This is a genomic window from Gramella sp. AN32 (assembly GCF_023718305.1).
GTDB lineage: Bacteria > Bacteroidota > Bacteroidia > Flavobacteriales > Flavobacteriaceae > Christiangramia > Christiangramia antarctica.
The window spans coordinates 173015-216737 of the sequence record NZ_QEYO01000007.1; the positions used below are offsets into that span (position 1 = coordinate 173015).

The following is a 43723-nucleotide window of genomic DNA, read 5'->3' on the forward strand; positions in this document are numbered from 1 at the left end:
ATGTCCCTTCCAGGGATTTCATTATGGTCTCCTTGCTCGCCCTGATGCACCTGTCCCTGAGTTCCGCTAATATTTCCGTATCCCTTTCCCCGTTCAGGATTGCGCTAACGATGGACATGCCTGTTTTTCCTGCAAGATCCCTAATCACCTTGTGCAGCTTTATGTTCATCTGTTCCATGGATTTCTGCATGTGCTGGAGGTAGCGGCTCGCCTGACGGATCAGGTTCTGCCGGTGCCTGGTGTAAGTGCGCAATTCCCGAGTATAGTTGTCCGGCTGGAAACTGTTCGACAAAAGCCCGCAGCTATGTAGCTTCTGTATCCATTCGGCATCGCTCATGTCCGTTTTCCTGCCGCTTACGTTCTTGACGTTTCGTGCGTTTACCAGAAACACCTCGAAACCGTAGTCTTCCAAAAGAAGGAAAAGATTGAGCCAATAGATGCCCGTTGATTCCATGGCGATAGTTGTAATACCACATTTTTTAAGCCATCTCGCTATTTGGTGCAGGTCGCAAGTGAAGGCGGTGAATCGTCTTACTCTTTCATCGTCCCTATCTTCAGGGACTGCCACCCAATGTTCCGTGCTACCGATGTCGATGCCCGCTGCATTTGGGTTCAACATGGCCATTTCGACCACTTCTTTTTTTGTCTTTTTCATCTCAGTACTGTTTTAGGTTAAACAAAGAGCCTCGGGTCCGCCCATTTTTACGTTCTGTAATCTTCTATAAGGGATTGCTGGGCATCACCAATGAAAAACCTACAACGGGAGGGACCAGACTACGGCAAGGGTTTGAAAACACCAATTTCTTTTAGGTCTTGACTACCCGAAGCTCCGTATGTAAAGTTATTGAATTTTAAGACCCAAATACTTGTTTTGGAGGTTACTACGGCATAAAGCCAACGCAACATCCTACGCTTATTTATTCCGTTTCCTTTTGAGCTGAGATTTTAGCTTCCGTTTGGGTACTGCTCAAATATTGTTTAATCTAAATTCAAAAGCTATGTATTTACAAAATTTGCAACAGGATGAAATCTTCGTACCATCAGAAATGAAATCCTTAAAAAGTCTGACCCAGATGGAATCCCGACGAGGGCTTGAAAATGTCATCATCTCTAATGGCAAAATCGTCAATGTTGTCTCGAACAGCTATGGCCATATTCCGAATCAACTGTTCTTCAGGAAAGCCGAGGAAATGCTGACCGATGCACATCTGAACTTCCACAAACGCACCATCAACAAAAATGATAGGTCGTTCATTACCGACTTTATCATCGACGACAAAAGCCAGTTTACAGTTAAGAACCATAAAGACTTGATACTACCGATGCTTCGGTTCAAAAACTCGTATGACGGTAGTGAAAAGACCTCTGGTCACTTTGGATTTTACAGAGAAGTATGTTCCAATGGCTTGCACGTCTCTCAAGCGGAAATTGAGTTTTCCATCAAGCACAGTAAGAACAATACACACCTGATAATGCCCAGGTTAAGCAATCTGTTCGATAAGTTTCTGGACAATGAATTCTATACCATTACCAAGAAATTCGACAAGATGAAGGAATTTAAAATCATCGATACACAAGAGTTCGTAAGGGCAATTCTTGACAGAACGAAACTGTTCCGATACGAATGTAGCGACAAGAATAGCGACCCGTCGAAAAAATCTCGTGAGGTCATCGAAATCTTGAACTATGAAGCGTTGTTGCTTAATGAACAACCTAATCTTTGGCTGGGCTATAATGCCTTTAATTCAGTACTTCATAATGTTTTAAAGAAAAGTTTTGGCCAACAAGAGCGGTTGGACAAGAAATTGTTCGATGAAGTTTATGAAATGGCCTAAAGCCAAAAGGTTCATCCAGTACCTCAAACTGGATTTTTTTGTTCTTGCTCTTTAAAGGTTCAATAGTAACACCACTCAGCCCATTCCCCTACATTCCGTAAAAAACTTCATTTCGGGAAAAGCGCTTCACTGCACAAGGTCTTGGACACAATCCCAAAGATTCCGATTTCCACTACGCTAATCCCGCCCAAAAGCGGGAAACGCTTCATTCCCAATCTACATCTTTGAAATTAAGTCCGCTTTAAATTCTGCTAAAGAGGATAATTCGTTTTAATAACCCGCTAAGCACATTTCCCTTCATTCCACGCCTGCCTGCTGAAAAAGCAGGTAACCACTTCATTCCGAGAAAAGAGCTTCTCTACTAAGGTCTTGGGCACAATCCCCAATTTCAGCTTTCCATTCCGTTAACCCTTCCGCTATGCTGGGAAGGGACACTTCATTCCTATGCCAAAATTGTGAATCAAGTCCGCTTTTCATCGGAAAGTCATCACTTCGATTTTCTTAACAGGATTTTCGGCGCGGTCTTCTTGAGCCCTTACTCGAAAATCCTTAAAAACCGAACCGCTGCCTTACACATTTTAAGGGGTTTATAATGGATAAAGCCTTTGTTGTTTTTCGGGGCGTCGAAAAACAGGCACGACATAACCAATTCTAGATTAAACCCAGCTGCTTATTTCGCTTAACTGTCGGTACGCTCAAACGCAACTGTGTTTAAAAGAATTGCTAATGCCCTTATGGAACTTGTCAAGACTATACAAGTTTTAGTGAAAAATAAGGCTTCTACTTCCTTGAAAACCCAAGGGTTTTACTACGTCGCAAACACACCTGATTTGTTCCCTAAAAGTCTTGACAAAACCCACTCTATCCATTGTGCTGTGCACAGAAGAAAAGAACAAACACCCCTTAAAATTTAATCTGTTTTAAATCAATAGGGGAAATATAAATCACTTAAATATTTAGTTATGAGTACTATTAGAAATCACGTACAGTTAATTGGAAACGTTGGACAAAAGCCAACCATTACGAACCTTGAAAGCGGTAAGAAAGTTGCCCGCTTCTCACTCGCTACAAACGAGTATTACAAAGACGGCAAAGGCGAAAAGCAAACGGACACCAACTGGCATACCGTAGTGGCTTGGGGCAAGACCGCTGAAATTGTAGAAAACTATATTGTAAAAGGAAAGGAAGTAGGAATTACAGGGAAACTAAAGACCCGAACCTACACAACCGATGATGGCAACCAACGCTATGTTACGGAAGTCGTAGCCGATGAAATCCTATTGCTGGGGTCAAAAAATGACAAGTAGCATCTAAAAGTTAAGAGGGCGTTATTCTCGAAAGTTGCGCCCTCTTTTTCATTATTAACTCTTTAAATCAAATTAAAATGAAAGCACAAGTTAACGAAATCAAAGAAAGATTACAACATTTTCACGGAACGGAAATGTTCTACCAAATCCCATTATTGAGAACACGTTTTACGGACGGGCTAAAATATCTTGCCAATGTAGCGGACTGTTTTTGGCTCATTACGGACACTTCCGTAATAGCAAAAAGTCTAATGAACCGAAGCGAATTTGTAACCATAGACTTCAAAAGATTATCCGAAGAAAAACAGGATTATTCTGGTTACGAAGCCGAGATAATTTACAGCGATGGTAATGATAATATTTTGGAAAAACACGGGTATCGGGCAACCGATTTTCCACTCGATGAACTGCGGTTATTTTTTGTAAATGATACGCTGATGTTACCAAGCGAATATTAAAATCGGACGTTATGATATATCTAAATTTTACCGATTTGAACGAGGAAACACAAGAGCGATTAATTGCCAGTTCCAAAGAAGATGTAAAGGAAAAATACGGCAAGGATATAATGAATTATACAACGAAGCATAATACCAATTTGGACAAGATGTTGGACGAAGAAGCGTTGCGGAATTTGTATTCCTATAAATACGTATTCAACATATAATTTATCAATTTTTAAATCGAACACCTCTGAATTTTTAGAGGTGTTTTTCCTTTCAATTAATATCAAGTCAAGAAAAAAACGTATCTTTATTTCGCTGAAATTCAGCATTCAAATTTAAGTAGGGTTATCCACTTTTCGACTTTCGCCGATAACCTTACACATCGAAAAATAACATATCGGAAAATCATTTTCCCTGAAAATGGCAATCGGCTTTTTAGCCGGATTGTATGGATTTTCGTCCCGCGTGCGGGACGAAAAGGAATAGCAAGAGGGTAACACGCTGCGCGATGTTTCGGATTCCTTTTTGTTTTCAAATAGCTGATTACCAGCGATTTGAAAATATTTTAATTTCCTGACAATCAACGATTTGCGACAAACGGGCTTGAAACGCCCATTTTTAGGGAAGATTTTGCGACAAATCGGCGAAATATGGACTCATTTATCGGAATTAGATTCAAAAAGGAAACCGCAAAACGTTTCCAAACATTCTCACGTACTTACTTCAAATCGCACACCGAGGCAATGTCAACGATGCTCGATTTTTTCTTCTACAATGAAATATCCCCAAAGGAAAAATTGGGTCCAACAGGGCGAACCATCGAAGCAAAACTCTTAAAAAGAATCAATGCAGTTATAGCCATAATGAGAGACGTCGAAAAGACACAAACCAAACCTACGGTGGCTATGATTCAATCCCTTTTTGAAACAGAAGAACCAAAGAAAAAATCGCTGATTGTAGAAAAGAAATACGCCAATGAAAAAAAGGAAGTACGCTTTCGCGAAAAGCAAAATCCAAGTAATCAACTATAAATATTTGAGCTATGTACATCACAATCACACCTCAAAAATTGGGTGCAAATTACTCACAAAGTTCAGGCGATTTTGTTGGCTATTTAGAGAAAGAAAATCAAGGTTTGGAACAACAGGATATGGAACACTTTTTTAATCAATATGGCGATGAGATTTCCGCTGAAGAAGTGGTAAAGGAAATTGATGGAAACACCGCAAAATTGAAAAAGAAAGAACCCAAGTTTTATTCGATTACGGTCAGCCCGTCAAAGTATGAATTGCGAAAACTTCAGAACAGCAGCGAAGATTTAAAAAAGTACACCCGTGAGCTGATGAAGGATTATGTGGCATCTTTTAATCGGGAAATCAACGGACGACCCATAACCATCAATGATATTAAATATTATGCGAAAATTGAACATCAACGAACGTTCAAAGGCACAGACATTCAGATTAAAGAAAACCAACCTTACGCTACAAAAATACTTCAGCTCAAAACTGAAATACGAAATATCCAAGAAGGAAGAGCTGAAGGGAATATTAAAAGGATTAAAAAAGAAATTGCCAAGCTGGAACGACAAGCACCACATCAACAAAATGGAAAACGAATTGTCCAGGGAATGTCAAAGGCAGGAAACCAAAGCCACATCCATATTATTGTAAGCAGAAAGGATGCTTCAAATTCTATTAGTCTTTCGCCAGGGAGCAAGCATAAAGCTTCCGAAGTTGAAATGCACGGCAAGAACGTAAAACGTGGCTTTGACCGAGATAAATTTTTTGAAAGCGCCGAGAAAAGGTTTGACAAGACTTTTGGCTATCAAAGAAACTTTGCTGAAACCTACAAGGCAAGAAAGGATTTCATCAAAAATCCGAAAATCTATTTTGCATCGTTGATGAAATTGCCAACCAATGAAAAAGCGATTGCGTTCAAATTAATGCGTGAAAGTAATATTCCAATAATGCCGAGTATTCCGGTCACGCAAGCACAATTGGCAATGAAAATATTTAATAGGCTACGACGTGGTGCGGAAGTGGCCATCAAATCAAGTTCCATAGGAATCTAATGAGTATGCTGATAAACGACTTTATAACGATACTTTCAATTATTGGTTTGGCCAGTACTATTTTCTATGGAATGTATAGAGTAAGCAGATATGCATTCATCATTAATTTTCTGATGCTTGGTACTCTCGTGTTTTATTTAAGCGAAGAAACCCGATTGATTATGGTAGCACTCTATTTGGCTTGCCCTCTCATACTAATTAATATAGGAATGTATGTTTTCTTGCATAAAACGGACAAGCATAAAAATGGAAATGCTAAATATCAGGTCAACTTTGCTACCACAAAAGGAAACTTCAAACTGGATAACATCAAACGTGGTGCATCAATCATTGGTTCTGCCGGAAGCGGAAAGACCGAGAGTGTTGTGTATGGATTCCTGAAACACTTCCAAGAAGAAAGTTTTTGCGGGATTATTCACGATTACAAAGATTTTGAATTGACCGAAATGGCTTATCCACTTTTTAAAGATGGTAATATTCCTTTTAAGGTCATTTCTTTTGATAAAATCATTGATAGGGTAAATCCTATTGCGCCACGTTATTTAGAGAACGAGGAAAGCGTAAATGAAGTGTCACGGGTGTTGATTGAAAACCTTTTGGAACAAAGAGAAAGTGGAACTACAGGAACAACAAAATTCTTTAATGATGCTGCGGAAGGTTTGATAGGTGGATTGATTTGGAAACTGAAAACCGACTATCCACAATTTTGCACCCTTCCACATTTGATTGCAATTTATCAATATCTGGACACGGAAAGCCTTATCCAGTTTTTGGAAACCAATACGACATCGAGGGCAATGGCAGATGCTTTTATCAGTGGTAAGGATTCTGAAAGACAGACCGCAGGTGTAAAAAGCACCCTGGCAAATGCTCTGAAACGAATTAGTACCCAACGGATTTTTATGGCACTATCTGCTGATGAAGTGCCACTCTATATAAATAGCGAAGAAAATCCAGCAGTGATTTCAATCGTGAACAACCCCAAATTCGAAACCTCCTATTCGCCTGTAATTGCTATCATTATTCACACCATTACCAAACAAATGAGCGTGCGAAATTCCAAACCTTCATTTTTGTTGATGGAAGAAGCGCCTACCATACGATTATTAAATATGCACCGTATTCCGGCAACGTTGCGTAGCTATGATATTGCTACTATTTACGTAATGCAGGATAAAATTCAGAATGATATGATGTATGGAGATAAAGCAAGCAAGGCGATTTTGAGTAACCTGTCCTATCAGTTTTTTGGGAAAGTCAATGACCCTGACACGGCTAAATATTACGAACGCTTTTTTGAGATTATAAAAGACCCAACTAAAAGTATAAGCCGAGGTCACAATCTGGATTTTGATACAAGGATTACAACTGGAGAAAAAGAAATTCCAAAGATAAGAGCCGATGTCTTTTTTAGATTGAAACAGGGCGAGTTTATTACCTATGCTGATGGGAAGGATAAGAAGGTGCAGTTTAAATTAGCCGTTATTAAAAGGGAACTTCCCAATGAAACCAAGCAATATTCTCAGGCAGATTTATCGGCAAATTTTGAGCGAGTTTATGAAGAGGCGAAGTCGATATTTAGTTGAAGAATGACAAAGTTTCAATCAAGATTAATGATTGAAATATCTTGCCCGAACTTTTCAATCAACTGCTTATCACTAATTTTGTGAGGAAACGCCATAGCCAAAAGGTGTTTAGGTCTTGACATTGCCACGTAGATGATACGTTTCTTTTCTTTTATGAATCCGTCAGCATCAGGCTCTAAATCTCTAAAATTAATATTACTTGCGTGGTTTTTTTCATCAAAAAATATTAGAATAGCATCCAATGTTTTTCCTTTAACTTGATGAACTGTGGTTAACGAGCTTGTTTTTTCAATATCTACCCGATTGAAATGAGCCGAGACAGCCTCAGTTCTCGTAGCCTTGTCAAAATATCTGGAAGTTTTCTTCATTCCAAAATCTATGTCATAATCGAGATTTAGAGCTTTCTTTACGTAAGCTGGGCATAGTTCTGACCAATCCTCTACTGTATTTAAAAGTTCTGGTAATCCTTCAACAAATTTTATAATACGGGCGTTGTTTAGATAATCTGTTTTAAGTTCAGCTCGCAAATGTCCAAAATCAACGAAAGACAATGCTCTATTTTCTAAACGAATTACAATGTTTCTTGCTATGTTAATGGCATCTTTCAAATTTTTATCGTCGAATTCAATTTTGGCAGCAATAAGGTCGTAAGCTAATTGGTTGTGCCAAGGGCGTTGTTGTGCATCTCTACCCAACATTTTGTTTCTTATACTATTACCTCGAACAACTACCTTAAGTTTTTTTAAATCCTTACTGATACAATATTCTTCAAAATGATTTATGATTTCGCCTCTATCGCCATCCTTGTATTTGTAGATAAGAATAGATTCTTTTAAATCTGTTTTACAGGCACCCAATATAGTTCGTTCATCTTCGGGTCTCAATAGAGAAAAACAATCTATGATATGTTGTGGCGATCTTCTGTTGTTTGATAAATCTAAACCAACATAATCATCGCTATTATATTTGTCTAAAAATAATTGTGGGTTAGCGTCTCTAAATTCGTATAAGCTTTGATAAGGGTCGCCAATAAATTCTATATTCTCTAATCCTTGGCTATTTAATTCTTCAAAGATCTGATGTTGCATAAGTGAGTTGTCTTGTGCCTCATCAACAATTATGTGTGGAAACCTACTCGCCAGCCATTTACATATTTTTGGATTTTTTCTCAATAGTCGTAATGCGATATATGCCGAATCATTAGTGGTTATAAGCCCATTTTCAAACTGCCATCCTTTTATATATTTACAATACTTTTCAAAAGCTTTCAAATCGACTTTGTCTTCAGACGGTGCGTTTCCGTTTACAGAATAGCTTCCATCTGGTTCTAATCTTATTGTAGATGGTAAATATTGATAATAGATACTTCTTCCGGACTTAGCTTTTAAAGAATTCATCGGATTTTTGAGTCCGTCAACCAATTGACCTTTCTTATTTGTGTATTTCGTTTTCCAAAAGGAATCTAAACGTGCATTACTTTCCAAAATTTGAGGCCTTGCAAAATTTCTCTCAAGAAGATAGTAAAATGGCAAAGTAATGTAAGTATTTATAAAACTATCTATTGTGCTAACTAAATGTGGGTACTGCAAATTAGCACCGCAAAGTTGATTATAAGTAAGACTAAGCTCATCCTTTGCTGCATTGGTAAATGAGATGCAAGCAATGCCTGAGTGATTACCATAAGTTTTTTTATACTCATCTTCAAGATTGATAATCTTTTGAGCAATTGCAGTTGTTTTACCACCACCTGGGCACGCATTTAAAACAACTTTGCCTTTAGCATCAAAATATGCTTGCAATTCGTCTGTAACATCCAATTCCATATTTACCCTTTTAAATGCTTTAGACTTTTTCGAATGTATTTTGGAATTACGAATTCCTTTCGAGCTCGCCGTATGTTTTTAAGAATGTATAGAGAGAAGTTTTGAGAAAACTCGCCTTTAGCCGGAAACGACTTCCACAATAGTATTGCTACTTTTCTCTGTTGTTCCTCTGTAAGTTCTTCGTCAATCACGGCATCCACATATTCAAGGATAGCTTCAGCTTTTTTAGGCCTTATTTTGTTGATATACTTAAATAGAAAGTTGTTTTCAATTCCCTCTTTTGTGTTTGGAATATTTGCAAGTGCCAATTCATATTCAAGAGTTTTTTCAGCAGAGAAAATTTTTATGGTGTCTTTGCCATTTATTGCGGAAGTGATATTTGGAATTCTCGATGATACGTCCGCCGCCTGAATTGAATCATCCAGTTCATCCAGTTTTTCATAATCTGTGGCAAGAAGTTTTTTAAAAGAGTATTCTTTTTTCTTTGAATCGGAAAACTTGTCGTCGTCCGTTAAAATGGAAACTGGTTTGTCAATGGATTTGTATAGTTGACTCGAATTGAACAAATGTATAAAGGGATAAAAACTTGTGCCACCAATATTGACCAGTTCTATTCTGTAATCTTCCAAACGATATTTCTTTATGGCTGTAAAAGCTGATATTAAAAGTTCTTCAGAAATACCTTCAACAAATAGTACTGCTTTGGCAAACAGTAATTGAGATTTTGTCACGTCTATATACCTTTCCAACTGTCTTTGTCTGAATCTAAAATTTGCTTGGGTTAATTCCTTATCCTTAACGGTGTCTTCTATAATCTTTTCTGAAACCCTATCTTTAAACTGCTTGCTCAATTGAAAGGCCTGACCATCCAATAATATTAGGTTCTTTAAAGGTACTTTAGAAGTTAAAGTGGGGGAATGTGTTGTAATGAATAATTGACTGTTTTTGGATTTGCTGGAATCTCTCAAAAAACTATAAAGACTTAGCTGAAGTTGTGGATGCAAATGTGCTTCGGGTTCTTCAATAAGCAGGGCGAAGTGAGGTACCTTATTATCTTTTATTTGGTCCTTAATGTCACCAAGAACTGTTGCTATGTAGATGAGATTATTTTGTCCTAAACTATTCTGCCAAAGCGAAAAGCCATCGCCTGCCAAACTAACCCTATCGTGCGGTAAGAAGGGTTTTATGGCGTTTACGATATATTCGGTTTTTGATTGCTCAATTTGAAGTCCAATCTGGTTATCTTTAAAGCGCTGATAAATTCCAGCGAGATTATTATTTACGCCATCACGGGTTTCCGAAACTTCAACTTGGGCTAAAAGTTCATCATTAGCTGTACGCATTATGCCCTCGATGACATCTTCTGTTTCATTTTTTTCAACTCGCCTTTTAATAACGCGACCTAAAACATTTCCTCTATTGGTCAATAAATCTCTGGTGCTATCCCTTAAACCACTCAAGTAATAATGCTGAAAAATTGCGAATGTACTGTAGTCTGCTTTTTGACCTTCAACATTCCCAGTATAATAAGATGAAATAGGATATTTTCCGCCTTTATCCTCGTAAGTTAGCGCAACTTGTGCATATTCATTTGTATCGTCTTCAGGGTCAATTACCATATACTCATACAATGCACCTTTTTGTGACGCCGATAAACCTTTGAACTGAAAAATTATGGTAATTTTATCTGCCCGCATTATCGTTAATTTACCCTGAGCATCTGTTTTTATACTTTCGTGAAAATCAGGAAAACCTACAGAAATATCTCTAATGGGTTCGCCCATATTGTAGAGCAATCTAATAGCATCAATAACTGCCGATTTGTTACTTCCGTTTTCCCCGATTAATATATTAATGCTACGATTAAAGTTGAGAATCATTTCTTTGATTCCTCTAAAATTTTTGATTACAAGTTTTGATAAATACATAAGCAAGTGGATGGTTAGTAAACTTGTAAATTTAACAAACATTTTCCTGCATTCGGAATTACTATAATTCTATTGTGATTTTTTTAAAATCATTTCTCACAATTTAATATCATTATCTTTACTGTCAGATTTTGATTAAATAATGACCGAAACAAACCGCATAGAATACAAACGTGAACTGTCCGATGGACTTGAAAAAGAGGTTGTTGCTTTTTTGAACTATCGTGAAGGTGGCATTATCTATATCGGTATTGATAAGGAAGGGAACACTTACGGTTTGCCTGATGCGGATGGCGACCAGTTAAAGATTAAGGATAGGTTGAAGAACAATATTCGTCCTTCTGCATTAGGTCTTTTTGATATTGTGAGCGAGGAACGAGAGGGCAAGAACATCTTAAAAATCATCGTGGCGAGTGATCCTGAAAAACCCTATTATCTCAAAAAGTATGGGATGAGCGAAAAAGGTTGTTTCATTCGCTTGGGTTCAGCAGCTGAACCGATGCCACAAAAAATGATAGACGAGCTTTTTGCCAAACGTACCCGAAATTCCATCAGCAAAATTAAAGCGGGTCGGCAGGATTTAAGCTTTAGTCAGTTGAAAATCTACTACGAAGAATCGGGACACACCCTTGGTAAAGCTTTTGCAAAAAACTTGGAACTACTTACCGAAGATGGCGCATTCAATTATGCCGGCTATCTTTTGGCAGATAAGAATAACACTTCTATTAAAGTGGCCAAGTATTCGGGCAAAACCCGAACAGACTTGATAGAAAGCAACGAGTATGGTCACGAATGTTTGGTCAAAGCCACCAAGCAAGTGATAGATAAAATTGCTGTCGAGAACCGAACCAATACAAAAATAACGGCTAAGGAAAGACAACAAGCCAACCTTTGGAATCCCATCGCCTTACGCGAGGCCATTATTAATGCCTTTGTGCATAATGACTACACCAATGAAATAACCCCAAAGTTTGAAATCTTTAGGGATAGAATTGAAATCACTTCGTCTGGTGGTCTTCCGGAAGGATTAAGCGAACAGGAATTTTACGAGGGCTTCTCAGTCCCGCGCAACAAGGAACTGATGCGAATTTTCAAGGATTTGGAACTGGTAGAGCAATTGGGCTCTGGCATCCCTCGTATTTTGGAACACTATGGGAAAGAGAGTTTTAAATTTTCAGACAACTTCCTTAGAATGACTTTTACAGCTAAAGAAACTGCTGTTGAAGAAGGTGGTCAAATAGGTGGTGTAATGGGTGGTGTAATTGATGAGACTGAAGCTCTAACTAAAAGACAAAAAGAAGTTCTTAAACTTATTGCTGCTAATACTTCAATAACCTATAATGAAATAGCTGAAGCTTTAAGTATTAATGAATCTGCTGTTGGCAAACACATTATAGCTATCAAAAATAAAGGTTTGTTAGTGCGTCAAGGCGATACACGAGGCTATTGGGAAATCAATCTCGATAAAAAACTCTGAGAATTGTTTTCTTCAACAATTTATATATCATATAGATATAAAACAATAAATTGATTTTTTGTTAAAAACTTTAACAATCTTACTATATTGTCGTTTGAATAAATAATGACAATATATGTGGTCTGATAATGAAACAACTGAAGACCTTTTAGGGTTTAAAGTACACGCGGATTTGATTGCCGAGGTAATAAATGATTCTGACTTATTGCCGATAACAATGGGTGTTTTCGGCGATTGGGGTAGTGGTAAATCCAGTATACTAAAAATCTTAAGCGAACAATTAAAAGAAGAGGAGGATGGGACATTTGTACTCTACTTTAATGGTTGGCTTTTTGAAGGTTATGATGATGCTAAAGCCGCACTCTTAGAATCTATTATTAAAGAGTTCGAAGAAAACAAAAGATTTGCCCCTGAAGTAAAACAAAAGGCCAAGAAGCTAATTAAGTCAGTTAATTGGATGCGTATTTTAGGTTTGGGTTTTAAGAATATTGCATTGCCAGTTGCAAGTGCCTATTTAACCGGAGGAGTATCAATATTGCCTTTTTTAGCGGGAAAGCTTTCCAAAATTGATAGTTCTGATATAATCGATAAACTTAAAGGAGACGAAGCGGAAGGATTTTTGAAATCTTTGGTAAAAGATTTGCCAGAGGAAGACCCGTCTATGTTAGTTCGAGAATTTAGAGAAAACTTTAAGGAATTAATAAAGGAATCTAAAATAAGTAAGCTTGTCATAATCATAGATGACTTAGACCGATGCCAACCAGATAGGATTATTGAAAATCTTGAAGCAATTAAGCTTTTTCTCAATGTGGAGAATACTGCTTTCATAATAGGTGCAGACCCAAGAATAGTAAGAGATGCGATTTCCCATAGGTTTAAAGTTAGGGATGTTGAGCCAGGGACGGGAAATAGAATTGTTAGTGATTATTTAGAAAAGCTAATTCAAGTACCCTATAATTTACCCAAGTTGTCAGACTCTGAGGTAGAAACTTATATTTCTTTACTTATTTGCAAACGAGAACTAACTACCGAAACATTTCATACCGTACTGGAAACATTCTACGCTTATCGAGAAAATGATAGATATAGTGTTTTTGGACTGGCAAATATTAAGGGCGTAATCGGAACAGTTGAATTTGAAAAACTATCGAAGAGTCTGGGCTCACTTCCCGCCCTATCATCAATCATAACACAAAGTTTATATGGCAATCCAAGGCAAATTAAGAGATTTTTAAACACTTTTATTTTAAGGAATAGACTGGCCAAAGTCGCAAACATATCTGGATTTGATGAATCTATTTTGGCGAAATTAATGATTCTCGAATATACGGAACTTCCTTTGTTCGTCAAGTTATATGAATGGCAATCTACCAAAGACGGTAGACCGAATCAAATTTTAGAGTTGGAAACCGAGTGTTCCAAATCGTCTGAAGCGGATTTCAAAGAGTATTTGGGCAAAAGTGATTATAGCAATTGGAATAAAGATAAAGTAGTTAAATGGTTAAAAGTAGAACCTGCTTTATCAGAAATAGACTTACGTGATTATTTTTGGATTTCCAGAGATAATATCTCGTCTACTATTGCCGGCGCAAGCCTAATTCCGCCTATCATCAAATCCGCATATAATAAGCTGAATCAAGAAGGTCTGCCAGTTAAAGCAACAAAGGCAATAATCAAGAAAGATGTTATGTTGCTAAACGAATCGGAATTAAATCAGTTCCTTGAGTTCTCTGTAGCAATGGCCCAAAGAAATCAAGAAAGTCCCCTTTCGTATAAGCTTTTTCAATTTATGATAGAAGAAGGTGTTAGAGGTTCTGATGAGTCATATAAATATTTACTTAACCTAGTAGATTTAGCAAAAATACCACCTGCCATTGGCGTTGATTTGAGAAGTTTTAAAGAGAATCCAGTTTTGGGAGACTTTCTTTCAGAATTATTATCAACATCTAAATCTAAGGTAGCAAAGGCATTTAATAAATAAGTATGGGCACATCCAAATCATATTCAGCTTCGGTCAAAGGTCAACCCCAATGGGGCGAACTTAGTAGTGAGGTTACACGAAATTGCACAACAGCGAAGATACCAACGGACAACCTTAGAAATATAACAGGGAAATTTGTCCGAGTGGTTGGCGGTTCAAAACGAGCAGGAAGAGGTAATTCTCGAATTGCAGGTCGAAGCGGTATTAGAAATGCCAAAAATATCGGAAGATTTTTAGGTAGCTTTTCATCTAATGGTGGTAATCTTTCAGAAGCTCTAAAATCGATTGGTCTTACTGATTTAAAAAGTAAGTCAGCTGAAGATATTATTAACCATCTCATAGAATACTGTAGTGGTCCCGCGTCTACTATTGACGATAGTGCTGCCAAAGAAGCCACGCGAAGATTATTGGAAGAATTAGCTGCAGGGACTGAAACCGCAGAGGATTTAGAAACATCGTTAAAATCAACCCTTGATAGTGAGTCTCTGGAAGAAGTAATAATTAAATATTTTAGCTATTATGTTTTAGAACATCTGTCAATAATGTTTTATGAAAAGCTTGTAGAAAGTAAAGGTAAAACGGAATGTTCAAGTCTTTTTAAGCAGATTAAAGACTTTATAAATTCTAGCTTAGCTGAAATGAATAAAACGAATTCCTTAGACAAAATAGATTGGGGTGGCGATGATGGAGATAGGGTAATAAAAAACATACAAGAGGATGTTTTAAAAGTATTTGAAGATGAGAATTAAAATAGAAGTTAATCCCGCAAAGGATGGGCAATTTTCGGAGACATTCTTATGCCAGGAAATAGACGGAGTGCAGAAAAAAGCACAATTGAATATTGCTCATTTTCATAATTTATATGATTTTACAAAGGAGACATCATCAGTAGGGTTTGATTTTTTTCTTATTGCTGCAATCGTATATGGCACAGACGATTTACTTTCACGAGAACTGTACTCGTATAATGGTTGGACTAGAGAGATTGAAATTGAATTTCCAGTAAAGAATATAGATTATTGGAAACTTGCTATAACTGAGCTCGAAGAAACCCTTGGCTTTTTAACAGGAGATGTATGGTCTATTACATTTAGACAATTGGAGGTAGAAGTGCTTTATTTACCTAGGAAAAACCGCAGGAAGGGTAACATACCAAAATATAATTATCCCAATATTGAGTTCGTCAGTCTATTTTCAGGCGGTCTTGACTCATTGATAGGGGTTATCAACAAATTGAATAGTCTAGATAATGGTAAAATAGGATTGCTGGTATCTCATTTTGACCCTACTTATACTGGTCCCAAAAAAGACCAAACTCTTATTTTGGAAGAATTTGAAAAAAGCTTTGAGAATAAATACAAACATATTAGAGCAACCGTTGGTCTTTCCCAGAGATATATTAACGGAGATAAGATAACAAAAGATGCCAATCAGAGAAGTAGATCAATACTATTCATTGGAATAGCGGCGTATCTCTTGAACAAAGTACCAACCTCTAACACAATTTTAATTCCAGAGAATGGTACTATTTCTTTAAATCATCCTTTGACCAAATCAAGGACAAGTTCATTGAGTACTAGAACGACACACCCTTACTTTTTTAGAAAACTGCAAGAATCATTAGAAATTGCTAATTTGAATATTTCTTTAATTAACCCCTTCAAATTGGACACTAAAGGGAAGATGGTTGTTGATTGTGATAATACAACTATACTTCAGAAAACATATCCACTATCAGTTTCTTGCGGTAAAAGAGGGCACAAAGTCCATTGGGAAAATCGCAATGCCAAACAATGTGGAATTTGTATGCCTTGTATTTATAGAAGGGCAGCATTACACAAAAACAATTGGGATACGGACACTTACGGAAATGACCTATTAACGTTAACAGATATGAACAAAGCTAAGCCTGATGTAAAAGCTTTATTTGATTACCTTGGAACATCTATCAGTCTAAAAGAAATTAAACGGAATCTGCTTGTAAATGGTAGCATTGAGATTTCGAATCTGGATGCATATGCAAATTTAGTACATAATTCAAGGGTCGAAATTTTAAATTGGATTAGTGATAAAGGTAATGACCAATTGAAAGAAATACTTAAAATCCAATGATTGATGCTCATTGTCATATTGATTTATACCCAAATCCTGAAAAACTTCTCAGGGAACTGGATAAACAGGGAATAACCGTAATCTCAGTAACTAATCTTCCAAGTCATTTCGAGATGGGATTACCACATTTCAAATCTTTAAAGAAGATAAGGTTGGCATTAGGAATGCATCCACTATATGCAGAAAACCATTCCGAAGAATTTTCTGCATTTTTAAGATTGATTGATGTAACTAGTTACATTGGCGAAGTTGGTTTGGACTTTTCCAGAGAAGGGCTTTCAACTAAAGATATTCAGGTTATCAGTTTTCGAAAAATTTTAAAAGCGCTTCAAGGCAAGAAGAAAATACTTAGTATTCACTCAAGAAAGGCTGAAAGAGAAGTACTTAATTGTTTAATCGATTTTCAAGCAAAAGGAGCAATATTCCATTGGTATTCAGGTCCCATTAAACTTATAGTAGAAATCGCCAACGCTGGTTTTTTCTTCTCTATAAATAATGCAATGATTAAAAGTAAAGCTGGTCAAGCTAGAATTTCTAAAATTCCTCAAAATAAAATTTTGACCGAAACTGATGGGCCTTTTATAGAAATCAAAGGCAAGCCTGTTAAATCTAGTGATGTCAAGGAAATAATTATTTATCTATCTCAAATCTGGAACTGTTCCTATTCCAAAACAGATGAAATCATAAATAATAATTTTAAAGTTTTGCTATCTAGTATAAGGTAGTTATAAGCTAAAAGGGCGATTTATCCTTTGAGCCTCTCGCATCCGCCAACCACTTGCCATTTTGTTTAACCAGTTTAAAAAGGCCTGGTGTCTTATCATAGGCTGTTGTATATTTTACCCAAGCCACGTCACCCATAATCGTATCTTGCAAAACAGTAAAGTTGGAATCATCCTTTACCGTAGCATTAAACATATTTATAGTATTCATATAGTTAGAATATGCTTGTGGTGTAGAGTTGGCTTTTAGAGCTTCCTCATCCTTTTCATAAAAGCTTTCAATAACAATTTGGGCTGTAATACTTGGTCCTGAAGTTTTAGTTTCAGAATCAGCGCAAGAAAGGAATAGTACTATGAGCGAGAAAACGACAATTTTTTTCATAACAGTATTAATCTGGGTTATTAATATATCTATGTGATAGTTTCATTTCAATGTTTCGTTCGCCATCTTTCTCGTTCAATTCCAAAATTGCCCTACGGTCATCGGATAATGAAAATTTGGATATCACATAAACAAATCGAGCCTTTTCATTTTCTTTAATCTTAGACGGCATATTATGTTTATAAATTGGTCTTTGATAGAGCCGTTGCAATGATTTTCGCTTTCCTTTTTGCCGAGTTTCAATCGAAAGGTTCAAGAAATTCAAATCGTAATCCAAGGTAGAATTATTCTCAATCTGGATAACGAAATAGAGTTCTTCTTTATCAAAAACAATATTCTCAACACTCAAAACGATACCTTCATTTCGATTTTTAATTCGACCGATACGCTGATTTCTATTAAGAAGATACGAGCAGAATTGTTGGTAGTAATACGTTCTATTATCTACACGTTCTTCAGAGGATTCAGCAAGAATAGAATCGACTTTAATCGGTTTCTCATTCCCTATACTATTGGATAGCGGAATGAAATAATTGAGCTTAGATAGCTGTTTTTTATATCTTACAATATACGAAAAAACTGAACCATTTCTATTGACTACCAGTAGATTACTTTCTTTACCAGGCTTTGCTTGAAGAAGTCCAAAATACTGTTCTTTTTCACGATTGTAGGTAAAAACAAAATTATCTGAACCGGTTATGCCTTGCCGAATAGGTTCAGGGAAGAATAATGCAACGTTTTTGGTGTCGTTGGCATATATGGTATCGAGAACTGTAGTTGTTTGCGCTTTCGCGAAAGCGGAAATCAGTATCGCAAATATTAAAATTGTTGCTCTCATAATTTAGGTTTTAGAATTAATTTATAATTATTCAATACCGTAACTTTTACGTTTCGGTTGTTACGTCTGAGTACTTTGGATATACCACCAACTTGTGGTACGGTAGGAATGTTGATATCGCCAATAATATCGTCCAAGACTTCGGTGGTGGCTTCTGCCCGAAAATTGTTCTGTACGTAAATACCTTCACTACCATCAGATAAATCAAAAGCTTTGAGTTTTGTAGGATGATGCTTTATGTTTTCAATTTCAATGAGCGCACGATTAGGTTGAAAGCTTATAAAACCGAAAATAGTTGTGTTCTTTGGCATCAGCTTACCATTGATGGTAGCTGTTTTGGTAAGGCGCATTCGTAATCTGGTATTCGCTTTGACTATTTGGTCGCCATCTACTACCACGTAAATTGTTTCATCGGTATTACCAATGATTGAAACCTCGTTCGGTTTTGGCGAAGCAGCAAAGAACAATTGGTGTTCCAAGCCTAATTCTTTGGCTTCAATTTTTTGTTCCCGCTTTACTTCAGCAGAATCGATTGTTGATACCGTTTTGCGAACAGTTCTTTTTTGTCCCAAATTCTGGTATCGCTTCTCTGAATACTGAATCTTACCAGCCTCATAGATGCTATGTACGATACGCTCTTTTTCGCGTTCTGGAAGATCTGGGTCGTAAAATCCCAAGGAATCGATTAGTTTTTCATCGTAGATGCTGGGTGCATTGTTTTCACGTACTTTCTTCAAGTCGTTAATCGCATCCAGTTTGGAATCATATTCTTTTTGGTCTTCTTCCAAATCCGGCACTAAGGTCTGTTTAAGGTTTTCTGTTTCACTTTCATCATCGCCCATAACCATTACAGAATAGGAAATCAGGAATATGAAAATCACGGCCAACACCGCTGCAAATACTATTTTGTTCTTTTCTACTTTCATAATCGTGGTTTTTTAAATGCCGATTATCGGCTCAATTTTCATCGTTTAGTTTTTTTAAGGTGTTCTCGAAGTAATTCGTAATCAATAATCCGTGTGGATTGTTTGGGAAGTTTCGGTCAACCATAATTAAGTTTCCGGTGGAAACCAGTTCATAAGTGTCGATGATTGAACCTCTATTGATTTCAAAAATGGTGGTGGTTGTAAAACTATACGAGCCATTATTTTCGTTTATCCTTGAGTCAACACTCAATACTTTTTGAACCAATGAATACTGAAGCAATCGGTTATAAACGCCATCAGCTTTCTTCTGACGGTAAAGATTGTCCACAGAACTATTGCCTAACCAAAGTGCTTTTTCCAAATTCCTTTCATAGTTACTGGCATCGATGTTATAGAAGTAATTGTGGAACAAATCCAAATGTGCGAGAGCTTCAACCCTAAAGTTTTCTTTTTGCGTCACGAGTTTCAGCGGAATGATACTGCCATCTGTATTGATTGCAAAAGCACTATTGAGCGCTTTTTGATTTGTATTGAATACCATCCAAACTGAAAAGGTACTGGACAGTAAGGCACAAACAACAACTGCCAAAACGATAAACCGATTCAATTTTAGGACGTTATAAATATTCTTGTATGGTGTTTTCATATTCTTATTTTTAATCTGCCTTAGGCAGTAAACAATCTGAGCGTAAAGGACGTTGCACGTTTGTACAATTTGAATTTCAGGAAAACAATAAATGCAACAGAACCTAATTGAACCACAGGCGCAAAAAAGCCTTGACCTGTATCGGTACCAAATAAGTTGACCCAAAAATTGGTGTTGATTTCCGTATAAATAGCGTTAACAAATACATTGACTAAAAAGAATGCCGGCACTAACATATATACAGCAGCATACAACTTGAAGAATGTATAAGCAAGTGAACGGAATTTTTCAAATACTGCAAGGCTAATGACCAAAGGGAAGAACGCTTGCATTATCCCCAAAAGGAAAAAACGCTCTGCCAAAAACAACGGATAAATGAATAGGTCAAGAATCCAAAGTATAGTGCTTAGAATAAATGCCAATATCTTAAACCCATACAATGGTGTTACTAAAGCTTCGTATAAAAGGGTCATAGCTGAGCTTGCAGCATCAAAAAGACTTACGTCTTCCTCTAAAGGAATGTCCTGCATTTGTAATGGTAATAACGCAGGTGCTGTGCCCCTATACTGCCCCTCGATGGCTACCAATATCCCATCAAAGAACCCTAACACCTGCGTTGAGAAAATTACTAATATGACAATAGCAAAATTCTTCATCAAGTCCCCTGGGCTCAATCCCCAAGTATAACCGTCTTTATCCGCAACACCTTCATTGTACTTTTTCAGGATGTTAACCAGAAAAAATAGGACAGCGAGCGTTTTCATTCCGGCAATAGTGTATTGCGAGAAGTTGCTGCTCTGTATGGTCTGGAACACCGCATCTATGTATTCCAACCCAATCCCTAAAAGTATAGTTGCGGTCATTTTAATATCCTGTTTCGCGGTTATTTACCTTATCCTGCATTTTTCTGAAGGAAATGATATCACGATAGCGTTTTGTTTTAGTGGTTATGCTGGAAACCATTTGCTTTGATTCCAACTCTTTTGCTTTAAGAATTTCGGCACGTTCGGCATCGCTCATTTTTAGATAGTCGCTGGACAGGATTTCATCAATAAAATCCACCGTGTCCAATGAATTTTGAACTATGGCATCGAATGATTCCACAACTCTTGAAACTTCATCTGGTTTGATGTAAGGCGAGTTTAAAATATCCTGTAAATCATTTTGCATTACATTGATAAGGCGTTGATTGTTGTCTGCAATTTCTTGAACTGCTCTAAGTTGCTGAACCACACTTGAAACCTTTTCGATGGCCTCTTTTGCATCTTTTAAAAATTTTACAGACTTAATCATTTGAGCTGTCTGCTTGCCAGATTCTAAGAGTTGTTTTACCAAGCTGATAAAATTGGTATTGTCATAAGTGGGCATTCCCTGTGCAGTAGCGTTACCCGACATAAATAAGGTCAATGCTACTGTCATTAGTAAAATTTTGATTTTTGTCTTCATAATATTATGTTTTAGATGTGAATTGAATTATTGCTTTTTCCATATCGTGATGCTCGTTGTAGAGCTTCATTATTTCTTCGTTTTCCTGACCATCGGTTAAGTAAGCCGCATAGACTTCCTTCGGAACTTCAAGCCTAAAAATGTTACTTTCCTTGCCAATTTTGATGAACATTTCGGTGTACTTGCGTGGACCAGAAAGATTGTTTTTAATGGATTTTAATTGGTTCAAATCGTGGCTGGAAAGGTTGAGTCTTTTAACCAATTCGCCATAGCCTTTTTCATTGTTTAGGCTATAAATGACTTGTGTGTTTTCAAGAATACTTGCTGAAGTTGAGTTGTTCGGAAGCTGATTTATGGACTGAAGAATGATGCCGATAGCACCGTTTTGTTTACGGATAGCTTGATAGTAGAACTCGACGCTTTCCAGTACGTTTTCAAACTTTAGTTGTTTGGCAAACTCATCAAAGAGGATAATACCCTTTTCAGCTCTGTTTTTCCAAATGGTTCTTTGGATGGCTGACTTTATCAGCTTTAACATTACGGACAGGATTTCTTTATTGTCCTTCACTTCATCCAGTTCAAAAACAATCAATCGTTTGTCCTCAATTTTATAGGTTTGGTCTTCACTCACTTCAAACAGAAAGCTATATAGACCATCGCCGACATATTCTGACATTACGTGTAAGAAGCTCGTAACGTTGAAGTAGTCGGGATGGATTTTTAGGGTGTCCAGAAGGTCTTTCTCATTCCTTTCTATAAAGCTGTAAAAACCATCTAAAGAATGATTTTCTGAAGTGCTATCGTAATAGTGGCGTAATATCTTTTTGACCGATACCGATTGTGCTTTCGTAACCTTTAAATCTGAAGCAAATAACTCAAACAAGAAAACCGACAAGTCTTCCAAACGTTCAGGTGTGAGGTCATTTGTGTCACTTATGTAAAATGGATTGATACCCAAGTTCTTTCCACTTTCGTAGCGAAGCACCGTATATTTTTCAGGATAGAGTTTTGCAAACTTGGTGTAAGAGCCACCTAAATCAATGATGACCAAACGTACACCACTTTCAAAATATTGGCGTAAGATGTTATTGGCCAAAAAAGATTTGCCTTCGCCAGTTGGCGCAAAAATGGCAAAGTTTCGTGCCTTGATGCGTTTCTTCTTTTCATCCCAAACATCCTTCAGGACAGGAATGTTATGTTCACGGTCGTTAAAGATGATTCCGGTGTTATCAGATTTATAGTTTGTATTGTTGATGAATAGGCAAAGTGCGTGCTTTAAATCGGTTACATACAAATCATTATTTGAGAAATTAGAAGAGAAACAGCAGTAGCTATTTAGGATGTAATTCTTACGTTCTTCGCCTCTTGGATAATACGGGATGATGTCCAATTCCTTAAATTCAGTCTTTATTTTTGAAGTTATTTTGTCGAGCTCTTTGGCATCTTTAGACCAGTACACTATGTTCAAATGACCACGAATGATTCTGGCATTATCATCGGCATTAATTTTGTCAAGAATGTGCTGGATTTTACCAAGTACCACTTTATTTTGCGAACCGAAATTTGAACTCTTATTGAGTTCCTCAATTTTCTTATCGAGCATTTTGCGCCACTTTTGTTTGTCGTCCAAATAAATAATCTGATTAACAATATGATTCTCGTTAAGCGTAAGCCCTAAGCCATCAACAAACCCTTGATGAAATACAAAATCGTCAGAAGTGAATTTCTCATTGGTTTTGCTACTCTGTACACTTTCGCCAAAGCACAGTTCGCTATTGATGGCAAGGGCATCAAAATGGTTTTCGCCAATATTGACGCTTTTCTTATCAAGTAAAATATCAGTATCATAGCCTTCATTAAAACCGTTGAAGTAACTGTTTGTCAGTTGCTGTATTTCTTCCGCTTTAAGCGAAATAAATTCCATCTTTCGGCTATTGTTGATGAAGGAAACCGAATCACTAACCGAGTTTGCGAAGCTTTTAATATTGTCATCCAGTTCCTGTACTATACTCTTTGATACTTTTCGGAATGGATTGACATATTTTGGATTGTTAAGCGCCTTGTTTTTGGTCAAGATGAAGAACAAATAACATTTGTGCTCGATATGTCCACGCCCTTTAAAATGCTTGTGAGTAGCTTTTTCGAGAAAAGTTGTATTCGGAAGTTGTTCTGAAGAATATGATTTTTTAAGGTAGATATCCTGTTTGTGAACCACAGTACCGACAGGCAAAGATTTTAAAGCTTGAAACCAAGCACCGTGCATATCCTCAAAATCCTTTTCAGAAAGCGAATAGATTTCTGGTAGATTACCTTTATAGCACAAGACTACGTTGCCATTATTAGCAAACACGATATTGTCCAGAATATCTACAATAGGTTGATATGCCGAAAGGTTAATCTTGTTCATAATCGAAGCCAGAATTTCTTTTGTTACTAATGATTTTGGGGAAAGCCTTTGCCATTCGGAATAGCTGTGGATTGTGGGTAATTCTTGTCAACGCCACATATAGCGCAGCGTTAAAAACGAGAATACCTATAATTATCCCGAAGCTGAAAGAGAAGATTACTGTGAGCAATGATGCCAATATGGAAACCATCATTAAGGCAAACAGGGAAATGGGCAAGCCAAAAATGACTGCCCTTTTCCTAATGTTTTTATAGACCTCGAAGCGTTTCATTACACAACAATTCCTATGAGGTAAGTAAAGATGCCGACTACTGCGCCAGCAATTAAAACAAATACAAGTACTCTAGTAATTCCTTTTTTAAGGTCTGCATTTTCCCCAAAAAAGTGTCCTGCATTAAACAGGAAACCAACTAGAAAAATCACACCAAGTAGAATTGGAAAAATGGTACGTATGGTATCGCCCACATCGTTAACGGAATCTTCAATTCCCCCAATTTGAGCAAAAAGCGAAGTGGACAATAGCGAAAGAATGGATGCTAAATAGTGTGATTTTTTCATAACGGAAAAGTTTAAATTTTTAGTTCATTTTCGTTATTGGAAATTTACATATATTTGAATATAAATAACTGAAAATCAAATATTTGTGAATAAAATATTATTTGATATTGTTTGAATTCCGTTGTTATTATTTGGTATCAAATTCTATGGTATTTTGAAGGGAAGTTGTTGATAAACCGAAAATTGAAATTGAAAAAAGTGCTCAAAAACGTCAGTTTTGTGATTTTGGTTCTAAAAATGTGCTTCATTTTTGGACAAGAAACGAGTGCTCAAAAACGAATTGTAATTGATGTTGGACACGGCGGAAAAGATGCTGGTACAATCGGAATAAATGGCATCCAAGAAAAGGATGTGGTACTATCTATTGCAAATGAGATTTTAAGCATAAATCAAAAGCCAGAAACACCTTTAGATATTTATTTGACTAGATATAAAGACACTTTAATTTCATTATCAGACAGAACCAAACTGGCCAAAGCCTTAAATGCTGATTTGTTTGTGTCTTTACATTGTAACCATTCTGATAATCCAGATGCAAGAGGTATTGAGGTTTATACTTTGAGAAAACAAGAAAGGTTCTCGAAGGAATCGGTATTTGCAGGCTATAAAATTGAAAGAGCCCTTTGTAAAACAATAGGCTATGAAAGTAGAGGTGTGAAGTTTGCAAACTTTCAGGTGCTGAGGGAAACATCAGATTATTGTCCTGCGGTACTAATAGAATTGGGTTTTTTAAGCAATGTAGATGAAGCTCAGTATTTAATGAGAAAAGAAAATGTGCTCGCCATTGCGCTATCTATTTTAAAGAAATTATAACTTAAAAAATGAGGTTATGAAAGAACTATTCATCGAAATTATTAGAAGCATAAAGCAACTTATTTTTGCTTATTTCAGAGAGATTAAGAATTTAATGCGATAAAATAATTTTGACGATTTAAAAATTAATCGTAATATTGCAATGAATTAATATAATAACGAAATGGGATTGGCGAAAACCGAAATATTTACAGATGAGCAAAACCAAATATCGGTCTTTGCGAAAGCATTTGGTCATCCAGCAAGAGTAGCCATATTACAACACCTTTTTAAAATCGATACGTGTTTCTGTGGCGATTTAGTAAAGGAAATAGGTTTGGCACAACCCACAATTTCCCAACACCTCAAAGAATTAAAATATTTAGGTCTTATAAAGGGAACAGTTGAAGGTACAAGTGTTTGCTATTGTATAGATATGGACAACTGGAAAGAAATGAAGGATATTATGACAGTATTTTTAGGACAAGATTTGTTGCCAAAAAATGAATGTTGCTAAAAAAATTTAAACCATTTAATCGTTTTATTGCGATAAAATTATGAAATTATCACAAATTAAACAAAAGCTTACCCAATTGGACAGGATTGCTTTCCAACTACCTAATGGCGATTTAGTACCCAACCATTTTCACGTTACCGAAGTAGGTAAGATTACAAAACACTTTATCGACTGTGGTGGAACGGTACGTAATGAAGAAGTTGCCAATTTTTAACTGTGGAATGCAAACGATTATGACCACAGGTTGCATCCAGAAAAACTTGAGCATCATTGAACTTTCAGAAAAAATATTGGGTATCGAAGATTTAGAAATTGAAGTGGAATACCAAGCCGAAACTATAGGAAAATTTGGACTCGATTTTGACGGAAACAATTTCTTGTTGACATCTAAACAAACCGACTGTTTGGCTAAAGACCAATGCGGTATTCCAACGGAAAAATCAAAAATGGAATTATCGGAAATTCAAGCAACTAATTCTTGCGCACCAAGTAGCGGTTGTTGTTAAACTTAAAAAATTTAATAGTTATGAAAATTATTCTGTTTAGTGATATTCACTCAAACTTACCTGCGTTGCAGGCCTTTTTCAACGATGTGGATAAAAGGAATGCAGACGCAATTTATTGTCTTGGCGATTTAGTGGGCTACAATATCTGGCCAAATGAGGTTGTCCAAGAAATAAGAAAAAGAAAAATTCCAACAATTGCGGGAAACTATGATTTTGGTATAGGCAGAAAAAGTGATGATTGCGGTTGTGCCTACAAGACAGAGGAAGAAAAAGCCAATGGTGCGGTTTCTATTTCGCTAACCAACGAATTGATAAACGATGATAACAGAGCCTATTTGAGAACGCTACCAGCTCATATCAAATTGGAATTTCAATTAAATGAAGACCAGTTGAATGTGCTACTGGTACACGGAAGTCCACGAAAAATAAATGAATATCTCTTTGAGGACAGGGCAGAGAAAAGTATGATACGGATAATGGAACAAGCCGATGCTGACATTATGTGCTTTGGCCATACTCATAAACCCTATCACAGAACATTCAATTCGGCAGATGAAAACACCCCACATTTTAGACACGCTATCAATATTGGTTCAATAGGCAAACCAAAGGACAGCGATAACCGAGGTAGCTATGTTATTCTGGAAATCAACGAAAATGCTTCTGTTTTGGACAAAGACAGTATTTCGGTAGAATTTGTAAAATTTGAATACGATATTGAAAAAGCAGCAAAAGCGGTCGAAGACAGTATTTTGCCAAACAGTTATGCAGAAAATTTGAGAAACGGATATTAAAACCTCGTAAAAATGGAAACCTCTAATAATATATATTTTTCCAAAGAGCACACTTGGATAAAAATTGAAAACGAAACAGGAACAGTTGGGATTACCCCTTTTGCCCAAAGCGAGCTTGGGGAAATAGTTTATGTTGACCTGCCCAACATTGGCGATGAATTTAAACAAGATGAAGTATTTGGCTCTGTAGAGGCACTAAAGACGGTTAGCGATTTGTTTATGCCCTTAATGGGCGAAGTGATGGCCATTAATGAGGATTTACTCGAAAATCCCACGCTTGTAAACGAAAAACCTTTTGATGAAGGATGGATGATTAAAATAAAAATTAAGGATTTGGAAGAACTTTCAAATCTTTTGAGCGAAGAGGACTATCAAAAAAATATCGAAAAATAATATGGCCAATAAAAAATTAAGCTTTCTCGACAGTTACCTAACATTATGGATTTTTATAGCAATGGCATTGGGCGTGGGTATCGGCTATTTTGCGCCATCCTTTCCAGAAATAGTCAATTCCTTCAGCAGCGGTAGTACAAATATCCCTATTGCCATCGGTTTGATTTTAATGATGTACCCACCTTTGGCAAAAGTCAATTATTCACTTTTACCAAAAGTTTTCAGAAATACAAAAATCCTTTCCATTTCGCTTATACTCAATTGGATTATTGGACCTGTTTTAATGTTCGTTTTGGCAATCACGTTCTTAAGAGATTATCCCGAATATATGGTCGGACTGATTCTAATTGGTTTGGCTCGATGTATAGCTATGGTTTTGGTTTGGAACGACCTTGCGGAAGGAAGCAGCGAATATGGCGCGGGATTGGTAGCCTTGAACAGTATTTTTCAAGTATTTGCATACAGCTTTTATGCGTGGATATTTATTACCGTTCTTCCGCCTTATTTTGGATTTGAAGGTGCTATTGTAGATATTTCGATAGCCACGATTGCCGAAAGTGTTGCAATCTATTTGGGAATCCCTTTTGTTATGGGAATTTTGAGCCGACTGATTTTGGTAAAACTTAAAGGCGAAGAATGGTACACCCAAAAGTTTATCCCGACAATTTCACCAATTACATTGATTGCACTTTTATTTACGATTGTAATAATGTTTTCTTTAAAAGGCGAGCTCATTGTAAAAATTCCGATGGATGTCGTGATTATAGCAATTCCCTTGCTTATCTATTTTGCCTTAATGTTCATTATTGGATTTTTCGTTACCAAGGCAACAGGTGCAGAATATGACAAGACAACTTCCGTAGCTTTTACCGCAGCAGGCAATAATTTTGAATTGGCAATTGCAGTTGCAATCGCCGTTTTTGGACTGAATTCAGGACAAGCATTTGCAGGAGTAATTGGTCCATTAGTTGAAGTTCCTGCCTTGATTTTATTGGTTCGTGTTTCCTTTTGGTTGCGGAAAAAATATTACGGAAAGGCCCGAGCTCTAAACGAATGTTAGCTAAAACTGTTAAAACACTGGAAAGAATTGATGTACAATTCTCTTTCAGCAAAGTAATTTTTTTCTTTTTAACCAGATGAAATATCCTGATATGGATAAAAAAGGACCGGAAAGCCCAACGAAACAGTACAAAACTTTACTGATCCAACCTCCATATTGTCCAAAATGAAGGGGCAGGATGCTACTATTGAACTTAGTGATAAAGCTAGCCTCATTAATTTTATCGATACTGACAATAGCTCCAGTTATATAATCAACGGAAAACTTATTGTAATATTTACTTAGGTAAAACGCATCCTCTTCGAAAGTTCCATTAAAAACTATTTTACCTTTTTCTGAAGAAGGCAATCGTATATAGGTGGCTTTGAAGTTGGGTTCTTCTTTTTTGATTTTAGTTAAAGATGCCTCTAAAGATGTTTTTAATATGGGAGGCGAAGGTTTTACACCTTCCCTTAATCCTGAATTAACAACTTTATACGCTAAGAAAATACCCGTGAATACAATTACAAGATTCAATAATAACGCCCAAACCCCCACATATCGATGTAGGGCTGAGTAGAAAGTTCTTTTATTGGTGCTTTTTAATTTTACTTGAAATAAAAGTGTTTTGACAATCATTTTACGATAAAGGATAATCCCTGTAAGCAGAGATAGAAAAAAGGCAATCCCTGCAAAGAACACTAAAAACCTACCAATAATCCCGGTATGTAATGAATAATGGAACTTTAAAAGCCATTTGGTAAAATGGGTGTTGGCATTTATAGTTTTGATAATATTACCGGTACTGGGATGAACAAAAACATATTTTCTTGCTTCCGGTCTTCTTATATTGAATAAAATAGTTTTGCCTTTCTCAAACTTGATTATCCTGGTATCCCAATTAGGAAATTTATCCTGAACCGTTGCTGTGGCTTTGTCTAATTGTAAGTCGGTAGTATTGATTTCAGCCTCATACTTATTAAAAAGCAGATGGTCTATGTCTTCAGTAAAGATTAATACAGAGCCCGTAATACCCATAACGAACAAGAATACACCTGCAACGATCCCGAAATAGGAGTGGTATTTTAATAGGGTTCTGTTGTTCATTAAATTACTACTATAAGTTTACAGTAAGAGATACATTAAATTGCGTCCCATTTGCCTTAATGTAATTGGAATCCCTTGCATTCCATTGAGAAATTGGGGGATAGTAATCTTCATTCAATAGATTTCTAACTCCAACGCCTATTTCCGTAGTAGGGGTAAGTTGATAATTTGTTGTAAGGTTAAATATATTAAAGCTGTTGACCGGGCCTTTACCATAAGTATATCCTCCATTTTCATTAGGATCAAAGCGATTTCTGTCGCCACTGTAAATATGTGTTAGGCGTGCATCGAATTTATTTGCCAACTTGTAGGACAAGTAAGAAACTAGTTTTAATGGTGGAATTCTATCGCCCCCTATAAAAGTGTTATAATCTCCATTGTCCTGAGTATCTATTTTCCCTTCTGTGTATGAAACCGATGTCCCAAAATTTATATTTCTTGAAAGTTCGGTATCCAAAGAAAGTTCAAATCCATATACCTTTTCCGGTTGCCTTAAGATTTCGAAGGCACCGCTTGGAGTTTCGCTATAAGTAGAACCTAAATTGGAGGTACTAATAAAATATGCACCGCTCAAACTGGTTCTTCCTAAATGTGTATTGAAACCAATTTCATAATTATTTGCAATCACGGCTTCAGAATTAATCTGGGTAACGGTATTTTCCGTTGCCGAACGCAATGTTCTGCCTAAATCGGCAATGGAAAAACTTTGGGAGAAACTAACAAAAGGTTTAAAAACCCTCCATTTGTTATATCGTACCCCAGCATTAAATACCGTGGCATTGTAGTTCAGTTTTCCCCCTGTTATAGCTATTCCCCCGCTATTAGGAGTTGTTTCACCTAAATTATACCTGGTAAGTGTAGTATAATCTGGAATTTGAATATTGATATTTTCAAGTCTAATCCCCGCTTTTAAAACAAAATTTTGATAAAGTGTTTTCAACTGTGCATAAGGCGCAAAATTCGTCATATCCATTTCGGGTACCCACTTCCGGCCATCAACTAATTCTTGAGAAGTCTTATCATTTAAAATATCAACTCCATAAAGAATATTTCCATTTACTTCACCGAAGGAATATGGTGTTTTAAAGTTTAGTCTTGCTCCTTTTTTGACAGATAATATTGAGGACTGTCCACCATCAAAACCTAAGTTGGGATCGTAAAAACTATCTGTATAACCATAAACAGTTTTAAAATCTTGCAAATAAAGATTTGACCTAAAATCGGTATTGCCAAAAATATCATCATAATCGTAGATTACTTGTGCATTATGATTATATCTATTTCCCTGGTCTTCCCCTAAATCATGGCCAAGAACCCCGATAGTGGGAGTTTCTCCATATACGCCTACCTCGGGAATGTAATCGGAATCTTGATTACTGCTAAAATAGTTGTACATTAATTCCACCCGTTGTTTTTTGATAATTTGATAATTCAATTTACCAAATAGGCTATACTGACTGGTTTCCCCTAAGCCATAAAATGGCGATAAGACCACACCGTTCGCATCTTTGTAGACACCTGTTTGTCTAAAGCTTCCGCTGGTCACATATCCTAATTTATTAAGTTGCCCAGAGAATGTTTGGGATACGTTAGCACCAACGGTTTTACCAATATCTACCAAAGCTCCTTCTGCCCCAACAGAAGTTGTGCTTTCTAATTTTTTTGTGGTATTGGGTTTTTTTGTAATGTAGTTTACAATACCTCCATCGGCACCGTTCCCATAAATTGCAGTGGCACCTTTTATAACTTCAATTCTTTCTAGGGTACTGGGATCAATTGTATTTACATCTCTTCCGCCCTTACGAAGCGGAGTGGATTGTGGAATTCCATCAATCAATATCAGCATATTTCTTCCTCTTAATGTCTGCCCTGTACTGCTAGTGCGGTTAGAACTTAATGCTAGGCCTGGTACTTCAGTCAATACATCTGCAACAGAATTGCTTGTTTGGGCCAAGTTTTCGATTTGCCGAGAGTTTAATACAGAAACGGAAGAGGGTACTTCGTCTAAAGTTTCACGTGTTCTGTTGGAAGTGATTACCACTTCACTCAACTGTTGGTTTGATCCAGAAAGTACAAAATCAAGAGTGATAATTTCTTGACTGGAAACGTTTACCGCCTTGGTCTGTGATTTAAACCCTATAAAGAAAACTTTTACAGTATAATTTCCTTTTTCAATATTGGAAATAGAATACTTTCCATCAATATCTGTAATAGTTCCCCGCTTTGAAGTTAAGGTTATATTAGCACCCATAAGAGGTTCACCGCTTTCATCTTTGACAGTACCTGTTAATGTGGTTTGTGCGTATGTAATAGAGCTAAGTAAGCTAAGAGTGGCAAACAATAATTTTAAGTTGATTTTCATTGGTCAATGATTTAATTTTTGCCAAATATAAAAATTATTTTTATTTAGACTTGTTATAAATAGTAAAATTAATTCACCTCCTCTTATCCCCAGCTTTAGTATCAAAAGCAATTAAATTAAACAATTCCCGCATTCGGCTGCGTACTCGGTTGCCATATCGTTCTTCTAGTTCTTCAGCATTGAGATTAGTGGTGGCGTGGGTTTTACTTTTCTTTTTGGTTTGCAGAAATAATTCGTAACGAGACAAGAGCACTTCTCCCATCACGTTGAGATCCTTGCCATAAAACCTTCCGGCTGGTTCAACACCTAAATCGTCAAAGCAGAAAAATTTCGTGTTACCATATTCCTCAATAGTCTTAAATCCCAAATGATTAAAACTAAACGCTACATTCCGGCACGGAATCATTTCATATGGTCGTTGCATTGGTACGATATGTCGCAATAGTTTCATCAAAGTGGTCTTTCCACATCCCACAGGTCCGGAAAGAAGAATGCCCTTGTCAGGATCGATATCATCTTTCAGGCAATTTTCTTTGTCCTTGATGAAATAGTAGCATAGTTTACGAATGATAACCGTGTCCTCATCATAGATTCTGAATTGTTTGCCAAAAAGTAACTTTCCCTTGGCATTCAGGTAAATCAGAATCTTATCAAAATCGTAGAGAACGCTTTTGCCATCAAATCTCCCGAGCGAATATTCCACACCACCTTCGATAATTTTAGAGGGGTTGTCCATAGTCTTTGTTTTTAGTGGTTCGCAAGTTGTCCTTGATTTGGGACGGTTGTTTTTTGTTTGGTTTGTTTTCCTCGGCATATAACTCTGTTCTGTCCATCCAGTTTGTGGCCAAGGCACGCCAATCTCTAATTTCATTTCCATCACTTGTTTGCCAGTTCCGAGTTTCATAATGCTCGAAGAATTTTTTTCCTTCATTAGCATCAAAACTTTTTTCAATAAAAAAATCAATAACGGCCTGCCAGCCCTTTGGTTGTTTTATATTGTTTACTTGTTTGGTATTGTTTATAGTAGATACCAATGCTTGTCCACTGGTGGGACGGTGCGGGTCCACAGCTTGTCCATTATTGGGATGGTGTTGGTACACAACTGGTTCACGTATGGGATGGTAGTGTTCCGCAAGCTGTTCTAATATGGGATTGTACTGTCCCGTCACTGGTTCATCACTTGTCCCTATAATGGACATCTTAATTTTACTGCCCTTATATGGATTATTGGAAGGGAAATAGGAAAGGTAGTTCCAAGAGTCTAAATCGGTAATACACCTATGGTACGTAGATTTTGAGCCTATTTTTGCACATTGCATTAAATCCCTTCGGTTGACGTAGAACTCACCTGCAAACCGACTACTGTTCCATTCCTGGAACAGTGCCATATAAAGGCTTATGTGCGTTGGATTGAGGCGGTCATCAAAAAAGAACTTTTCAAAAGCCGCATTTAGTAGCTTTATATAGTTCATCTTTTAAGAATTTTGCTTGTGCTGTACTCGATTCGAGTTCATTACACCTTGAATTTCCTCTACATCATAGTAGATAATACCGCCTACTTTGGTATAGGGCAATGTACCATTGATACGAAGATTCTGCAATGTACCTGGACTGACTTGAAGCAGGTCCATTACCTCTGAAGATTTTAGATATTTCTTGAGTTTTCCAGTTGCTTGTTTAGATAGAAGATTCTTAATGTCATCGAGCAATTCCATTTTAAATTCTCGAAGGTCGTCGGTGGTAATAATATTTGCTGGCATAATAGAACGGTTTTAAAGAAAGGGGTTATCGTATCGATTCCAACTAATTTGATAGCCCCTGACCTGATTTGACTTTCGTTCTACAAATTTGGGATGGTTTATTGGATTTTAATCCCAAGTTGCACCCAAGTTGGGAGTTTTATTTGCTCATTTTCAATGGTTTAAATTAGTTTGATTTAGAGATGTCTCATTAAATCATCTATACCAAATGATGATAACTAAAATTAATTTTATTTTTTCCCAAGTAAGACCCAACTTGGGAAGGAATTTAACATTTAAACTGAAAATACATTATCCGTCCGTTTCTTCCATTCGCCTCAAAAGTGTTGTTTTCAGTCTATCGATAAACTTGGTTTGGTCGATTTTCCGCTCTCTTATTTCGAGAAAAGTTCTATATACATTGCCAAGTTTAAGTTCAAAAATGTCTTCACAAGCTGAAGCCATCTCTTTAATACCAGCCGTCCCACTTTTTATTGCACCCGATGCTTGTAAGGCATAAATTAATTCAATCAGGTCAGTTTTTGAAGCTGTCCAGCCAAGGCGCTCACCATTGGCTAAAGTGTTTAATTTATTGGAAATACCGTAGGACTGATCTCTTAAATAACTTAATTCCTGAACGTAGTGATTTATCAAGAGGTCATAGGCCATAATTTTAGCAATTGCGTTATCGTGACTCGTAGAAAATTCAGCATCAGTATAGAAATGGGAAGTATCTGAAACCAGACTGATTTTATCTTTACCTCTAATAAAGTAAAATTCATCTAAAACCGAAGATTTTTCCCTGTAATATTTAATAAAGTCGATATTACGGCGGTTACTTTCTTGAAGCTTTTTAATTTCTTCATCTATAAAAATCTGTTGAGATTGGATGGTTCCAGCTGGTCTATTAATCAAAAAATTGTACAGTTTAGCGTAGAATTTCAATCTACTATAAACATAGGGCTTGTGTTTTTTAAAGAATCTTATTTCGCTTTCTTTATTAGTGAAATCATTATCTCTAATACATAACCGTAGTTTTTGTAAATATTTTCTTGATATTGTAATTCCTTTTTCAACAATATTGAAATCATTGAGGTTGGATTCCTCTACATCTAATATCTCATTCTTGTAATCATCTATTATCTTAAGTAAATGTTTTTCCAAATCATAGGTTTTATTACTATATCTAAAAACCCACATTGATAAAAATTCTAGTTTGGGTTCATAGATAATTTTTTATTGTATTTCAAGCTTTTAAATGAACCCACCTTTTAGCTTGTGCTTTTTCTATTACCTCAAAGAATTTAATTTCGGATCTATAAAATTTCCTTGCTATTATCCGCATATTTTCTATGGATTCATCGCGACAAACAATTGCTATCTTTTTAATATTTTCTTTAAATTTTAAACCGATTTCCTGCAATAGTTCATCTCCTACAAATTCATTTACTTCCAGATATATTTTAATATCTCCACGTACTTCAATCTTTGATTTTAAAAAGAATAGTGCTTCTTTACAATCTTGAAAATTAAGATTCTCTTTTACAATCATATAGACAGTGTATTATCTGAATAAAGTAATATTAAAACTGGCTCAAGTTTAAAAGTTCATTATTTTTTGGTTGTCCATTGGCCACACCTAACGGTATAGGGTAGGGTTTGGTTCCGTTGAAATGCGTTTAATTATCATTTTCAGTAATAATTATTACTGTTGATTTATTCAAAATCACAACTGAAAATTATTTCTAAACTGTAATTTGTGCCTGCTAAGCTATTTCAATTGGGCGTAGAAATTCACCTACCATTGCAGGACTTAAAATTATAAGGTATACTGACCTTTCAGTCTTAAATTAACCGTAACGTCCTCATTACCGGTATTTCTAAAAAACCACCCGTGTTTTCCTTCATATGGGGCCAAAAAAGTACCCACCATATTGTTGGAATTGGCAATTGTATAGCTTTCGAAATAAACTTCCTTTACTTCTTTTTCTTGTTTTACCTCACCGTGAAAATCGAAATAGAGAACCTCACCATTAGCGGTAGTCCATTCATATTTCATTTTCCCGTATTTGAGCATATCTATTTTAAATTCAATTCCTTTTCCTGCTGGGACAACCACTTTGGTTTCATCTTCACGTAAATTTAATTGTGTAGGTGGGGGAGGGTTATCGGCCTCTATGGGTCTGGCCACATCAGGTCCTGAACCTGCCTTTTCAAGTTTGATTATTGCAGTAGAAGGATTGGATGCCATAATTCCCAAACTAGATGTGCCGGCTTCTTCGGGAACGTAAAGTTTGCTAAATCCCAATAATTTTCCCGCACCTGTGGGATCCCTTCCGTATTCCGCTGGCAAAACAGCTATAACCAATAATAACGCACCGACGATTAGTGAAATGACGGTAGCTTTTATAATTTTACTTTTTTCCAATACTGGATGTTTCATTTCTGACATAGTTGATTTTTTTTAAGATGTAAAGTAGCCTGTTAATTGAAAGCCGAGCAATAAAAACCCGGCTGCCATTAAAGCTGTATTGGTAATTGTTGAAAATTTCATAAAACTGGGTTGTCTTCTCCAAACCGTTATAAGTATCAATACGACCGCTAAAGCAATAAATTGTCCTATTTCTACACCAATATTGAAGCCTATGAGGTTGGTAAACAATCCTTCTCTATCAAATTTGAATTCTTGCAATTTACTTGCGAGCCCAAAACCGTGGAATAATCCAAATATCAAAACAGCTGCCTTGGTATTAGGTTGTTTGCCGAAGAACCGTTTAAAACCGCCTAAATTATCAAACCCTTTATATACAATGGATAACGCGATAATCGCATCGATTAAGTATGCATTAATATTGATGTCGGCTAATACACCTAATAATAAAGTGGTACTATGACCAATTGTAAAAAAACTAACATATAAGAGCACTTCTTTCGGTTTATACAGAAAGAAAATAACACCGACCAAAAACAGTAGATGGTCATAGCCTGTAATCATATGTTTAGCTCCTATATAAAGAAACGGTCCAAAGGCCACGCCGCTATTTCCCAATAGAAACGTTTGTGTGTTTTCATCTACTCCGTGCGCATATGCTATTGAACCAAATGCTCCGCATAGAAAAAGAAAGAGAAAGGCATATATTTTTTTAATTTTCATAATAAAATTGATTAAGTCCCATTGCAGATGGTGCAATGGGACTTTGATTATTAATGGGCGTGCCCGTGTGACTTAACCTGCTCTAAACTATCCATTGTTTTTTTGCGGGCCATTTGAATGCTGTCTTGAGTTCTAACCATTTCTGCATTATTGTCCTTATTCACATTGGGACCAGTTTCTTCCTTCTTAGTTTCCTTACAGGATACTAATAGTGCCAAAACAACTATGGTGGTAAAAAAAACTTTTTTCATAATTTATTTATTTTGAGATTTACTGCTTTTTAATTTTTGAGATACTCTTCCCATAATTGAATTAGATACAGTCTAATTGGATTTTTTATTCAAAATATACCTTTTAAAGATCGTTCCTAAATCTTTTTCTGAAAACCATATATCGCTTGGATGAAGATGAAGCACAGGAGCCTGTTGGCATCTATTATTGCAATCCATTTTTTCAACTTCAATTTTATCTTTTAGGTTATATTTTTTTATATAGTATTCTAAGCGTTTTCCTTTTTTCTTTCGGCAGTTTGCACCGTTACACCTATAAATAACGGGCTTATTGTTTTTGTAATCTTCCATAATACCAATGCTCTTAGTTGGGGCTTAACCTATTTTTCTCCAGTTTAAAAGTTTTGATCCTGCAACACTTTCCTTTGGCCTAAGAAACAGAAACACCATTAACAACAATGCTAGTGAAATGATGCCGCCATAGAGAAATTCTTTTTCGGGGAAATTGGTTCCCAAAAATCCGGCTATTGGATAAGCGATAGCCCACCACAAATGTGAAAATGCAAAATGCGAACCATATACTTTTCCCTGTTCACTATCAGATATATTTTCTCCGATAAGCGTTTCCGAAGGAATTTCTGCAAGACTTTGTCCCAACCCTGCAAAGATCCAGAACACAAAGAGCAAAGAGAAATTCAAGTAATTTGCGGCACTAATTGCCAAGCCTAACACTAAGGCTCCCAATAGCAAGGAAACCTGCCTCGATTTGGATTTATCAATGGCTCCGGAAACGAATGCGGCTACTGTTGCACCAATTCCGAAGGCGGCCATAATCAAACCATAATCACTATCGGTAAGGCTCAATCCCCCTTTGACAAGAACAATTGTATTTACTAAAATGAAAGCTCCGGCCATCGCCGACACCAATTCAATAAATAGCGCAAAACGTATGTATTTGTTTTGAAACAAAAGCTTTGCCCCTTTTGTAACATCTTGCCAAGTGGTAGGGTGTTTCTTCGAGACATCTTCCTTAGCTGCATTCAAGAAATCTTTTGGAAGGGTTAAAAGCAAAATGCCCGCGACAATAAATGTAGCTGCATCAACCAAAAATATTTCGCGAGCACCCAACCAAACTGCAAGGATACCTGCCAATCCTGGCCCTAAAACTCCCAATAACTGATACGTGGCAGCGGATAGACCAATAGCTTGCCGATATAATTTCTTGTCAACTATCTGTGGAATTATAGACCTATAAGTAGGACTAAAAAAAGCATTGAAAACATTCATAAGGAATACCAAGACATAAATTTGCCATTCGGTGGTAATAAACGGTAGCAAGGCGACAAGTCCCATCCTAATAAAGTGGGTCGTGTACAGGATCTTTTTTCGGTCTATCCGGTCTGCTAGTACACCTGCAAAAGGTGAAAAGATGATAAAGGCGGTTACCCGCAATGTAAGTGCCGTAGCCAAAATTATAGCTGCCCTTCCTTCCCCAAATTGATAGGCTAATAATGCCAATCCAACCCAAGTAAAGGCATCACCCAACAGGCTAATGGTCTGTGCGAGATACACTTTCGCAAACAACTTATTTTGCAGAGCCTGAAAGGGTTCTGTTAATCTGGATATTACCTTGTCAATTTTCATCTTGGTATCACAAAATTATTTTTTAAATTAAAACTATTCCTCTTCTTCAGAATTTCGCAAAGCAGACAAGATGGAATAAGCGTTTTTTACCACTGGCTTAAAATTGTTAACATCAAAACTTTCGGCAAAAGTTATAGCTGTATAGCCTTCTTGTTCAATTCCTTTTTTAACCTGTTCCAATATAAATTTATAACCACCTTCAGTTTCTTCGGTTTGAAGGATTACAAAATCTTTTCCTTCGTATTGAACGATAGCTTCAGAGGCAATTGCATTTTGCTTATTGGTACCGCTTTCTATCCAAGCTTTTACGTACATACCGGGCAAAAGGCCTTTCTCGTCCCCTTCATTTATATGGGAATAAACCGGTGTCATACGGTCAATACCAGTGGCTTTTCCAATTAAGAAAACCTCGGCAGTGCGGTCAAAAGTATTGTCATTGGAAAGGGAAAACTTAACGGTTTGGCCCACTTCTATATTCCCTAAATCCTTTTCAAAAGCATTCAATGCCAAATGAACATCGTTTAAATTAACTAGTTCAAATAGAACATCCTGTGGCGATACATAATCACCAATATTTACATTGCTTGCCTTCACAAAACCTGTAATTGGAGCATAAAGGTTTGCAGTTCGCGATATATTGCCGTTTTGTACAGAATTCTTACTGATTCCCGCAAGCGCAAGTTGTTGTTCATATGCCTTAACCCGCCCTTGTGTTATTCTATAATCTGAAGAAACCTGTTGAAACGTTTTTGCAGAATTTATGTCTTCTTCCCGCAATTGTTTTTGGCGGTTATATTCTTCTTTAAGAAATTGGAGTTTGCTTAAACTTTCCAAATAATCCTGTTGGATTTGGATAAATTCAGGATTTTCAATTGTGGCCAAGACTTGGCCTTTTTTAATCTCTTCACCAGGTAGTCTCCCTGCAGTTTTTAAATAACCTCCTAAAGGTGCAGATACAGAAGCCATACTTTCAGGCTCTACATCAATGACTCCATTCAGTTTGATAATATTACTAAGATTTCTCATTTCAATCTCCCCGGTTTCAATTCCGGCAAGATTGTATTGGTCTTTGGTAAAAGTGATTTGTTTGGATCCGTTTGCAACTGGCTGTTCTTCTTTTATCGAAGTTTTTTCGGAAGATTCCATTTTTTCGGAATCCTTGTTGCCACAAGCCAATATGAATAGGCTAGATAAAATGAGCAGCGATATTTTTGTTCTAAATTGAATTTTCATTTTTATATATTTTAATGTGAAATCACTTTTTTACAAGCCCAATAAGGCTTCGATTACTATGATAGACTGGTTATATTGATAAAGTGTGTTTAAATAATCTGTTTGAATACTATTCGCCAAAGTGAGGTTTTGCAGGTATTGCGTGTAAGAAACATCTCCACTTTTAAAGCTCTTTTCTGAATTGTTAATAATAAGTTCCGCCTGTGGCAACGCTTCATTTTGATAGTAACTCAAAGTTCCCTGAAGTTTGTAATATTCTTGTAACAAATTTTGTAGTTCCCCTTGTAACTGGGTTTGGTTCAACTCAATTTGAGATTGGGCGATCTCCTCTTCAATTTTTGCTGCCTTGATCTTGGAACGATGCCCCCCAGGAAAAATGGGAATTGCAACCCCTACCTGAAAGGATGAAAATAAGTCATCATCACTAAAATTTTGGTTTGCTAACCCGCTACTTTGAGCACCATTAAAGGTTTGGCTGTTATAACCGAACATAATATCAGGTAAAACTTTGTTCCTTTCCACATTTGTCTCCCGTTTTCTTACCTCTAATTGTTGTTTTAGATAGGCGTAAAACGGGCTTTGTTCTATAGATTGACTTTCAATATCGAAATTTATCTCACTAGGGATTAATTCAGTGGATTTAACACTAATATTCTCCTTAGTGTTCAAGACTACTTGTAGTCGGTTTTGTGCGATTCTCAAATCGGCTTCGTTCTGTTGAAGCTTATTTTTTATTTGCATCGATTGAGCTGCTGAGGTTACGCTTTCCAATTTTGTGGATTCTCCTGTTTTATAACGCATCAAACTTGACTTATTCAGATTGCCGTAAAGGCTATCTTGACGCTGTAATAATCGTTTATTTTCCATTAAAAACACAGTTCTTAAATAGGCAGCTTTTACATCGGCAATTAGTCTATTTTCTTCTATAATTTTCAGTTGCTCACTACTATTGACCTTAGCTTTCGCAAGCTTGAACTGACTGGTATAAACTGTAGGAAAATTGATTCGTTGCGTAACACCATAAAGATTATCTTTTACCGCAGGCGTATTAAATTCGCCGCCTGAGTAGGAAAATTCTGTTTTAGGAATGCTTATCGCGCCATACTTTCCTGTTTCTTCAACATCTATTTCATATTGCGCAATCTTAATTCGGTTATTGTTTTTAAGTGCAAGTTCAATAGCCTCAGGTAATGTAAGTTCACGCTCCTGTATTTGGTTAATTTCTTGTGCTTGAAGCTGCATTGCCGGAAAGAATAAGCCACCAATGACGATTAAAGTAGCTAATTTCTTTCTTCCGAAATTGAATTTAGCTTTTCTATCAGTAAAATAAATGTACAGAACGGGTAGAACGATTAGCGTTAATGCAGTTGCCGTAATCAAGCCACCAATAACCACTGTAGCCAATGGCCTTTGTACTTCTGCACCGGATGAATTTGACAATGCCATAGGTAAAAACCCTAATGCTGCAACGGTAGCAGTCATTAGTACTGGTCTCAATCTCACGCGTGTTCCTTTAAGGACACGTTCATAAATATCAGTTACACCTTCTGCATCTAGCCTGTTGAATTCTGCAACCAATACGATACCGTTTAAAACGGCCACACCAAATAATGCAATAAATCCGATTCCAGCCGAAATACTGAATGGTAAATCTCTTATGATTAGTGCAAAGACACCTCCAATAGCAGATAACGGGATAGCCGTAAAAATGAGCAAACTTTGTTTTATTGAGCCAAAAGCAAAATAGAGCAAAATTAAAATCAGCAACAAGGCTACTGGTAAGGCGATCATCAATCGTTGATTGGCCTCTTGCAGGTTTTGAAATTGACCGCCATAGGTTACATAATAACCTGCTGGCATATCAACATTCGAAGCCATAATTTGTTTGATATCCTCAATGATACTTTGTACATCCCTATCACGTACATTGAAGCCAACAATAATTCGACGTTTTGCATTATCTCGCTGAATTTGTACAGGTCCGGGTTCAAAGGAAACGCTTGCTACTTCACTTAGCGGAATTTGGCTTCCTTCCGGGGTGCTCACATATAAATTCTGTACATCGGTAATATCAGTTCGGTAATCTTTATCCAATCGAACCACTAGATCAAAACGGCGTTCTCCTTCATATACAAGTCCAGCCGAAGTACCCGCAAACGCAGTTTCAATAGCATTGTTTACATCCTCGATATTCATCCCATATTGAGAAATCTTATCACGGTTCATTTGAATATTGATTTGTGGTAATCCAGTCACTTCCTCAACATACAAATCTGCAACTCCATCTACCGATTTTATTTTGCTCCCAACATTGCTGGCTAGATCTGAAAGAATATTAAGATCCTCGCCATAAATTTTGATTACAACATCTTGTTTTGCACCTGTCAAAAGTTCATTGAAACGCATTTGTATGGGCTGTTGAAAGCTAAAAGTAGCATTAGGGATTATTGACAGGGATTCTTTCATCTCTGCTGCCAGTTCTTCTCTTCCGCCAGCTTTTGTCCATTCCGATTTTGGACTCAAAATAACCATCATATCTCCTGCTTCAATTGGCATAGGATCCGTTGGTATTTCTCCTGAACCGATTTTGTTCACTACTTGCAATACTTCATCTGGATATTCTTTTAATAGTATAGTTTGCGCCTTCTGAGAAACATCAATCATTTGGTCGATGGAACTACCAACAGGAACTCGTGTCTCTACTGCAAAATCCCCTTCGTCCAACTGCGGAATAAACTCGCCCCCCATATTGGCAAATACAACTAGTGTAATAACAAATAACCCTATTGCCAATCCAATTACCAAAAGTTTTGCGTGAAGCGCAGCTTTTATAATAGGATTATAAATGCGCTGAAAGAAATCCATCATTTTATCAGAAAAATTTCTTTTATGTTCCGTCTTTCGACCGAGTACCAGAGCAGACATCATAGGAACATAGGTAAGCGATAAAATTAATGCGCCCAGAATAGCGAACATTACCGTTTGCGCCATGGGGTGAAACATTTTCCCAGCTACCCCAGTCAATGCTAAAATAGGTAGATATACAATTAGAATAATTATTTGCCCGAACGCTGCAGAATTCATCATTTTTCCAGCAGATCGTTTCACTTCGGTATCCATCTGTTCAGAAGATAACTTTTCCACTCCGGCATACTTCTTTTTACCCGTATGGATCCCGAACATTACAGATTCAACAATAATTACCGCTCCATCTACGATAAGACCAAAGTCTATGGCACCCAAACTCATCAGGTTCCCCGAGACTCCAAAGAGTTTCATCATTGATATTGCAAAAAGCATTGAAAGAGGTATGACAGAAGCCACGATCAATCCACCCCTTAAGTTCCCCAGAAAGAGGATTAACACAAAAATCACAATTAACGCCCCTTCTGTAAGGTTTGTGGTTACCGTTCCTATCGCGCGATCCACCAATTTTTTCCGATCCAGATAGGGCTCAATGGTTACTCCTTCTGGTAAAGTTTCCTTAATCTGTTCAATTTTATCCTTAACAGCATTTATAACTGCAGAAGAGTTTGCTCCTTTTAGCATCATCACAATCCCCGTAACCACTTCTCCTTCTCCATTTCGGGTTGCAGCTCCATATCGAACTCCGTGACCGAATTGAACTTTAGCAACATCCCTAACAAGTATTGGTGTTCCATTACTCACTTTAACAACTATCTTCTCTAGCTCTTGCAAATTATTCACGAGGCCTTCAC

At 36.7% G+C, this 43723-nt stretch carries 43 protein-coding genes and 1 pseudogene (1 of these 44 only partly in view); 19 read left to right on the forward strand and 25 right to left on the reverse strand.

Annotation, left to right across the window (positions count from 1 at the left end):
* Positions 1-655, reverse strand: partial view of an IS110 family transposase gene (locus DHD80_RS10215; protein WP_251741067.1) — the beginning only. It extends 689 nt beyond the left edge of the window; only the first 655 of its 1344 coding nucleotides appear in the window; it begins with the start codon at positions 653-655; its stop codon lies beyond the left edge, outside the window.
* Positions 656-998: 343 nt separating this feature from the next.
* Between DHD80_RS10215 and DHD80_RS10220 the strand changes: the two genes are divergently transcribed.
* From DHD80_RS10220 to DHD80_RS10250, 7 genes are all read left to right on the forward strand, one after another.
* Complete coding sequence (locus DHD80_RS10220) at positions 999-1835, forward strand: DUF932 domain-containing protein (RefSeq protein ID WP_251741068.1); 837 nt, start codon at positions 999-1001, stop codon at positions 1833-1835.
* 962 nt (positions 1836-2797) lie between these two features.
* Positions 2798-3142 (forward strand): single-stranded DNA-binding protein, encoded by a 345-nt coding sequence (gene ssb, locus DHD80_RS10225; protein WP_251741069.1) that lies wholly within the window; start codon positions 2798-2800, stop codon positions 3140-3142.
* 77 nt (positions 3143-3219) lie between these two features.
* Positions 3220-3600 carry a DUF6876 family protein gene (locus tag DHD80_RS10230; protein ID WP_251741070.1) on the forward strand — a complete coding sequence of 127 codons (381 nt, stop codon included), beginning with the start codon at positions 3220-3222 and terminating at the stop codon, positions 3598-3600.
* 11 nt (positions 3601-3611) lie between these two features.
* Entirely contained in the window at positions 3612-3809 is a 198-nt protein-coding gene (locus DHD80_RS10235; protein ID WP_251741071.1) for a hypothetical protein, read from the forward strand.
* A gap of 429 nt (positions 3810-4238) precedes the next feature.
* Positions 4239-4619, forward strand: a complete 381-nt coding sequence (locus tag DHD80_RS10240; protein WP_251741072.1) for a BfmA/BtgA family mobilization protein — start codon at positions 4239-4241, stop codon at positions 4617-4619.
* Positions 4620-4630: 11 nt separating this feature from the next.
* Positions 4631-5662 (forward strand): MobB family relaxase, encoded by a 1032-nt coding sequence (gene mobB / locus DHD80_RS10245; protein WP_251741073.1) that lies wholly within the window; start codon positions 4631-4633, stop codon positions 5660-5662.
* Between the two features lie 5 nt (positions 5663-5667).
* Positions 5668-7248: a type IV secretion system DNA-binding domain-containing protein gene (locus DHD80_RS10250; RefSeq protein WP_251741074.1), complete on the forward strand. Its 1581-nt coding sequence runs from the start codon at positions 5668-5670 to the stop codon at positions 7246-7248.
* Positions 7249-7262: 14 nt separating this feature from the next.
* On the opposite strand, the gene DHD80_RS10255 is transcribed toward DHD80_RS10250, so the two are convergent.
* Together DHD80_RS10255 and DHD80_RS10260 are read right to left on the reverse strand one after the other, a co-directional pair.
* Positions 7263-9071: an ATP-dependent helicase gene (locus DHD80_RS10255; RefSeq protein ID WP_251741075.1), complete on the reverse strand. Its 1809-nt coding sequence runs from the start codon at positions 9069-9071 to the stop codon at positions 7263-7265.
* 2 nt (positions 9072-9073) lie between these two features.
* Positions 9074-11041: an AAA family ATPase gene (locus DHD80_RS10260; RefSeq protein ID WP_347709967.1), complete on the reverse strand. Its 1968-nt coding sequence runs from the start codon at positions 11039-11041 to the stop codon at positions 9074-9076.
* A 100-nt stretch (positions 11042-11141) separates the two neighbouring features.
* On the opposite strand from DHD80_RS10260, the gene DHD80_RS10265 reads away from it, so the two are divergent.
* The 5 genes from DHD80_RS10265 (at position 11142) to qatD (ending at position 17294) form a co-directional block, all read left to right on the forward strand.
* On the forward strand, positions 11142-12476 hold the full coding sequence (locus DHD80_RS10265; protein WP_251741077.1) for an RNA-binding domain-containing protein: 1335 nt from the start codon (positions 11142-11144) through the stop codon (positions 12474-12476).
* Positions 12477-12591: 115 nt separating this feature from the next.
* Entirely contained in the window at positions 12592-14457 is a 1866-nt protein-coding gene (locus tag DHD80_RS10270) for a P-loop NTPase fold protein (protein WP_251741078.1), read from the forward strand.
* Positions 14458-14459: 2 nt separating this feature from the next.
* Positions 14460-15206, forward strand: a complete 747-nt coding sequence (locus tag DHD80_RS10275; RefSeq protein WP_251741079.1) for a hypothetical protein — start codon at positions 14460-14462, stop codon at positions 15204-15206.
* On the forward strand, positions 15196-16569 hold the full coding sequence (gene qatC / locus DHD80_RS10280) for a Qat anti-phage system QueC-like protein QatC (RefSeq protein WP_251741080.1): 1374 nt from the start codon (positions 15196-15198) through the stop codon (positions 16567-16569). Before DHD80_RS10275 ends, qatC begins: the two co-directional genes overlap by 11 nt.
* Complete coding sequence (qatD, locus tag DHD80_RS10285) at positions 16566-17294, forward strand: Qat anti-phage system TatD family nuclease QatD (protein ID WP_251741081.1); 729 nt, start codon at positions 16566-16568, stop codon at positions 17292-17294. Before qatC ends, qatD begins: the two co-directional genes overlap by 4 nt.
* A 7-nt stretch (positions 17295-17301) precedes the next feature.
* Here the strand turns inward: qatD and DHD80_RS10290 are convergent, their stop codons facing one another.
* Genes DHD80_RS10290 through DHD80_RS10320 form a run of 7 tightly spaced genes read right to left on the reverse strand, consistent with a single transcriptional unit; the run spans position 17302 to position 23936 of the window.
* Entirely contained in the window at positions 17302-17673 is a 372-nt protein-coding gene (locus DHD80_RS10290) for a hypothetical protein (RefSeq protein ID WP_251741082.1), read from the reverse strand.
* A 7-nt stretch (positions 17674-17680) separates the two neighbouring features.
* Positions 17681-18511 carry a DUF4138 domain-containing protein gene (locus DHD80_RS10295; protein WP_251741083.1) on the reverse strand — a complete coding sequence of 277 codons (831 nt, stop codon included), beginning with the start codon at positions 18509-18511 and terminating at the stop codon, positions 17681-17683.
* A complete protein-coding gene (gene traM / locus DHD80_RS10300; protein ID WP_251741084.1) occupies positions 18508-19437 on the reverse strand; it encodes a conjugative transposon protein TraM in 930 nt (309 codons plus the stop codon). Before traM ends, DHD80_RS10295 begins: the two co-directional genes overlap by 4 nt.
* A 31-nt stretch (positions 19438-19468) precedes the next feature.
* On the reverse strand, positions 19469-20083 hold the full coding sequence (locus DHD80_RS10305) for a conjugal transfer protein TraK (protein ID WP_251741085.1): 615 nt from the start codon (positions 20081-20083) through the stop codon (positions 19469-19471).
* Positions 20084-20103: 20 nt separating this feature from the next.
* Positions 20104-20946: a hypothetical protein gene (locus tag DHD80_RS10310; RefSeq protein ID WP_116769713.1), complete on the reverse strand. Its 843-nt coding sequence runs from the start codon at positions 20944-20946 to the stop codon at positions 20104-20106.
* Position 20947: 1 nt separating this feature from the next.
* Positions 20948-21529 (reverse strand): conjugal transfer protein, encoded by a 582-nt coding sequence (locus DHD80_RS10315; protein ID WP_251741086.1) that lies wholly within the window; start codon positions 21527-21529, stop codon positions 20948-20950.
* Between the two features lie 4 nt (positions 21530-21533).
* A complete protein-coding gene (locus DHD80_RS10320) occupies positions 21534-23936 on the reverse strand; it encodes a TraG family conjugative transposon ATPase (protein ID WP_251741087.1) in 2403 nt (800 codons plus the stop codon).
* Between the two features lie 29 nt (positions 23937-23965).
* On the opposite strand from DHD80_RS10320, the gene DHD80_RS20000 reads away from it, so the two are divergent.
* The gene (locus tag DHD80_RS20000) at positions 23966-24190 is read left to right on the forward strand and encodes a hypothetical protein (protein ID WP_347709968.1); all 225 of its coding nucleotides are present in this window, start codon (positions 23966-23968) and stop codon (positions 24188-24190) included.
* A gap of 16 nt (positions 24191-24206) precedes the next feature.
* On the opposite strand, the gene DHD80_RS10330 is transcribed toward DHD80_RS20000, so the two are convergent.
* Complete coding sequence (locus tag DHD80_RS10330) at positions 24207-24494, reverse strand: hypothetical protein (RefSeq protein ID WP_008610937.1); 288 nt, start codon at positions 24492-24494, stop codon at positions 24207-24209.
* 189 nt (positions 24495-24683) lie between these two features.
* On the opposite strand from DHD80_RS10330, the gene DHD80_RS10335 reads away from it, so the two are divergent.
* The 6 genes and pseudogenes from DHD80_RS10335 to arsB all read left to right on the forward strand — a co-directional run bounded on the left by DHD80_RS10335 (position 24684) and on the right by arsB (position 28556).
* A complete protein-coding gene (locus DHD80_RS10335; RefSeq protein WP_251741089.1) occupies positions 24684-25307 on the forward strand; it encodes an N-acetylmuramoyl-L-alanine amidase in 624 nt (207 codons plus the stop codon).
* A 163-nt stretch (positions 25308-25470) separates the two neighbouring features.
* On the forward strand, positions 25471-25803 hold the full coding sequence (locus tag DHD80_RS10340) for a metalloregulator ArsR/SmtB family transcription factor (protein WP_251741090.1): 333 nt from the start codon (positions 25471-25473) through the stop codon (positions 25801-25803).
* Positions 25804-25843: 40 nt separating this feature from the next.
* A pseudogene (locus tag DHD80_RS10345) lies at positions 25844-26309 on the forward strand (DUF6428 family protein).
* 20 nt (positions 26310-26329) lie between these two features.
* Entirely contained in the window at positions 26330-27103 is a 774-nt protein-coding gene (locus DHD80_RS10350) for a metallophosphoesterase family protein (protein WP_251741091.1), read from the forward strand.
* Positions 27104-27115: 12 nt separating this feature from the next.
* Positions 27116-27496 carry a glycine cleavage system protein GcvH gene (gcvH, locus tag DHD80_RS10355; protein ID WP_251741092.1) on the forward strand — a complete coding sequence of 127 codons (381 nt, stop codon included), beginning with the start codon at positions 27116-27118 and terminating at the stop codon, positions 27494-27496.
* A 1-nt stretch (position 27497) separates the two neighbouring features.
* Complete coding sequence (gene arsB, locus DHD80_RS10360) at positions 27498-28556, forward strand: ACR3 family arsenite efflux transporter (RefSeq protein WP_251741093.1); 1059 nt, start codon at positions 27498-27500, stop codon at positions 28554-28556.
* A 45-nt stretch (positions 28557-28601) separates the two neighbouring features.
* Here the strand turns inward: arsB and DHD80_RS10365 are convergent, their stop codons facing one another.
* The 14 genes from DHD80_RS10365 to DHD80_RS10430 all read right to left on the reverse strand — a co-directional run.
* The gene (locus DHD80_RS10365; RefSeq protein WP_251741094.1) at positions 28602-29642 is read right to left on the reverse strand and encodes a PepSY-associated TM helix domain-containing protein; all 1041 of its coding nucleotides are present in this window, start codon (positions 29640-29642) and stop codon (positions 28602-28604) included.
* A gap of 10 nt (positions 29643-29652) precedes the next feature.
* Entirely contained in the window at positions 29653-32004 is a 2352-nt protein-coding gene (locus tag DHD80_RS10370) for a TonB-dependent receptor (RefSeq protein WP_251741095.1), read from the reverse strand.
* A 73-nt stretch (positions 32005-32077) separates the two neighbouring features.
* Entirely contained in the window at positions 32078-32740 is a 663-nt protein-coding gene (locus tag DHD80_RS10375; RefSeq protein WP_251741096.1) for an ATPase, read from the reverse strand.
* A complete protein-coding gene (locus tag DHD80_RS10380; RefSeq protein ID WP_251741097.1) occupies positions 32724-33476 on the reverse strand; it encodes a hypothetical protein in 753 nt (250 codons plus the stop codon). Before DHD80_RS10380 ends, DHD80_RS10375 begins: the two co-directional genes overlap by 17 nt.
* Before the next feature lie 3 nt (positions 33477-33479).
* The gene (locus DHD80_RS10385) at positions 33480-33764 is read right to left on the reverse strand and encodes a helix-turn-helix domain-containing protein (RefSeq protein ID WP_251741098.1); all 285 of its coding nucleotides are present in this window, start codon (positions 33762-33764) and stop codon (positions 33480-33482) included.
* A gap of 291 nt (positions 33765-34055) precedes the next feature.
* A complete protein-coding gene (locus DHD80_RS10390; RefSeq protein WP_251741099.1) occupies positions 34056-34907 on the reverse strand; it encodes an RteC domain-containing protein in 852 nt (283 codons plus the stop codon).
* An 82-nt stretch (positions 34908-34989) separates the two neighbouring features.
* Positions 34990-35295: an STAS/SEC14 domain-containing protein gene (locus DHD80_RS10395; RefSeq protein WP_251741100.1), complete on the reverse strand. Its 306-nt coding sequence runs from the start codon at positions 35293-35295 to the stop codon at positions 34990-34992.
* Positions 35296-35562: 267 nt separating this feature from the next.
* Complete coding sequence (locus DHD80_RS10400; protein WP_251741101.1) at positions 35563-36186, reverse strand: hypothetical protein; 624 nt, start codon at positions 36184-36186, stop codon at positions 35563-35565.
* A 21-nt stretch (positions 36187-36207) separates the two neighbouring features.
* Positions 36208-36897 carry a HupE/UreJ family protein gene (locus DHD80_RS10405; protein ID WP_251741102.1) on the reverse strand — a complete coding sequence of 230 codons (690 nt, stop codon included), beginning with the start codon at positions 36895-36897 and terminating at the stop codon, positions 36208-36210.
* A 50-nt stretch (positions 36898-36947) separates the two neighbouring features.
* Entirely contained in the window at positions 36948-37148 is a 201-nt protein-coding gene (locus DHD80_RS10410; protein WP_251741103.1) for a hypothetical protein, read from the reverse strand.
* A 72-nt stretch (positions 37149-37220) separates the two neighbouring features.
* Complete coding sequence (locus tag DHD80_RS10415) at positions 37221-37478, reverse strand: (2Fe-2S) ferredoxin domain-containing protein (protein WP_251741104.1); 258 nt, start codon at positions 37476-37478, stop codon at positions 37221-37223.
* A gap of 24 nt (positions 37479-37502) precedes the next feature.
* The gene (locus DHD80_RS10420) at positions 37503-38771 is read right to left on the reverse strand and encodes an MFS transporter (RefSeq protein ID WP_251741105.1); all 1269 of its coding nucleotides are present in this window, start codon (positions 38769-38771) and stop codon (positions 37503-37505) included.
* 33 nt (positions 38772-38804) lie between these two features.
* Positions 38805-40004, reverse strand: a complete 1200-nt coding sequence (locus DHD80_RS10425) for an efflux RND transporter periplasmic adaptor subunit (protein WP_251741106.1) — start codon at positions 40002-40004, stop codon at positions 38805-38807.
* A gap of 30 nt (positions 40005-40034) precedes the next feature.
* A partial coding sequence (locus DHD80_RS10430) for a CusA/CzcA family heavy metal efflux RND transporter (protein ID WP_251741107.1) occupies positions 40035-43723 on the reverse strand: 3689 nt, incomplete at its 5' end.

Excerpts from the sequence above, each read along its gene's own strand:
- DHD80_RS10385 (WP_251741098.1), bottom strand. The coding sequence starts at position 33,764 with ATGCCAGCAAATATTATTACCACCGACGACCTTCGAGAATTTAAAATG.
- DHD80_RS10270 (WP_251741078.1), top strand. The coding sequence starts at position 12,592 with ATGTGGTCTGATAATGAAACAACTGAAGACCTTTTAGGGTTTAAAGTA.
- DHD80_RS10420 (WP_251741105.1), bottom strand. The coding sequence starts at position 38,771 with ATGAAAATTGACAAGGTAATATCCAGATTAACAGAACCCTTTCAGGCT.
- DHD80_RS10400 (WP_251741101.1), bottom strand. The coding sequence starts at position 36,186 with ATGAAACATCCAGTATTGGAAAAAAGTAAAATTATAAAAGCTACCGTC.
- DHD80_RS10305 (WP_251741085.1), bottom strand. The coding sequence starts at position 20,083 with ATGAAAACACCATACAAGAATATTTATAACGTCCTAAAATTGAATCGG.
- DHD80_RS10235 (WP_251741071.1), top strand. The coding sequence starts at position 3,612 with ATGATATATCTAAATTTTACCGATTTGAACGAGGAAACACAAGAGCGA.
- DHD80_RS10265 (WP_251741077.1), top strand. The coding sequence starts at position 11,142 with ATGACCGAAACAAACCGCATAGAATACAAACGTGAACTGTCCGATGGA.
- DHD80_RS10425 (WP_251741106.1), bottom strand. The coding sequence starts at position 40,004 with ATGAAAATTCAATTTAGAACAAAAATATCGCTGCTCATTTTATCTAGC.
- DHD80_RS10330 (WP_008610937.1), bottom strand. The coding sequence starts at position 24,494 with ATGAAAAAATCACACTATTTAGCATCCATTCTTTCGCTATTGTCCACT.
- DHD80_RS10230 (WP_251741070.1), top strand. The coding sequence starts at position 3,220 with ATGAAAGCACAAGTTAACGAAATCAAAGAAAGATTACAACATTTTCAC.
- DHD80_RS10395 (WP_251741100.1), bottom strand. The coding sequence starts at position 35,295 with ATGATTGTAAAAGAGAATCTTAATTTTCAAGATTGTAAAGAAGCACTA.
- DHD80_RS10255 (WP_251741075.1), bottom strand. The coding sequence starts at position 9,071 with ATGGAATTGGATGTTACAGACGAATTGCAAGCATATTTTGATGCTAAA.
- gcvH (WP_251741092.1), top strand. The coding sequence starts at position 27,116 with ATGGAAACCTCTAATAATATATATTTTTCCAAAGAGCACACTTGGATA.
- mobB (WP_251741073.1), top strand. The coding sequence starts at position 4,631 with ATGTACATCACAATCACACCTCAAAAATTGGGTGCAAATTACTCACAA.
- DHD80_RS10320 (WP_251741087.1), bottom strand. The coding sequence starts at position 23,936 with ATGAACAAGATTAACCTTTCGGCATATCAACCTATTGTAGATATTCTG.
- DHD80_RS10405 (WP_251741102.1), bottom strand. The coding sequence starts at position 36,897 with ATGAAAATTAAAAAAATATATGCCTTTCTCTTTCTTTTTCTATGCGGA.
- DHD80_RS10370 (WP_251741095.1), bottom strand. The coding sequence starts at position 32,004 with ATGAAAATCAACTTAAAATTATTGTTTGCCACTCTTAGCTTACTTAGC.
- DHD80_RS10240 (WP_251741072.1), top strand. The coding sequence starts at position 4,239 with ATGGACTCATTTATCGGAATTAGATTCAAAAAGGAAACCGCAAAACGT.
- DHD80_RS10295 (WP_251741083.1), bottom strand. The coding sequence starts at position 18,511 with ATGAGAGCAACAATTTTAATATTTGCGATACTGATTTCCGCTTTCGCG.
- DHD80_RS10380 (WP_251741097.1), bottom strand. The coding sequence starts at position 33,476 with ATGAACTATATAAAGCTACTAAATGCGGCTTTTGAAAAGTTCTTTTTT.
- DHD80_RS10290 (WP_251741082.1), bottom strand. The coding sequence starts at position 17,673 with ATGAAAAAAATTGTCGTTTTCTCGCTCATAGTACTATTCCTTTCTTGC.
- DHD80_RS10275 (WP_251741079.1), top strand. The coding sequence starts at position 14,460 with ATGGGCACATCCAAATCATATTCAGCTTCGGTCAAAGGTCAACCCCAA.
- traM (WP_251741084.1), bottom strand. The coding sequence starts at position 19,437 with ATGAAAGTAGAAAAGAACAAAATAGTATTTGCAGCGGTGTTGGCCGTG.
- DHD80_RS10415 (WP_251741104.1), bottom strand. The coding sequence starts at position 37,478 with ATGGAAGATTACAAAAACAATAAGCCCGTTATTTATAGGTGTAACGGT.
- DHD80_RS10220 (WP_251741068.1), top strand. The coding sequence starts at position 999 with ATGTATTTACAAAATTTGCAACAGGATGAAATCTTCGTACCATCAGAA.
- ssb (WP_251741069.1), top strand. The coding sequence starts at position 2,798 with ATGAGTACTATTAGAAATCACGTACAGTTAATTGGAAACGTTGGACAA.
- DHD80_RS10260 (WP_347709967.1), bottom strand. The coding sequence starts at position 11,041 with ATGTTTGTTAAATTTACAAGTTTACTAACCATCCACTTGCTTATGTAT.
- DHD80_RS10375 (WP_251741096.1), bottom strand. The coding sequence starts at position 32,740 with ATGGACAACCCCTCTAAAATTATCGAAGGTGGTGTGGAATATTCGCTC.
- DHD80_RS10315 (WP_251741086.1), bottom strand. The coding sequence starts at position 21,529 with ATGAAGACAAAAATCAAAATTTTACTAATGACAGTAGCATTGACCTTA.
- qatD (WP_251741081.1), top strand. The coding sequence starts at position 16,566 with ATGATTGATGCTCATTGTCATATTGATTTATACCCAAATCCTGAAAAA.
- DHD80_RS10410 (WP_251741103.1), bottom strand. The coding sequence starts at position 37,148 with ATGAAAAAAGTTTTTTTTACCACCATAGTTGTTTTGGCACTATTAGTA.
- DHD80_RS20000 (WP_347709968.1), top strand. The coding sequence starts at position 23,966 with ATGATTTTGGGGAAAGCCTTTGCCATTCGGAATAGCTGTGGATTGTGG.
- DHD80_RS10310 (WP_116769713.1), bottom strand. The coding sequence starts at position 20,946 with ATGACCGCAACTATACTTTTAGGGATTGGGTTGGAATACATAGATGCG.
- DHD80_RS10365 (WP_251741094.1), bottom strand. The coding sequence starts at position 29,642 with ATGAACAACAGAACCCTATTAAAATACCACTCCTATTTCGGGATCGTT.
- DHD80_RS10250 (WP_251741074.1), top strand. The coding sequence starts at position 5,668 with ATGCTGATAAACGACTTTATAACGATACTTTCAATTATTGGTTTGGCC.
- DHD80_RS10350 (WP_251741091.1), top strand. The coding sequence starts at position 26,330 with ATGAAAATTATTCTGTTTAGTGATATTCACTCAAACTTACCTGCGTTG.
- DHD80_RS10340 (WP_251741090.1), top strand. The coding sequence starts at position 25,471 with ATGGGATTGGCGAAAACCGAAATATTTACAGATGAGCAAAACCAAATA.
- qatC (WP_251741080.1), top strand. The coding sequence starts at position 15,196 with ATGAGAATTAAAATAGAAGTTAATCCCGCAAAGGATGGGCAATTTTCG.
- arsB (WP_251741093.1), top strand. The coding sequence starts at position 27,498 with ATGGCCAATAAAAAATTAAGCTTTCTCGACAGTTACCTAACATTATGG.